This window comes from Saccharopolyspora erythraea NRRL 2338 (assembly GCF_000062885.1).
Taxonomy (GTDB): domain Bacteria; phylum Actinomycetota; class Actinomycetes; order Mycobacteriales; family Pseudonocardiaceae; genus Saccharopolyspora_D; species Saccharopolyspora_D erythraea.
This window is the reverse complement of the sequence record NC_009142.1, coordinates 1205051-1261328: the sequence shown is the minus strand read 5'-3', so window position 1 is coordinate 1261328 and position 56278 is coordinate 1205051. Positions and strand designations below refer to the sequence as shown.

The following is a 56278-nucleotide window of genomic DNA, read 5'->3' as shown; positions in this document are numbered from 1 at the left end:
GCCGGCGGGAAGGGGTCCTGCTCCGTCGGCTGACGAAGCGCACTACGCACAGGCATCCCCGTGAGCTGTTCGAGTTCAGCTGTGTCGACCCAACCAGCAGCGGTCGGAGAGAGAACCAGGCACGTCAACCAGCCCTCGGCTCGGAGTAGTCGGATTAGGTTGCCCAAGTTGAGGACTGGCGGCGCGGCTGTTCCAACAACGTAGAGAACGCGGCTTGCCGTCAATGGAGCACCCCAGACCGCTTGGCCAAGGCCCGCAGGCCCGGCGTGGCTGACCTTCGTTCACGCTTCAGCAGCTCGCGCAGCATCTCACGAACGATCACGTTGTACCGCAGCGCTTGCGGCGCGGTGCGCTCCGCTTCCATGAGGTTGACGACAACAGCCGCGTCGTCGCGATGCTGCGAGTAGGCCCAAGCCGTGTCGATGAAGACCTGAGCCCGCCGGCTGCGGAGTCCGTCCGGAAGGCCGTCCGTCTCGACGTCCTCCGCCCTGGCGATGGCGAGTTTGGCGTCGCCGAGCTCCGCAGCTGCGGAAATCTGGTGGATCGCTACGTTCGTGGGGCCGAAGGCGGTCCAACCGTGGTTGCCGTCGTAGCCAAGAGCGTCCGCTAGATACTGCGCGCGCCGAAGGCGGTCAGTTGCCTCTGGCCGGTCAGACCTGCGGCCAGCGATTACCGCGCCGATGAGGAACAGCGCACCCTGAACGGAGAGGCCATCTGGGCTGTCGTCAGCAAAGTTCTCAGCCGTCGTGATGGCAACATGCTCGGCTTGGTCGATCCGGTCTGTCTTGAGGAACGCGCAAGCGACCTGGTACGCCGCCATCGCCTTGAGGATGTCCGAGTCGGCACGCATCGCTGCGGTGACGGCCCTGTCGGCGGCGATCCAGGCGAGTTGCCCGTCACCGATCTTGGTGACCAGCTTTGCCGCGGCCACATACGCCTGACTCTGCACCGACAGCGCGGCCCGTAGATCAGCCGACCCGCTCTCGCTGACGACCGCGTCTGAGGCAGTGATCAAGCCAGGAAGGATCCGAGCAGCAGCCGCGTAGTCGGCTGCCTGGTAACGCTGGTGCACCTCGGTGGTCAGGCTCGCAATCTCAGCGACGCTGCTCGTCGGTGTGCGGCTGAGTCCGAGCCCCGCGTAGGCGCTCATCGCCTGACGGATGTCCTCCAGCCCTTCAAGTTCCGGTTGTCCGTTCGGCGCGTAGGCCATCCGGTAGCCGGCGAGCGTCTCGACGTCGGTCTTGAGCACCCGCGCCACGTCGACAAGCACGGACAGTCGATCGACAGAGCGGATGCCACGCTCGACCTGCGATAGCCAGGATTCCGAGCGGCCGACCAGGTGAGCCAGCTCCTTCTGGCTCAGCCCTCGCCGCTGGCGGTAGATGCGGATGCGTTCGCCGATTGGCCCTTCGGTAACCATGCGCCCACCTAACTGCTCTCGCTGTCGAGCAACCCGCACTTTTGTACTAGTCGAACCCGCACTCCCTGACTACCTCACAACGATGCGACCTCAGCAACGCATGCAACCCGAGAGTAGGTGGCGACAACAGCGCACGACGAAGGAAGGAAGATCATGGCGAAGAGCCAATTTCCAGTCATGCAGGCCAGCGCAGGCCCGTTAGGGAAGGTGATCCGCTGGCTGTTCGGTATCGCGGCCGTCGTGCTGGTGGTGCGGTACCCCGGCGAGGCCGCGACGTGGGTCCAAACCGTCTTGGCGTGGCTGGGTAGCGCAGTCGAAGGCATCGTCACCTTCCTTCGGGCTGTTGGCGGTTAACCAGCCTCAGTCGCGGCGAAGCTGCTGTTCAACTGCCTCTAGGCGACGACTGAGATCGGCAAGCTGCGCCTTCATCGCCAACAGCTCAGCCCCGGCTCCGTCATCCACAGCGGCGTTGATTGGCCGGCCACCGCTCAGGACCGTCGCCAAATGGTCCGGGTGCAAGCCAAGTGCCGAGGACATCGCTTGGAGCGTGCGAGGAGTGCGCTTGCGGGGCTGCAAGTTGTGTTGGAGCTCGCGGACCGTCTGAAGCGAGACGCCTGCCCGTTGCGCGAGCTGCTGTTGCGTCAGCTCCAGCTCGTCCATCCGGGTGGCAATGACGTCGGCGACGGCGTCCCAATCCTTGGCCACGTAAACCTCCTGAGCTGCGGATATCGCTACTGACACTAGCGCTAATGCAGCTTCCTCAACCAGCCCACGGCCGAACAGCAACTTGACATGACTAATTTTAGTACTTTTACTAGTGCTCGCATCAGTTGCGAAGCTCGTTGGTTTCGCAGGGATCGCAAACAGCAAGAAGCCCCGACCGGTGCGGCAACACCAGCCGGGGCGCATATCGAGAGCAGGGAGCGCTAACGATGCAGGTCAACGGTAGTTCGACTCGGATGTACCGGGTCAAGGCAGTCGCGGACATGCTCGACGTGCACGTCTCGACGGTGTACAGGCTGATCGACTCCAAGCGGCTGCACGCGGTGCGGGTCGGCGGACTCGGGAAGGGCGCGGTGCGCATCCCGGCCGACGCGCTGGAGACCTTCCTCCAGCGTGTGGGCATCAAGTCGGCTTCCGACGAGGTGGCGTGATGTCGGCGGAGACGACGGAGAGCTTGAACGCCGCGGTGAGTCAGGTTCGGGATGAGTTGCGACGGGCCGACACCAAGGCCACCACGCTGTTGACGCTGGTCGGTGCAGCCTTCGCCGGGGTGGTGTCGCTGACCCGCACCGCGCTGCCGACGGCGTCTGAGGTCGCGTTGTGGGCGGCGGCGGTGCCGATCGCGGCGAGCGTGCTGGTGCTACTGGCGGTGGTCTTCCCCTACCTGGATGCCGGAGAGCCGGGCTCGTTCCTGCACGCGGCCCGCTCCAAGCCTGCCGAGCTGGTGGAGCTGCACTCCAACACGGAGTCCTCGCCGGAGCGGGTGGCCGTGACGATGGTGGTGGTCTCCCAGATCGCCCGGCGCAAGTACCGGCGCATCGCCTGGGCGGTGCGGCTACTGGTCACGGGACTGGTGGTGCTGCTGGTCGCGCTGGCGCTGGCCGCGGTACTCGGGGGCGCGTGATGGCGCGGCAGTGGCCGATCGTCAAGACGACGCTGTGGGACGGCACGTGGGAGTTCTGCCACGGCCACCTCGACGGGCTGCCGGTCTTCGCCTGGCGCTCGGTCCCGGCCCGGCTCGGACTGGCCACCCGCCGGCAGCTCCGCGAGATGAGCCTGCGCCCCGGCGGTGCCGATCCGGTGGCGCTGCTGCGATTCCGCCACCGCCAGCCCTACCGGCGCGAGGAACTCGCCGAGCTGTTCCGCATCGAGCTGGCCAAGCCCAAGCGCACCGCCACCCCCTCCCAGCGCGCGGCGATCGAGCGGGCACTGACCGCGCGGCGCACGTGCCCGACCTGCCCGCCCGGCCAGCAGGTCAAGCCCTACTACCTGCCGACCTCGGCCGGCCAGTGCTGGGACTGCTACCTGCCCGACACCGCCGCGGCCTGACCACGAGCCGCACCGAACCACCAACCCCTTCGCTTCAGGAGAAACGAGCGTCATGCCCCACGTTGAAGACGTCTCCCGCGTCCTGTCGGAGACCAACATCCAGGCCGGCGGCTTGATGGGCACCCTCGTCGAGTCCCAGTACGACATCGAAGCCCTGGCCAACATGCTCGCCACCGTCACCCAGGGCTCGGAAAACGAGCTGGTGCAGCAGGCCCTGGCCAACTTCGCCCTGGCCAAGACCCAGCTCTCCGAGATCGTCGGCGTCCTCCACGACGCCACCGACAAGGTCAGCGAATACCAGCAGGCCCTCTGACCCGTTTTCCCGTCACACCAACCCTTTCCAGGAGGAAGACCCGTCATGGCCGGTATCGAAGAGATCCGCGCGAACCTGTCCGCCGCCACCACCCAGGCCAGCGAAGCGCTCTACGCGCTCAAGCAGGCCGCGCTGACCATCAACGAGGTCCAGCGGGCACTGGACACCACCGTGGCCAGCAGCGCCCGGGAGTCGGCCCAGCACGCCATCAGCGCGTTCCACCAGGCGTTCAGCCAGGCCGAACAGGCCCAAGAGTTGGTGATCTCCGGCAGGGACTCGATCGACACCTACGCCGCCCAGCTCTAACCAGCCGCGATAGACGCCAGAGCGATCACCCTCGCGCTCCGAGTACCGCAACGACGACATCACCTTCACCTGACCTGCTCGCCCGGAAAGGACACAAACTCTTGTCCGAGATCACGACCGCGCACCTGACCACCGACATCGTCACGCTGGCGCCCCAAACCGGCGGTGAGCTGCACGTCCTGCTGATCCGCCGCAACTGGCCCCCGTTCGCGGGCTACTGGGCGCTGCCCGGCGGCTACGTCGACACCGGCGAGACCTTCGCTCAGGCCGCCTACCGCGAGCTGGCCGAGGAAACCGGAGTGACCGCCCACCGGCTCGTCCAGGTCGGCGTCTACGACGCACCACACCGCGACCCCCGAGGACGCGTCGTCAGCGTCGCCTTCCTCGCCCTGCTCGACACCATGGCCACCGCCACCGCCGGTGACGACGCCCGCGACGCGCAGTGGACCCCGGTCGCGCCCCTGCTGGCCCGGCCCAACCGGCTGGCCTTCGACCACCGCACGATCCTCACCGACGCCCTCGACCAGATCCTCCGAGAACTGAACGCCAGCGCACGGACCTTCGGGTCCCGCTGAGGCCGCCCCGGACCGGCAGTCAATCCCGCCAAGAACGCCTGCCGGTCCGGGCTCCCCACCGATCCTTCGACTCTGCAAGGAGAAGACCGATGGTAGAGCCCCTGACCGGCGATGTGACGATCACGATCCCCGGGCCCGTCGTCGAGCGCCTGAACACCGCCTACAACGCCTGGCGCGACGCGGTTGGCGCGGTGTTGGCCGCGCGCCAGAACTCCAGCTCGCGGGCCGAGGTCTATCGGTCCAGCGCCAACGCCTCCCGCGACCTTGCCGAGGCCTATTACGACGTGGTCGGCCACGTCGGTGCGAACGTCGCGCTGATCCACGCGTTCCGGACCGCATACAAGCACTTCATCGCCGGCGCCGATGACTTCGAGCGGTTTGCCGCGGCCCAGCCAGAGGCCCATGCCGAGGAGGTGCCGTCGTGAGCCAAGGCGGGGTGATCGACCTGTTGCGGGAGTACACGTTCCCGCGCGGTGCGCTGGTGGCGCTGCTGTTCAGCGTCGCGGTGCTGCTGCGCCTGCCCGCCGTGGGGCTGGCGGTCGCGGTGCACCTGCTGGAACGCACCACGGACCGGTTGATGGCGGTCATCAACCGCATCCCGGCACAGCCCGTCAGGAAGGAGACGAGCCGATGACCAGCACCGAACGTCAGCGCGGCGGCGACGTGCTCGACCCCTACCTGACGACCGAGCCGCCCACCGCGAGCGGCGCCGACGACGGGTATCTGCCGGCCAACTGGCGGGTGGACACCCACCCGGTCACGCCGATCGCCGACGAGACCGCGATCTGGGGTGACAAGCACACCCCGGACTTGCTGGGGCTGGCAAGCGCGGTGCAGACCGCCCAGGCCGCGGTCCGGTTGCAGGGCGACGAGGCGCTGTTCGAGGCGCTGTCCGCGGGCGAGATCCAGTCCGCGCAGGACTACGCCCGTCGGCTGCGGGCCGACCAGCGCGAACACGCCTACCAGGCCCGCAAGGCGCTGCTGGACGACGAGGCCGCGCGTCGCGAGCACGAGCAGGGCATGACCAAGCGGGAGCGCGACGACGAGGCCGCCACCCAGGTGGCCCGCTACTCCTACAAGCGCCTGACCTCCCCGACCGGTGACCTGGCCCGGTTGAACACGGCGCGGTTGTGGGTGCCGATGCTGGCGCTGCTGCCGGCGGTGTTCGCGGTGATCCTCGGGGCGGCCAACGTGGGCGTCGAGCTCAACCGCATCTCGGCGGGCACAGCGTGGATCAACTGGGTGGTGAGCCCGATCTTCACGGTGCCGGTGTTCGCGATCCTCGTGGCGCAGTTGGCGGGGTTCACCATCACCGCCCCGGCCCCGACGGTCCCCTTCCATCGGGCGCCGTTCACGTGGCTCAAGGTCGGCTTGCTCGCGGTCGAGGTGGTGCTCAACGTCGCCCCGCACTACCTCGGCACCGGCGCCACCGGCACCGCGGGAGCGCTGGTGTTCGGTCTCGTCCCCCTGGGGCTGGCGGTGTCGATGGTGGCCGCGCCGAAGCTGCGCGCCCACCTCACCGACCGGTTCATCGCCGCCTCCAAGGCGGCATGGGGACAGCCGTCCACCCAGGACGGGAAGAACCCCGCTTCCACGCCTTCTCACCTGCATGGGAAGAACCCACACCCCGCCGCCGGAAACGACGGCGACGAAGCCTCCGGCGAAGCCGAGAACGGGTTCGTCCCGGAGCCCGAGCGCAAGGCCGCCGACGACCACCGCGCGGCGTTCTGGGCCGCGGTGAACTCCGGCGAGATCGATCCCGCGCAGGAGTCGGTGAACGCCATCGCGAAGAAGCTCGGCACCCGCTGGGCCACCGCCGACGGGTTTATCACCGCCTGGGAGCAGGCCACCGGGCAGACCCGCAAGCAGACCAAGAAGTAACCCGCACCGGCCGGTGCGGTCCCGTCCCCCTGCCGCACCGGCCCCTCTTTCTCCTCCTCCGTCGACCCTGCGAGTCCGTGAAGGGTGAGCACAAGATGTCCGAGCAGCCGCACGGCACCACCGACACGTGGGCGAAGCTGATCCAGTTCCCCCACCCCCAGCACCAGCAGGCGGGCCAGACGCTGGCGTTGCCCGCCGACACCACCACCGAGCAGGACGCCGACCGCGAGCTGGACGTCCGCGACGACCAGCAGCCCCCGGCCCGAACCGGCATCACGGCGGTCGCCCAGCGCGGCGGTGCCCTCGCGGTCCGCGGCATCAAGGCCACCCCGGGCGCGATCAGCACCGGGTGGGACGCCTCGGCAGGGGCCCGGCGGCACCTGATGTTCGTCTACGCCGGGGCCCGCGACGTCAACAGCCGGGCGTGGGCGCGGCTGCTGCATCGCGATCTGACCGCGGCGATCCGCCAGGCCCGCGCCGACCGCAACTACGGCGAACTGGCGGTGCTCGAGCAGCAGCGCCGCGAGTCGGCCAACGCCCGCTGGTCCCGCATCGGCGAGATGCTCACCGTCGCGGGCAAGGCCACCAAGGCCGCCGGCTACACCCTGGCTACCCTGTCCGCGCTGTTCCTGCTGGTCACCGTCGGTGTCGCGGTCTACGGGGCGGGTGCGGAGATCGGGGAGTTCTTCCCCGGCAACGCCGGCGGCGCGAGCTGGGAGAGCGTGTGGACCCAGGGATACTGGGCCGCCGTGGCCGGCACCGCCACCGGCGTGGCCGACACCGTGACCGGCCTGTGGTCGGTGGCGATGGCGCTGTTCCCGTGGCTGACCGGAGCCGGACTCGTCGGTGGGATCGCCGCGCTGCACAAGACCGGCAAGCAGTCCCACAACCTGCCCGACTGGGTCACCTCCGCCACCTACGACGAGCAGGATGCCGCCGACGACATCGACGAGAGCTCCATCCTCGGAGCGCTGCGTCACCTGGGCATTTCCGGCCTGGACAAGGCGTTCAAGGCCGGTTGGGGCACCCCGACGCACCCCGCGCGGGTGTGGGAGACGGGGCTGGGCAAGGACGGCAAGGGCTGGCGCTGCCAGATCCGGCTGCCGCAGCAGGTCCCGGTCTCCGAGATCGCCCGCAAGAAGAACGTCCTGGCACACAACCTGGGGCGTCTGGCGGTCGAGGTGTGGGCCACCGAACCCAAGGACAAGCCCGGCGTGCTCGACCTGTGGATCGCCGACCCCGGCGTGCTCACCGACCCGGTCGAGGACTGGCCGCTGCTGGCCGAGCTGTCCACCGCTGTCACCGACTACTTCGCCGGTGTCCCGGTCGCGGTCAACATGCGCGGCGACACCGTGACCGGCCACTTCTCCGGCAAGAACTGGGCCAACGCCGGAATGATGGGCTCGGGCAAGTCCACCCTGGCCATCACCGCCTGCCTGGGCGCCATGCTCGATCCGCTGGTCGACATCGACGTGTTCGTGCTGGCCCAAAACGCCGACTACGAGATGATGCGTCCCCGCCTGCGGTCGCTGGTCACCGGCGCCGGCGAGGAGACCGTCGAGGCGTGCATGAACACCCTGCGCGAGCTCTACGCCGAACTGGACATCCGCGGCAAGGCGCTGGCAGAGCACACCCGCAATGGCGACCCCGACGCGGAAAAGGTCTCCCGTCGCCTGGCGGAAAAGGACGCGCGGCTGCGGCCCCGGATCATGGTGATCGACGAGTGCCAGGCCCTGTTCCTGCACGAAGAACACGGCAAAGAGGCCCAGCGGTTGGCGATCCTGCTGATGAACGCCTCCCGCAAGTACGGCATCACCCTGATGTTCCTCACCCCCGAGCCCTCCACCGACTCCCTGCCCCGCAAGCTCATGGCGGTCATGTCGAACACGGCCTGCTTCGCCATCGGTGACCAGCAGTCCAACGACGCGATCCTCGGGACCAGCGCCTACCGGCGCGGTATCTCCGCCGTCGGGCTGGAGCCGGCCACCGAGGAAGGCCCCGGTGACGTGGGCACGGCGATGACCAGCCGCGGCTTTTTGGCCAAGCCCGGCCTCATGCGCTGCTACTACGTGCCGCGTGGCCAGCACAAAGCCATCGTCGAACGCGCCATGCAGCTGCGGCAGGCCGCCAACATCACCGCGATTGCCGCGGTCGAGCAGGAGCCGCGGGACCTGCTCACCGACCTCGACCACGTGCTGGGCGAGGAGAAGGTCTCCGCGGCTGAGGCCGCCAAGGCCCTGGTCGCCCAGTACGGGCGCACCTACCACCGCGGCGGCAAGCCCATGACCGGCCCGCAGCTCGTGGCAGAGCTGGCCGACCAGGGCATCAAGGTCCCGTCCACCAAGAACCTCTACCACGTCGACCCCCTCACCGTGCGTGAACAAGTGGCGCGGCGATCCCCCGCCGACGCGAGCGACTGAGTTAGCCCAGGGCGCCCCCGCCCGCCACCCACCTACGGCGGGGCCGGCGGGGCCCCGGGTCAGTCCCTCACCGACCTAACTCGCCTAACTTCCGCAGGTCAGAGCCGCTATGGCGCCGAAGTTAGAAATCTAACCCGAAACCGCTGATCTAACCCCCGATCTCACTCGCCTTCCGGTGGGACCGCAGACCTCGCACACCCACAAGTCGTTACGCAACGTAGTCAACTGGAGGAGTTGTTATGTGCCGTGCAGGAGGACGACGCTGCCCCGGCCAGAACCGCCGGCACGTCGAAACCGCACGCAAGGCCGTCACCCGCGCCAGGCGCCGCCTGGCCACCACCCAGGCCACCGGCACCCGCGAGCAGATCGCCGAAGCCGAGGCCAAGCTCGACGTCGCCCGGCAGCGACTCGCCGATGCCCGGGCACACGAGGCTCAGCACAAGGCCGAGTCCGGCCCCGAGCAGGTGACCCGCACCGTGGCACCGGCCGAAGACCGGGGACGGGACGCCGAGGGCGGCGCGACCGCCGCAGCCTCCAGCGCCCCGCCGGAAACGCCCCCGCGCGAACGCGGCGCAGTGCTCACGGTCCCCGGCTTCACCTTCGGCAGGTTCCAACCGCCGCGGGGCCTCTACTCCTCCCAAGGCGGCATCCGGCGCGGCGATGGCCGCGAGCTGGACACCGAGGACCTCGCCGAGGTCCGTGCCGCGATCTTCAAGGCCGCCAGCCTCGAAGACGCGCTCGCCGCCGACTACCGCGCCGACCCCGACGCCACCGAAGAGGACCTGCGCAACGCCGAACGCTGCGAACAGAAGGCCGCTCAGATGCGCCGGGAAGCCGACGAGATTGCCCTGGCCGACGAGCCCGAAGCGCCGCAGGAACGGGCCACCCGTACCACCCACGCCGCCCCCACCGGATACCGCATCGGACAGACGCTGCCCTCCCACTCCGGGCCGCTGCACCTCGGGAGCGGCCAGCAGATCAACGTCACCGGCCCTTACACCCCGCCCGCATCCGAACAGCCCCGCCCACCACGGGGACGGGACACCACCGGACGCAGCACCAACATCACGATCATCCACCACCACCAAGGCCCCCTCACCACCGGCGACGACACCGACGCCTGACCCTCACGCCGTCCAGGAGGGACTTGCCATGTCCGTGATGCACATCGTTCCCACTCTCCGCGCCGACCTCGCCGCCGTCGGCTTGGCCAGCTACCGCACCTACTGCGGCACAAAGCTCCGCTCCGGCGACGGCGCCCCCAAGAACGCGCCGCTGTGCCCGAGCTGCGCCCGCAAAGCGGGCTGGACCCACGACAAGCGCAAGTAACCACCCACACCAAGGAGGAACACCATGAAGGTCCCCAACGCCGCCGAACTCGCCGCCGCGTTGCGGCGCTGCGTCACCGGACTCGCCGCCGAGGAAGCCGCGATCAACCTGCTCGCCGGGCACGCCCGATGGCTGCGCCGAGCCGACTTCCTCCGCTTCGTCGACTTCTCCACCGAGCCCAACCTCACCGGCTCCGACGAACCGCTCGCGGTCATCCACTGGGACAAGCTCGTCCGCGACATCGGCTCCAGCGCCCTGCCCGGCGCGCGGTCCGAAATCACCGTGCTCACCGTCGCGGCCTCGCTCGCATACGGCACCCCGATCAACCTCCGCGACCTGGTCGGACTCGACGAGTTCAACACCGAGCTCGTCCTCAACGCCATCGCCCACGCCACCGGCAAACCCCATCTCGCCTCCCGGGACCGCTGAACACCGATCAGGAAAGGAACCTGTCATGGCTGGACTGCCTGAGATCACCATCGCCGGAACCGTGGTCGCCGACCCCGAGATGCGCTTCACCAACTCCGGGGCCGGGGTCGTGAACTTCACCGTCGCGGCCAACGACCGCCGCTTCGACCGCGAGAAGGGCGAATGGATCGACGCCGGCGCGACGTTCCTGCGCTGCTCGATCTGGCGCCAAGCCGCCGAAAACGTCTCCGAAAGCGTCACCAAGGGCACCCGAGTCCTGGTCACCGGTGTGCTGCGGCAGCGCTCGTTCGAGACCGCTGAGGGCGAAAAGCGCCACGTGTTCGAGGTCGACGCCACCGAGGTCGCCGTGTCGCTGAAGTTCGCCACCGCCACGGTCAACAAGGCCACCCGCACCACCGGCTCCACCCCGGCACCGGCGGGCGGCGGCTTCTCCGACGAACCCCCGTTCTGATCGCCCGGTGGCCCGGCCGGCGCAGTACCGGCCGGGCCGCCGCCGTCCCGTCCCCTGCTCTTTCTCGGAATGGAGGCTCGTCATGCCCGCGTCCCAGGCACTACTCGACGCCGCGCTGGCGGTGGCCGCCCGCGGGTGGCCGGTGTTCCCGCTCAAGCCCGGTGGCAGCTTCCCCGCATTGCACGGCGTCGACGACTGCCCCCGCACCGGCGTCTGCGCCGACGGGCACCTCAAATGGGAGCAGCGCGCCACGATCTACGCCAAGCGCATCCGCGCCTGCTGGACCCACGACGCCTACAACATCGGCCTGGCCACCGGCCCCGCCGGACTCCTCGTGGTCGATTTCGACGTGCCCAAGCCCGGCAAGCCCGTCCCCGACCGCTGGGCCGCCCAGGGTGTCGAGTCTGGGATGGATGTGTTTCTGCTGCTGTGTGCCGAGGCCGGACAGGCGCCTCCGCTGGAGACCTTCACCGTCGCCACGCCCAGCGGGGGCACACACCTGTACTTCACCGTCCCCGCCGACGCGGGGCTGAGGATCACCCAGGGCGAGCGCAACGGGCTCGGCTGGGGCATCGACACCCGCGGCCACGGCGGCTACGTCGTCGCACCCGGCTCGATCCGCCGCGACGGCACCTACACCATCACCCACGACCGCCCGCTCATGCCCCTTCCGGGCTGGCTGATCGAGCGACTGCGGCCCCAGGAGTTGCCCCCGCAGCAACCCACCCCGGTGGCCACGATCAGCGGGCGCCGCGCCGGGTTCCTGCGGGCAGCGATCGAGGGCGAGGTCCGGCGCGTCACTAGTGCCGACGGCGGGCAACGCAACTTCGCGCTGTACTGCGCCGCCACCGCGCTCGGTCAACTCGTCGCCGGCGGCGCGCTCGGCGAGCAGGAGGTCACCGACCTGCTGCTACACGCCGCACAGAGCCACGTCGCCGCCGGCGCCTACCAGTGGGCCCAGGCGCGGCAGACCATCGCCTCCGGCCTGCGGGCCGGGGCCGCGCGCCCGAGGCGGGTGGCCGCATGAACCCGCTGACCGTGCTGTCGCTGTTCGCCGGGATCGGCGGCCTCGAACTCGGCCTGGAACGCGCTGGCATGCGCGTCGTCGGCCAAGTCGAACTCGATCCCTGGTGCCGCCAAGTCCTGGCACACCACTGGCCGGAGGTCCCCCGTCATGACGACGTCCGCACCGCTGTCGACTGGTGGCACTCCCAGCCCCGACCCGACGTCGAACTCGTGGCCGGCGGATTCCCCTGCCAGCCCTTCAGCACCTACGGACGCCGCCGCGGCATCGCCGACGAACGCTGGGGCTGGCCCTGGATGCGCGACGTCATCGACGCTATTCGACCTCGATACGTCCTCGCCGAAAACGTCGCCGCCCTGCTCCGCGACACCGACGCCTTCCGCATCATCCTCGACGACCTTTCCCACCTCGGGTACCTGGTCGAATGGTCGGTTGTCCCCGCGTGCTCCCTGGGTGCCCCACACACACGACAGCGACTGTTCGTACTGGCCCACCCCGCGGGCAACGATGGCCAACGCCCACTGCACCTACCGGCCCCACTACCGCCCGGACGCCCCCGCTCTGGAGCAGCGGGTGGCCAAACGCGGGCAGAGCGGTGGCTACCTGAACCCGACGTGGGTCGCGTGGCTCATGGGCTTCCCAAACGACTGGTTGCCTCCCACCTGCGAGCCCTCGGCAACGCCGTCGTCCCCGCCGTCACCGAGCACATTGGGCGAGCCCTCCTCGCCCACACCACCACGAGGTGACCACGTGAGCACCACCGAGCCCGACAACGTCCGGCCCCTGCGCCGCCACCCGGCCGAAGCACTCGCCGACGCCTGGACCGCCGATGCCCTCATGGCCACCGACTTCCCCGACCCTCGGTGGGCAGTGCCCGGCATCCTCGCCGAAGGCGTCAACGTCCTGGCTGGACCACCCAAGGTCGGTAAGTCCTGGATGTCCCTCGGACTCGCCCTCGCCGTCGCCTCCGGCGGCCGCGCGTTCGACATGGTCGATGTCGAACCCGGACCGGTGCTCTACCTCGCCCTGGAAGACACCCCGCGGCGGTTGAAGACCCGCATGGGCAAGCTCCTCGGAGACGAGCCCGCCCCGCGCAACCTCAGCCTGGCCACAAGTTGTCCGACCCTGCCCGCGGGTGGAGACGAGGCAATCGCGGCGTGGCTGGATCAGAACCCGGACGCTCGCATGGTCGTGCTCGACGTGTTCGCCAAGATGCGCGGCACACCGCCCGCGGGGATGTCGGCCTACGACGCCGACTACGCCGCCATCGGCCGCGCCAAACAACTTGCCGACCGCTACGGCGTCGCGTTCGTGCTCGTGCACCACGTCCGCAAGATGGGCTCCGAGGACTTCCTCGAAACGGTCTCCGGTTCCAACGGCATCGCCGGCGCCGCTGACGCCACCCTCGTGCTCCGCAGAGGCCGCAACAAAGCCGACGGCGTCCTACAGGTCACCGGCCGCGACATCGACGAAGCCGAATACGCCTTGGCCTTCCACCCCAATAGCGGCGCCTGGCAGCTCCTCGAGGGCCCCGCCACCGACCACACCCTCCACGACACCCGCGCCACCATCCTCCGCCACGTCCGCGAAAGCCCAGGCGACGGGCCGACTGCTATCGCGCGGGCCACGGGAATCGAGCTGTCGTCGGTGAAGCAGGCCTGTCGACGCATGGCAGGCGACGGCCAGCTCAATGCCACCAGCAGCGGGAAGTACTTCCCGATCGACGGTGACACCGACCCCACGACAGAAGTGTCACCGCTGTCACCGTGTCACCAAACCAGCCTTGACCTGCACGAATGACGGTGACGCCTCCGTCACCGCACTGTCACCGTGTCACCACGAAAGGAACCCGCCCAGTGAACAGCGCCAAGCGACCGCCGATCGGCGTCAAGGTCTCGTCGGACGTCGAATACATGCCGAACCGACCAGCGCCGTACCGCGCTCGCGTGCGCTGGACGGACCCGCAGACGAGCAAGCGTCGTTCTCTGTCCGAGTCGCACAAGGACGAAGAGCAGGCTGCGGCGTGGATCGACCTGATGAAGCGAGCAGCTTCCGGAGGCATCGACCCGATCGCCGCCAACATGAGTCTTGCCGAGTACGGCGACGCCAACATGGCGCTCGCCCTCCGGGGTGTGGAAGACAAGACCCGCGATCCGTACCTGGCGGGATGGCGTAAGCGCGTTGTTCCGACCCTCGGTCACATCCCAGTCCGCATGATCACCAATGGAGCCGTAGACCGAGCCGTGCATGCCTGGATCGCCGACGAATACAGCGAATCGACGATCAAGAACAGCATCGCCCCGCTTGTGCGCGTCATGGAGCAAGCCCTGCGGGACGGCATCATCGATCGGAACCCGGCAAGGGTGACCGGATGGCAACGAGAACTCGCTCGCGCCGAAGACGAGCTCGACGATCCGCGTTCGCTCGCGCTGCCCGACTGGGCCACCCTCACGAAGCTCTCGGATGCACTCGTAGCGGCTTCCGCTACCGAGTACGAAGGCTGGGGCGACGTGGTGATCTTCGCGGCCTGCACCGCTGCCCGCATTGGCGAAGTCTCCGGATGCCGAGTCAGAGACATCAACACCACCGAGTGGACATGGAATGTCCGGCGTCAGACCACCACCGCGCCAGGTGGCCTGGTCGACAAAGGAACGAAGGGCAAGCGGGCCCGCACCGTGCCGCTGATCGATGAGGTTCGTGAACTCGTGCAGCGGCGGATCGCCCAGACCGACGGCACGCTGGACGCCCGGCTGTTCACCGGACCCCGTGGCGGGCGGATCACGACCGCGGTCCTCCGTGACGCGACCTCATGGGATGAGGTCGCAACCCGGCTCGGCTACGAGCACCTGAGGCGCCACGACCTACGCCACACCGGCCTGACGTGGATGGCAGATGCCGGCGTGCCCGTTCATCACCTGCGCAAGATTGCCGGGCACGCGTCACTGGCCACGACGCAGAGGTACCTCCATCCGGACCGGCAGTCGGTCAGCGACGCCGGCGCGCTGCTCTCGAAACACCTTCGGCGGTCCACAGATGGTCCACAGCTCCGAGCCGTCTAGCGACGAGCAGCACCGAGGTCTCCAACAGCAAGAAGCCCGATCACCTGGGATTACTCCGTGGTGATCGGGCTTCTTCCTTGGGTGGAGCTGACGGGATTCGAACCCGTGACCCCTTGACTGCCAGTCAAGTGCGCTACCAGCTGCGCCACAGCCCCTTGTTCTGTCTCCCGAGCCTCCCGGTTCCTTCCGGCCCCGTTCATCTCGTGCCTGCATACAGTACAACAGCCCGCGAAGCCCCCTCGCAGGGGGGTCCCCCTGGTTGGATCTACCCAGCGTGCAGGCCGCTCTGCTACACCGTGGGTCGTGACCACAGCACAGCGCGTGTCGCCTCCGCTGGTGGCTCCCGAGGCCGAGGGCTGCGACCCGGAACGCCGTCGTGAGCAGCAGGAACGCCGCCTGCGGCGGCTCGTCGACCGGCTGCTGGCGGCCGACGGGCTGCAGGCGGGACGGCTGCGGGAAGCGGGGGTGAGCGCCGGTGCCGACGTCGGTCTCGACGACCTGCACCGCCTGCCGCACGTCACCAAGCAGGACTTCTGGGACACCTACCCGTTCGGGCTCCGGACGGCGTCGGCGTCCGACGTCGTGTGCGTCCACGGCACCTCCGGCACGCTCGGGCGCCAGACGCTGGTGCCCTACACCTCCCACGACGTCGAGGTGTGGTCGGAGGTGATGGCCAGGGCGCTGGGCGGCGCGGGCGTGACCCGGCAGAGCCTGGTGCACTGCGCCTACGGCTACGGCCTGTTCACCGGTGGGCTCGGGTTCCACCACGGCGTGATGCGGCTGGGCGCGGCGGTGCTGCCGGTGTCCAGCGGCGGCACCGACATGCAGCTGCGGCTCATGCTCGACCTCGGTCCGGACGTGCTGTGCTGCACGCCCTCCTACGGCATCTACCTCGGCGAGTCGTTCCGCTCCACGGGCATCACCTCCGACCAGCTCTCGCTGCGGGTGGGCCTGTTCGGGGCGGAGCCGTGGACCGAGCAGATGCGGGTGGAGATCGAACGCCTGCTCGGGGTGCGCGCGCTCAACGTCTACGGGCTCACCGAGATCATCGGCCCTGGTGTGGCGTGCGAGTCGCTGGACTCCGAGGGGTTGCTCAACATCGCCGAGGACCACTTCTACCCGGAGGTCGTCGGCGTCGACGGCGAGCCGGTGCCCGACGGCGAGTCCGGCGAACTGGTGTTCACCACACTGACCAAGACCGGTCTGCCGCTGCTGCGCTACCGCACCGGCGACATCGCCGCGCTCTGCGGTCCGGTGCCGGGCTCGGCTCGGACGCTTCGCCGGATGAGCCGCGTCATCGGCCGCGCCGACGACATGATGATCATCCGAGGCGTCAACGTCTTCCCCAGCGAGGTGGAGGCCGTGCTGCTGGAGGACCGGCGGGTGGCGCCGCACTACATGGTCATCGAGGACCGCCGCGACTCGTCGCGTCCGGAACTGCTGGTCGCGGTGGAGCCCTACGACGAGGGCGGCGACGTCCCCGTCCTGGAGACCGACCTCGCCGCCGCGCTCGCGGAACGGCTCGGCCTCAGCTGCGTGGTCCGGGTGCTCCAGCCCGGCACCATCCCGCGCGCGACCAACGGCAAGGCCCGGCGCGTGGTGCGCTGGAGCCACGGCGTAGCCCCGCTGCCGGGCCTGGAGTGACAGGCCTCACCCGGCCTGCCCGTGGCTGCTGGGCAGGCCGCGCGTGTTCGCGGCCTTGACGAACTCCGAGCGCGGGTCGTGCAGTTCGCCCAGCGCCACCACCTGGCGCTTGAACGGCAGCTCCAGCATCCAGTCGCCGGCGATGCGCGCCTTGTGCGAGACGGTCGGCATCTTCGCCAGGTGGTACACGCGGTGCAGCAACCACGCGGGGAAGCCCTTCAGCTTGACGCCGTAGACCTCCGCCGCGCCCTGGAACAACCCGAGCCCGGCGACCGACCCGGCGTACTTGTGCCGATAGCTCTGGAGCTGCTTGCCGCGCAGGCGCGCCACGAGGTTGTCCGCGAGCACCTTGGCCTGCCGCACGGCGTGCTGGGCGGAGGGCGCGCACTTCGCGTCGGGGTCCTCCTTGGTGAGGTCGGGCACGGCCGCGCAGTCCCCGGCGGCGAAGACGTCGGTGGTGCCGCGCACCTGGAGCTTGGCCGTGCAGTCCAGGCGCCCCTTCTCGTCCCGCGGCAGGTCGCTGGCCTCCAGCATCGGGTGGGGTTTGACGCCGGCCGTCCAGACGATGGTGTCGGTGTCGAACTCGTCTCCGTCGGAGAGCACGACGTGGCCGTCCTCCATGCTCTTGGCCTGGGTGTTCAGCTTGACCTCGATGCCGCGCTCCTCGAGCCGGCGCTTGGTGTACTCGCCCATCGGGGCGCTGACCTCGGGCATGATCCGCCCCATGGCCTCGACCAGCACCCACCGCATGTCCTGCGGCTCGATGTTCGGGTAGTCGCGGATGGCGTAGCGGGCCATGCTCTCCAGCTCCGCCATCGCCTCGATCCCGGCGTAGCCGCCACCGACGAACATGAAGGTCAGGAGCCTGCGCCGCAGCGACTCGTCGGTGGTGCTGGCCGCTATGTCCAGCCGCGAGAGCACGTGGTTGCGCAGGTAGATGGCCTCCCCGATGGTCTTGAACCCGACTCCCCGCTCGGCGAGCCCGGGGATCGGCAGCGCCTTGGAGATCGAGCCGGGCACGACGACGAGGAAGTCGTACTGGAGCTGTTCGACGGTGCCGTCGCCGAGGGTGGTCGTCAGCGTCCTGCTGCTGTGGTCGATCGAGGAGACCTGGGCGGTGAGGACCTCGCTCTTGCGCAGCGCCTCCCGCAGGGGGACCACGACGTGGCGCGGCTCGAGCGAGCCGGCCGCCGCTTCCGGGAGGAACGGCTGGTAGGTCATGTGCGGCTGGGTGTCGATCACCGTGACCCGGGCCTCACCGGCCCTGAGCAGGCGCTGCAGCCGCAACGCCAGCGTCAGGCCGACGTGGCCGCCCCCGATGATGACGATGCGCGGCTCATGCATCCTGCGACTCCCCCCTGGCACCTTCGCGGGTCCGCCTGGGATCGACGTCGCGGTCGGGGTGCCTGCGCACGTACTCCTGCTCCAGCTCGAAGGAGCGGGCGGTGTGCTCGCGCAGCGCCTCCGGCGAGCCGTGCAGGAAGGTGTCGTGGCGTGTCTGGTGCAGGTGCTTGAGCTCGCGCAGCAGATCCGCTTCCGACAACTCGCTGCCGGGGATCCCGGTGATCATGCTCATAGTCGTCCTCCCCTGCGCTTTGGGCACGCCGAAGGAGCGGCGTCGGAACCTGTCGTCGCGGGAGTACCCCGGCCACGCTCGATCAACACCCGGGCCCGCACACGAGCGGTGCCGTGGTTCTCATTCCGTCGACCTGGCGCCAGTCCGATCAGACGGTTCAAGGGGCCCTCTGGATACCAACCGCAGGCTGCCTCGAAAACCGGCCCCATTGACGCGGTCTGATAGCCCTCGTGGAGGTCGACGGGATGAGAACCACCCGCACTGACACCGCGGCATCCCCGAAAAACTCATCCCGGAGACCTGCCGGGGCTCTGGGGGCGGCGAGCGCCCCGGAAACCATCCACCCAAAAGCGACCCGCAAGGCCAGGGTGAGCGGCCCGAAAACTCACGCGCCCCCGCGCTGAAAGTGACCCGCCAGCATTAGCCGCTACCCCGAAACCCCGCGCCCCCGCACTCGAAGTGATCCGCCGGCTACGACCGCCGCTACCCCGCCCCCCGCGTTCAAAGCCCCCGCGAAGCCAAGGCCAAGCGCCCCCCGCCAAACCCTCAGTCCGCCACCCGAGTCGTGCTCGGCACCTCAGGGCCTTCGTCGAGGTGGCCGGCCTCCGCCGCCGCGCTCTCCTGGGCCGACGCCTTCGCCTCGAACCTCGTCTCGGGGGCGCGCAGCCACACCAGCAGCGCGAGCACGCTGGTCAGGCCGGTGACGGCGAAGGCCATCTGGTACGACACCGCGTCCGCGATGACGCCCGCGATCAGGGATCGCTCCCACGTCCGCGGCCATCTGGAACGTCGCCAGCACCGGTCCGCCCTTGCCCTTCGCGCCGACCACGTCGGCAACGGCCGCGTTCTGGGCGGGGTTGAGCAGTCCGGCTCCGACGCCGGCGATCAGCGAGCAGGCCAGCAGCCACGGCACCGAGTCGCTGAACCCGAGCGCCGCGCTGCCCAGCGCCGAGATCGTCAGCCCGCCGAACACCATGGGTTTGCGTCCGCGCTGGTCGGAGATGCGTCCCGAGATCATCAGCACGGCCGCGTTGCCCACGGCGAACACCGACAGGGCGACGCCTGCCATGGCCTGCGTCGACCGCAGTGCCTCGACGACGAACAGCGGCACGAGCGCGACCCGCACGCCGTACACGGCCCAGCCGTTGCTGAAGTTCGACAGCAGGGACGCCTGGTAGGCGCGGTGGTGCAAGGCCTGGCGGACCGTGAGGGGCGGGACCGTGTTGTCCCGGTCGGGTGCCGCGAGGGTGGACTTGCGCAGCATGAGCCATCCGACCATCGCCGCGATGAAGAGCGTCGCGCCGTAGGTCAGGAACGGCAGCCGCAGGGAGAAGCCGACCATGAAACCGCCGATGATCGGCCCGGAGATGTTGCCGAGCAGGAAGCTCGTCGCCCACAGGCCCGACGCCCGTCCGCGCAGGTGCGGCGGCGCCAGGCGCACCAGCAGCGCCACGACCGAGACCGTGAACATCGTCGATCCGGTCCCGCCGAGGGCGCGGAAGACCAGCAGTTGCCAGTAGGACTCGGCGAACGCGCACGCGGAGGTGCTCGCCGCCACGATGAGGATGCCCCAGACGTAGAGGGGGCGTTCCCCGAACCGCGACACCAGCTTGCCGCTGACCGGCGCGAAGGCCAGCCGCATGAACGCGAACGCGCTGATGACGAACGAGGCAGCCGTGACGCCCACGTCGAAGCTGGCGGCGAAGGCGGGCAGCGCGGGCGCCACGATGCCCATACCGATCGCGACGATGAAGCTTCCTACGACGAGGATCCAGATTTCCCGGGGTAGCGCTGTGGTACCGGTGCCTTCCACTTGCCTCGAATCCGTCGCAGCCGAACTGCTGGACACCCCGGGACCCCCTTGTCTTCTTAGCCGAACTAAGCGAAGCAGACCGCAGCGGATCGGTCAATCCGGATACGGACACCACTCCCCGCCCGATCCGGTGCGCGCCGACCAAGTGGAACAGACCAAAGGCGCACGGCGCATCGCGAGTTCCCTCACGCCAGCGTCACCGGCACGGGCTTCACGCCCCACCCCGGGCCGCTTACCTCGAAAGATCCCCACCTCGAGCCGAAACCGCTGCGCCGCCCAGCCCGCCGCCACATCGACAAAGCCCCGGAACCGCGGCCCCGCTGCAATAACAGCCACGGGTACTACCCCGCCCTGATGGCGCAGCCAGGCTCACGTCACCCCAGCAACTCGTCCACCCGGCGTGCGTAGGCCGTGACGCCGTAGGCGGGCTCGAACCCGCAGGACTCGGCGAAGCGCTCCGACGGCCTGCTCTCGTCGCCGTGGGCGGCGACGAGCCGCGCGCCGCGCTCGCGGAGCTCGCTCACCGCGGCGCAGACCAGCCCGCGCCCGATTCCCCTGCGTCTGCGGCCGGGCCGCACGATGACCTGCTCGACCAGTCCGACGCCGCGCTCGGTGAAGCCCTGCACGAAGCCCGCGACGCGGTCCGCCCCGGCGTCCGGGTCGTCGACTACGTGGAGCACGCAGCGGGCGTCGTCGACGCGGTGCCCGAGGTTGCGGACCAGCCGGGTCTCGGCCGTCGTGGACAGGCCCGCGTCGTCGGCCACCAGTTCGGCGATGCCCGGCAGGTCCGCGTCGACCGCGGGCCGCGTCGAGACGTAGGAGACCTGCTCGGAGCGGTGCAGCAGCGCCAGGCTCTCGTCGACCGCCCGCCAGCCCGCGTCGTCGGCGATGCCCTCGATCTCCGCGACCGTCGTCGGGGAGGCGTAGACGAGCGCTTCGGGACGCCCGGCCTCGGCGAAGACGTCCTCCAGCAGGAGCAGCGTGCTCGCCACCTCCGCCAGCGTCCCCCAGAGCGCGCAGGCGTGGTTGGCGGTCGGCAGCGGGTTGTCCTGGTTGAGCACCAGCGACGCCGCACCGACCCGGGTGCGCATCCCGTAGCGGATCGCCGCCGAGGACATCCGCGCGTTCTCGACGAGGCCCGCGAGCATGCGGGCCTGCCTGGGTTCCAGCAGGTCTTCGTCGTCGGGGTCGTGCAGCGGGTCCACGCCCCCATTGTCGAGCCCGTCCCACCGACCGGCCCAACCGCATCCGCCATGGCCCGAACTCGACCCCTCTCCCCCTCCGCTGCGGCAGGATGCGGTGATGACCACGGCGTCGCAGCTCGCCGACGAGCTGCTGGAGATCATCTTCGACCGGGACCCGGTGCGAGCGACCCTCGCCGGAAACCGGGACCGCGACGAGTCGCTGCCCGTCCTCGACCCAGCCGCCGAAAGCGCGCTGCGTTCCCGGCTCGCCGCCGTCCGCGACCGCGCGACCGCGCAGTCGCCCGCACCGGCCCAGGGACCCACCCACGCCGAGCCGGCCGCTCGGCCCACCCACACCCGCGACCACGCCCCCGTCCAGCAGCCCGGCTCGCCCGCCGACACCCCCTTGACCGACCGGATGACGATCTCCGTCGTCGCGCAGCAGGCCGAAGCGCTGATCGCCGAGATCGACGCGAAAGCACCCGAGTACGCGATCAACGGCTCGCTGTTCGCGCCCGTCGCCGGGTTGCTGTTCCACCTGAGCCAGGTGCCGAACGCCGACACCGCGCAAGCCCGGGCGTTCCTGCGCCGCCTCGACGGGGTTCCCGCGTTCACCGAGTCCGCAGCCCACCGGCACCGCATCGGCTTGGAGTCCGGCCGGCTCCCGGTGCGTCGCCTGGTCACCGAAGCCGTCGAGCACCTCGACCGCCACCTCGCCGCACCAGCATCGGACCCGCTGCTCGCGCCGGAAATGCACGGCGCCGAGCTGGAAGCCGAACGCACCCGCCTGCTGGAGGCCAGGGTCCGCCCCGCCCTGCGGCGCTACCGGGACGTGCTCGCCACCGAGATCGCCCCGCACGCCCGGCCCGACGACAAGCCCGGCCTGTGCTGGCTACCGGGCGGCCGGGAGATCTACCGCCGCCTGGTCCGCATCCACACCACCACCGACCGGACGCCGCTCGAACTCCACGAAACCGGCGTCGCGATGCTCACCGAGCTGAAGCGCGAGTACGCCGAGTTCGGCGGGCGCGCGCTGGGTGTCTCCGACCCGGCCGAGATCGTGCGCCTGCTGCGCCGCGATCCGCCGCGTCGCTGGCGCGACGGCGCCGAACTGCTCCAGGCCGCCCGGGACGCGATCGCGAGGGCGGAGTCGGCGGCCCCCGGGTGGTTCGGACGCCTGCCCGCGAAGCGCTGCGAGGTCAAGGCGGTGCACGAGTCCAGCGGTTCGTCGACGCCGCCCGCCTTCTACGTGCCGCCGTCGCTGGACGGTTCGCGGGCGGGCACCTACTTCGCCGCGACCGACCGCGCCGAGCAGCGCAGCCGCCACACCGCGGAGGTCATCGCCTTCCACGAAGGCGTTCCGGGCCACCACATGCAGCTCAGCCTGGCGCAGGAGCTCGGGGACCTGCCCGTGCTGCGCAGGTTGCTGGAAACTCCGGCCTACGTCGAGGGATGGGCGCTCTACACCGAGCGCCTGGCCGACGAGATGGGCCTGTACTCCGACGACCTGCAACGTCTGGGCATGGTCAGCGAGGACGCGCTGCGCGCCGCGCGGCTGGTCGTCGACACCGGGCTGCACGAGTTCGGCTGGTCCCGCCGGCAGGCGGTCGACCACATGCTGGAGCACACCACGCTCACCCCGCTGGAAGTCGAGGGCGAGGTCGACCGCTACATCGTGCTGCCCGGGCAGCCGCTGTCCTACATGACCGGACGGCTGGAGATCGAGCGGATCAGGGACGAGACCCGGCGCCGGCTCGGCGATCGCTTCGACATCCGGGCGTTCCACGACGCGGTCCTCGGCCACGGAGCGCTACCGCTGTCCACCCTGGACTGGGCGGTGCGGGAGTCGTTGTAGTTCTCGTTGCGGCATCCGGGTGAAACCCAGGTGGCCCATGCGACATCCAGGTGATACATCGCCGAGCTGCTCGAAAACGCCGTGGAACTCTCTAATGTCGGTGTCGAGGGGTGCGCTTGGGTCGAGCCGGGGAGGCGCCATGACCGTTCAGCTCCCGAATCCGGTCATGGGCACCGACCGGGCAGCGGCCTTCCGCGCGGTCGTGGGGGCACCATGACCGGGACCTTCAACCACCGCGACGAACGCCTGCGCCGGCAGGCGCAGCAGGAACTCCAGGCACGCCCGCCGCTTCCGACCTGGCAGCGGCGCGTGGTCGAGCGGTTCGCCGTGGAGCGCGGCACCGGCTGGTACACGCTGCTCAACCAGTTCGCCCCGGACACCCCGCCGAACAGGCCCGACGTGGTGCTCTCCGGCCCCCAGGGCGTGCTCGCCGTGCTGCTCCGGGAGGAGGAACCGGCGTGGGAGGACTCCCGCGCCGCGTTCGTCTGGACCGCCGAGCTGCTGGCCGGTGTGCCCACGCCGCACGGGATGCTGACCGAAGCGGCACTGCGGACGGTCGTTGTCGTCCCGGCGCGCACGGGCCGTGCGCGCAGCGGTCACAGCGGCGAGCACCTGCTGATCGCCGAGAACGAGCTGGACCGCGTCCTCGTCGGCGGCGAACGCGTCCTCGAAGCCACCGACGCGCTCTCGGTGGCCCGCCACCTCGGCAACAGCACGTTCGACCTGACGCCGATCGGCTGGAACGCCCAGCACATCCCGGCGCAGCGCGGGGCGGGTGAGACCGGGGTCTCCGGCCGCTCCTCCGGTCTGTTCGAGGTGGACCAGCTGCGCGAGGAGCGCTTCGAGCGCGCCGTGCGCGGTCCGTTCCAGGACTGGCGGATCTTCCTCGACGACAGCCAGCTCGGTCTGGTCCGCAGGCAGTACTCCGGACCGGCGCGCATCACGGGCCCGGCGGGCACCGGCAAGACCGTTCTCGCGCTGCACCGCCTGGCATACCTCGCCCGGCGCAGCACCGGCGAGCTCCTCTACACCACGCACCTGCGGAACCTGCCGCGGATCGCCGAGAAGCAGTTCCGCTCGCTGGCCGGGCAGGTCCGCGACCGCGTCCGGTTCCAGCACCTGCACGGCTGGGCCAGGGAGTTCCTCGTCGAGCGCGGGCGCGACGCCGAGGTCGACGAGCAGCAGATCGAAGAGGCCTTCCGCGCGGTGTGGGAGCGCACCGGGGCCGGTGGTCCGCTGGCCACCGCCCGGCCCTCGCGCGCGTACTGGAAGGACGAGATCGACCGCGTGATCAAAGGTCGCGGCCTCGGCACGCTGGAGGCGTACCGGCACGCACCGCGCCGGGGTCGCGGCGGCAACCTGACGCCGGGTTTCCGGGCGCACGTCTGGGAGTTCTACTGCGAGTACGAGCGCGAACTGTCCGAACGCGGTGTCTACGACCACAACGACGTGCTGATGCGCGCCCTGGACGAGCTGGGGCGCAAGCCGCTGGAGCGGCGCTTCACCGCGGCGGTGGTGGACGAGGTCCAGGACCTCACGCTCATCGGTTTGCGGCTGGTGCACGCCATCAGCGGTGACGCCCCGAACCAGTTGCTGCTGGTCGGCGACGGGCAGCAGCAGGTCTACGCGGGCGGCTGGCGGCTGTCGGAGGCCGGGATATCGCTGAGCGGGCGCGGCGAGGTGCTGCGCCGCAACTACCGCAACCGCACCACGATCGTCGACGAGGCGTGCGAGTTCGACGCGGTGAACCGCTTCGACGACCTCGACGGCGGACCGGCCGTCACGATGCGCTCCGCGCTGCCGGTGCTCGGCGGCGGACGCGCCGTGCACTGGCGCGGAGCCGACCAGGAGGAGGCGCTGGTCGCCGCGCTGCGGGCGCTCGACGACCCTTCGGACGCGGCGGTGCTGACCCGCACGAACAACGCCGCCGCGCGCTGGGAGGAAGTGTTGCGGCAGGCCGGTTTCCAGGTGAGTCCGCTGGACCGCTGGGAAGGCGCGCCGTCGGCCGCGGTGCACGTGGGCACGGTCCACCGGGCCAAGGGCACCGAGTTCCGCTCCGTCTTCCTGCCCGACGAGCCCCGGCCGGTGACCAGCTACCGCGAGGAGGCCGAAGCCGGACAGCGGCAGGCGCTCGTGGCGGTGACCCGCGCCCGCGACTACGTCTGGATCGGCAAGGTCGAGACCCGCTGAGCCGCGGAGCCTCCACCAGGTGTTCAGCGGGCGCCGCCCGCTGAACCGCGAGCGCTCTCGCACAGCGCTCCGCGAAGCAATAGCGCCGTTGGCGCACACTGCCCTATATTCAGTCAAGAATATTGACTATCACACTTCGTGACGAAAGCAGGTCGCCATGTCCGCGTCGCTCCGTGCCTCGCTCAACGCCAGGCCGCAGGAAGTCGAACTGGACACCGCCGAAACCGCGGTGCTGGTGATCGACATGCAGAACGACTTCGCGGCCGAAGGCGGGCTGGGCGACCTCGTCGGCAACGACATCGCGCCGGCGCGAGCGACGATCGGCCCGATCGCCCGGGTCTGCACCACCGCGCGGGCGGCCGGCATCCCCGTCGTCCACCTGCAGCACGGCTACCTGCCCGACCTGTCCGACCTCGGTCCCGCGCGCTCGAAGAACCGCATCGCCCACGACGCCGTCGAGGTCGGCCGGCGGATCCGGACGCCGGACGGCGGGGAGGGCCGCCTTCTCGTGCACGGCACGTGGAACACCGAGATCCTGCCCGAACTCGCGCCCGAGCCCACCGATGTCGTGGTGCGCAAGAACCGCTACAGCGGCTTCTACGGAACCGAACTGGACGCCGTGCTCCGCCGGCTCGGCGTCGCCAACCTGGTCGTCACCGGCTGCACGACCAGCGTGTGCGTGGAGTCGACCGTCCGCGACGCGATGTTCCGCGACTACGTGCCGGTCGTGCTCGAGGACTGCACCAGCGAGCCGATGAGCCGCGCCAACCACGACGCGTCGCTCGCCGTCATCGAGCGCAACCTCGGCTGGGTCGCCGACTCCGAGGGGTTCCTGCGGGCTATCGAGACCGCTGCCGCTCGGTGATCGCGCGCAGGTCGTCCTTGAACCGCGCGTAGCGCTGCGGCGGCAGCGCCCGCGCGTGCCGCCGCTCGATCGCGGCGATGACGGCGTCGGCCTCGCGCTGCTCGGCCCTTCCGCGCTCGGTCGGCACCACGAGCTTGGCCCTGCGGTCGGCCGGGTCCGGCCTGCGCTCGACGTAGCCGAGCGCTTCCAGGTCGTCGACGATGGTGCCGATGATCTGCTTGTGCTGCCCGGAAAGCCGGGCCAGCTCGCTGGCCCGCAAACCGGACTCGTCGAGGTAGGCCAGCACGGCGCCGTGGCGCGGCGTCAGGTCGTCGTAGCCGCGCTCGGCCAGCGCGTCGAACAGCTCGCGCTGGAGCGCGAACAGCAACCGGGCGCTCAGCGCGACCAGGTCCGGGTCCGAGGTCATCCGGTCGGCCCGCCGGTCGTTGCGTGACACCACTCGTCTCCCACCGCCTAGCCTGCGGGCAGTCTAGCCCGCCCCACCCCGACGCCCACGAGCGCGCGCAGGATGGACCACTGTGGACGGTCGTCGGACGCGCACCCGGTAGGGCGATTCCCCGGCGGCGGGACAGGCGTTGCAATAGGCTCTGCGACGGCATTTCGCCGGACTGGGAGGAAACGTGGCTACCTGGCAGGACCTGATCGCCTTCGTGCGGACCGAGTACCGCGTCATCGAGGACGGCGACGACGAGCTGAGGATCCTCATCGAGTACGAGGACGGCCGCAGCCAGGTCATCATCCTCGCCCACGAGGTCCTCGACAGCAGCGAGGACTGGGTGCAGGTGGCATCGGTGTGCGGACGGGTCGCCGACGTCGACCTCAAGCGCCTGCTGGAGGAGATCGGCCAGACCTCGGTGGTGTGCGGCGCGGCGATCATGGGCGACCACGTCGTGCTGCGGCACGCCCTGCCGCTGGAGAACCTGGACATCAACGAGTTCACCGACCCCCTCACCTTCGTGGCCGACACCGCCGACCAACTGGAGGAGATGTTCTTCGGCGGCGACGGCTACTGACGCCTCCGCCGACCAGCCCCACCGGCCGACACCGCGGGCTCCCGGCGCGGCATCCACGCCGAGATCACCGCCGCACCCAGTCGGCCACGCACTGCCGGCGCCGGGCGCTCATACCGACTGAGCCCTGTCTCCGCCGCAGCGGAGCCAGCAAGGCGACCAGCCGGCCCCGCAAGACCCAGGGACGGGGCTTGGGGGGCGAAGGCCACCGAAGGTGACCAAGAGATGGGGCTGGTCCAGAACCAGGCCGGCAACGCCCCCAAAGCCGAGAAGCCGACGAACGCCCCCACCGCACCGTAGGGGCCTACGGGCACTCGGCCCCCGTACAAAACAAGAAGCCTGAAAGGCACCCGCCAGCGCGCCGAACAGGCCCCAAAGGGCGAAGGCCACCGAAGGCGGCCAAGAGATGGGGCTGGTCCAGAACCAGGCCGGCAACGCCCCCAAAGCCGAGAAGCCGACGAACGCCCCCACCGCACCGTAGGGGCCTACGGGCACTCGGCCCCCGTACAAAACAAGAAGCCTGAAAGGCACCCGCCAGCGCGCCGAACAGGCCCCAAAGGGCGAAGGCCACCGAAGGCGGCCAAGAGATGGGGCTGGTCCAGAACCAGGCCGGCAACGCCCCCAAAGCCGAGAAGCCGACGAACGCCCCCACCGCACCGTAGGGGCCTACGGGCACTCGGCCCCCGTACAAAAAACAAGGAGCCTGGAAGGCGCCCGCCAGGGCGCCGAACAGGCTCCAAGTGGAGGTGCCGGGAATCGAACCCGGGTCCTCCGCCGCTTCACCAAGACTTCTCCGTGCGCAGTTCGCTGTGCCTCTGCTTGGCTCCACCGGTCTCACGAACCAGCCGGTGTGACGAGCCCAGCCGCTGTTTGGTGTCCCGCCAGGTTCCGCGGCCGAACCTGGCGGTAAGAGCCTCCTAGATGATGCCGGATTCCGGGACGGAGGCGTTCCCGGTCCGACAGAGTCGCTCCTCGCTCAGGCGGCGAGGGCGAACTCGCGCTGACTCTTGTCGGCGCTTATTTGGTTGCGGCGACGCTTTCGGTGGTCTTCCGCCTGCACCGGCACGCTTCCCTTGGATCAACGTACGGAGTCGAAACCGTTCACCCCCCTGTCGAGTGGCTGCTGCCGTGTGGCCCGTCCTTCGAACCACTGAACAACAGGATAACGCCCGCCGACCGGACGATCATTCCCATATCCCCGAACCGATCAGGACAGCACTCCCAGCAGGCGTCCCGGCGTGTCGTGGAGCACAGCACGCAGGAACGACGCGCCCAGCCGGTCGTCGGCCGCCGCCCATCCCGCGATGGCCGCCAGTTGCTCGGCGTAGGGGTACGGGATGTTCGGGAAGTCCGTGCCCAGGACCACCCGGTCCCCCAGGTCGGCCAGCCGCGCGGGCCAGTCGGGCGGCAGCGGCGACATCTTCTCGCTGAAGGTGACGCCCACCATCGTGGTGTCCAGATGCACCCTCGGGTACTTCTCGACCATCCTCAACGCTTCGTCGTACTCGGGCATTCCCGCGTGCGCGAGCACCGCCACCAGGCGCGGGTGGCGGGCCAGCACCTCGGCGAAGACCTCCAGCCCGGTGTGGTCGCCGCGCAGCGGCCCGTGACCGCAGTGCACCACCGCCGGGATGCCGGCCTCTGCCAGCAGGCCCCACGCCGGATCCAGCAGCGGGTCCCTGGGATCGAACCCGCCGACCTGGACGTGCACCTTGACGCACCGCGCACCGGCCTCGACGGCGGCCGCGAGGGAGTCGTGCGCGCCCGGTTCCGGGAACATCGTGGCCGTGGGCACCGCCCCCGGCGTGCGGCGGCCGAAGTCCAGCGCCCAGTCGTTGAGCCAGGCCGCCATGCCCGGCTTGTGCGGGTAGACCAGGGGCGCGAACGTCGTCACCCCGAGGTCGCGCAGCATCCGCAGCCGGGTCGGTTCCGGATGGCGGTAGTGGATCGGCCACTCGACGCCGTAGTGGGTGTGCGCCTGGTCGAAGTAGGCCCAGACCTTGCGCAGCACCCGGTCCGGCAGGAAATGGGTGTGCAGGTCGATCAGCCCGGGGATGCCGAGCCCGGCCAGCCACGCCGGCACGTCACCGTCGGTCGCCGGCCCCGCCGACCCGGTCACCGAACCCGACCCGACCGCAGAGCCCGCGGACTCCGTCTCCAGGTCCGCCCCGGCTCCCGAGTCCGACTCGGCCGCCGAGCCCACGGACCCGACCACCAGGTCCGCCCCGGCCGCCGGACCCGCGCCGTCCCCCGAACCCGACCCGACGGCAGAGCCCGCCGTCTCCAGGTCCGCACCGGCCCCTGGACCCGACCCGGACGCGGGCCGCGCGACCCCGCCCATCGGCTCCGGAGCTACCACTTGCCCTTGCGGGCGCGGCCCATGGCCCGCTCGATCTCGCGCTGGGCGTCCTTCTTGGCCAGGTCCTGGCGCTTGTCGTGCGCCTTCTTGCCCTTGGCCAGGGCCAGCTCGACCTTGGCCTTGCCGTCGGAGAAGTACAGCGACAGCGGGATCAGGCTCAGACCGCTCTCCTGGATCTTTCCGATCAGCCGGATGATCTCGCCCTTGTGCAGCAGCAGCTTGCGCGAGCGCCGGGGCTCGTGGTTGGTCCAGGTGCCCTCGGTGTACTCGGGGATGTGGACGTTGCGCAGCCACACCTCGCCGCGGTCGACGGTGGCGAACCCGTCGACCAGCGACGCCTTGCCCTGCCGCAGGCTCTTCACCTCGGTCCCGGTGAGCACGATCCCGGTCTCGTAGGTGTCCAGCACCGACCAGTCATGCCGCGCCCTGCGGTTCTGCGCGATCAGCTTGCGGCCCTGTTCCTTCGCCATGAGGGCAACTTTACAAGCGGACGTAGAGGCGCAGCGTCACATATCCGGTGATCGCGGAGATGCCGGCCGCCACCAGCAGCAGGATCGGCGAGACCCACGCGATGTCGGCGTAGCCGATCTCGGGGATGATGCCGGTGCCGAACACCGGCGCCATCACCTTGTCGATGAAGGTCGCCTTCGAGATCAGCAGGCCGATGATCGCCAGGGTCGCACCGATGAGACCCGAGACCACCGCCTCCAGGAGGAACGGCAGCTGGGTGTACCAGCGGGTCGCGCCGACCAGGCGCATGATGCCGGTCTCGGTCCGTCTGGTGAACGCCGAGAGCTGGATCGTGTTGGAGATCAGCAACAACGCCGCCAGGGCCTGCACCAGCGCGATCGAGAAGGTCGCGTTGCGCACGCCGTTGAGCACCTCGAACAGCCGGTTCAGGTAGTCGGCCTGGTCGACGACGCTGTCCACGCCGGGCTTGCCGGAGAGCTGCTGCTCGATCACCGGGAACCGGTCGGGGTCCTCCAGCTGGACGCGCAGCGACGCGGGCATGGCCTCCTTGCGGGCCACCTCGCGCAGCTCCGGCTGGGACTCGAAGACCTTGTTGAAGTTGGCGAACGCCTCTTCGCGGTTCTCGTAGCGCACGGTCTCGACGCCGGAGGCCTGGGTGAGCTGGGACTTGATGCCCGCGCACGGCTGCTCGGAGCACTCGGGGTCGTTGGCGCTGACGTCGTCGGTCATGAAGACGACGACCTCGACCCGGTCCTGGTAGGTCTCCTGCATCTTGTCGATCAGCCGGACGACCAGCAGACCACCGCCGAGCAGGCCGACCGAGATGGCCGTCGTCAGGATCATCGCGATGGTCATCGTCACGTTTCGGCGAAGGCCGTTGACGACCTCGCTGAATACGAAGCTCGCGCGCATTGTGTCAGCTTTCCTGGCTTGAGTCGGGGGACGTGGTTGCCGGGGAGACCGCCGCTAGCGGCCGACGCCGTAGACGCCGCGGGCGTCGTCGCGCACGACCCTGCCCAGGCTCAGCTCCACGACGCGGCGGCGCATCGAGTCGACGATGCCGTGGTCGTGGGTGGCCATCACGACGGTGGTGCCGGTCCGGTTGATCCGCTCAAGCAGCAGCATGATGTCCTGGCTGGTGTCGGGGTCCAGGTTCCCGGTCGGCTCGTCGCAGAGCAGCACCAGCGGCCGGTTTACGAAGGCCCTGGCGATCGCGACGCGCTGCTGCTCACCGCCGGAGAGCTCGTGCGGCATGCGGTCGGCCTTGCCTTCCAGGCCCACCAGCTGGAGCACCTCCGGCACCACCTTGCGGATGGTGTGGCGGGGCTTGCCGATCACTTCGAGGGCGAAGGCGACGTTCTCGGCGACCGTCTTGTTGTTGAGCAGCCGGAAGTCCTGGAACACGCAGCCGATGCGCTGCCGCAGGCGGGGCACCCGCCGTCGGGGCAGCTTGGCGACGTTCCAGTCCGCGACCCACACCCGTCCACGGGTGGGCACGTCCTCGCGCAGGAGGAGCCGCAGGGCCGTCGACTTGCCCGACCCCGAGGGGCCGATGAGGAACACGAACTCGCCCTTGTCGATAGCGACCGAGACGTCCTCGAGGGCGGGTCGCGTCGACGTCTTGTACGCCTTTGACACGTGTTCGAGCCGGATCACGGGGCGTGAGTTTACCCGCGACCGTTCGAGGGACCTCGCTCACCCACTTCAGCGGCGCGACCCTCGCCTACCAGGCGTTTTGGAACGACCACCACTCGGTGTGACCCCAGTCGCGCCGCAAGCCGATCCGCCCGCGAGCCGCACGCGCCCGGGCGGCGCGCGCGGGTCGGGATCGGCTACTCATCGGAGCGGGACGCCCACGGTGCGCAGGCGGCGCGCGGCGGGACCGGTCAGGCGGCGTCCTGCTGACGACGCCAGCGGATGCCGGCCTCCAGGAAGCCGTCGATCTGGCCGTCGAGCACCGCGTCGGGGTTGCCCACCTCGAACTCGGTGCGCAGGTCCTTGACCATCTGGTACGGGTGCAGGACGTAGGAGCGCATCTGGTTGCCCCAGCTCGAACCGCTGTCCTTCAGCGCGTCCAGCTCGGCCCGCTCCTGCTCCTTCTTCTTGGCCAGCAGCTTGGACTGCAGGACCCGCAGCGCGGCGGCCTTGTTCTGCAGCTGCGACTTCTCGTTCTGGCACGACACCACGATGCCGGTCGGGATGTGCGTGATGCGCACGGCCGAGTCGGTGGTGTTGACGCTCTGGCCGCCGGGGCCCGAGGAGCGGAAGACGTCGACCCGGATGTCCTTCTCCGGGATCTCGACGTGGTCGGTCTCCTCGACCACCGGAAGCACCTCGACGCCGGCGAACGAGGTCTGCCTGCGGCCCTGGTTGTCGAAGGGCGAGATCCGCACCAGCCGGTGCGTGCCCTGCTCGACCGAGAGCGTGCCGTAGGCGTAGGGGGCGTTGACCCGGAAGGTCGCCGACTTCAGCCCAGCCTCCTCGGCGTAGGAGGTGTCGTAGACCTCGACGGGGTACTCGTGGCGCTCGGCCCAGCGCACGTACATCCGCATCAGCATCTCGGCGAAGTCGGCCGCGTCCACCCCGCCCGCCTCGGCGCGGATGGTGACGACGGCCTCCCGCTGGTCGTAGTCACCGGACAGCAGGGTGCGGACCTCCAGCGCCTCGAGGTCCTTCTTGAGCTTGGTGCGCTCGGAGTCGGCCTCGGCGAGCCCGGAGTCGTCGCCCTCGTCCTCGGAGAGCTCGTAGAGGACCTCCAGGTCCTCCACCCGCTGGCGCAGGTCCTTGATCTTGCGCAGCTCCGACTGGCGGTGCACGAGCTGGCTGCTGACCCGCTGCGCGTGCTCCACGTCGTCCCAGAGGTCGGGGCGGGCCGCCTCCTCCTCCAGTTCCGCGATCTTCGCGCGCAACGCGTCCAGATCCATCACGCTCTCGATGCCCTCGAGAGTGGTGGACAGTTCCTTGAGGTCGGCGGCGACATCGGGATTCACAGTGCTCAAGAGTACTTGACCCGTGCGCCCCGGCCTACGAGGACGGCCTGATTCGACGTCGGGCGGCCCCGACGCCGGGGCCGCCCGACGGCAGGCGTGGCGATCACTCCGGGATGGCGTCCAGGAGCTTGATCACGGCGCGGTTGTGCGCCACCGCGAAGTCGGCCGCGGCCTTCTCGTACGGGTCGGTGGTGGCCTTCGCGGCGTTGCGCGCCTCGTCGAGCTTGGCCGCGTACTGGACGCGGGCGGAGTCGACCAGCGCGGCCCGCTGCTTGGGCGTCAGCGATCCGGAGTGGACCAGGCGCAGGATCAGGGGGCTGCGGACGTTGTCCGGGCCGGGCTCGGTGTTCAGCCAGGACTTGAAGGCCCGCTTGCCCGCGGCGGTGATCGCGTACTGCTGGCTGGAGCGGGGACCCTGCTTGCCGAGGCGGAGCAGGCCGGCGTCGGTGAGGGCGGGGAGCTCCCGGTACACCTGGCTGCGGGTAACACTGAAGAACCCGCCGAAGCGCTCGGTGGCGGCCGCAACCAACTGGCCACCGGTCTTCGGCCCCTCGTGCAGTAGGCCCAACAGGGCGGCGGATGTCGCATTCAGCTCGGTCACGACTCCAAGGTGCCACGTGTGCGCGATGGTGTCCACAGTGGCCAGCACATCTGTCCACTGTGGTTGCAGTGGACTGGTCCGAGTGGACGAACGGCTACTCCGATCCCGTCAACGCCGGTGGCGGCGACCCCACTCGCGGACTCACACATGAAGCGGTTTCGCTTCGGCCGAATGGCGAACACGGGTGCACGGAGCGCAACCGCCCGGGCCCGCGCTGCCCTGTCCGGGCGGTATTCGCGGTTCTATGAGGTGCTCTGGCCCGCCGGGGCTGCCCAACATCACCGGCGGGCGAGCACGCTGCTCTTGGCCGGCCCGCAGGAGGCCGTGGACGAGTGGAGTCGGAGGAGGCGACCGTGCATCGCAGTTGGTTGCGTACCAAGCTCGCGGAAACCGGGACCAAGGTGACCGGCAAGGTCACCGAGCGAGCGAAGGCCATGGTGCCGTTCCAGCTGGCAAGCGAGGATTCGTGCATGGTGTGCGGACGGACCATGCGCAGGCACCACACGGTCCGCGGCGACGGGCGGGTGTGCTCACCCGCGTGCGCCCGGACCTGGGCGGAGGGCCTGTAACCGCCGGCCGGCCACAGCCACCCCGATGACCAGCACCCGATGACGACGAAGCGAAGGCCCGGACCAACCGGTCCGGGCCTTCGTTCAGTAGCGGGGACAGGATTCGAACCTGCGACCTCTGGGTTATGAGCCCAGCGAGCTACCGAGCTGCTCCACCCCGCGCCGTCTTTCGTTGTGAACAGAACTTTACACCGCCCCCAACAGCCCCCTTGAACGGGGGTCCCCTCAACGTCTCGAACACCCGATGACCAGGCAAAACATCGCCCAGATCATCGCGGACGCCCATAAGCCCACCGGGCCACCTATCCGACGGCAGAGCGACGGACGCTGGTCCAGAACCAGGCCGGGAACAATCCCCGAACGAGAAGCCGACGAAAGCCCGCACCGCACTGTGGGGGGCTTGGGGGCTCGGCCCCCCAACAAACACCAGAAAAAAAGTGAAGGTGGCGCACTCGCGAGTGCGCCACCTTCACCATCTTGGTAGCGGGGACAGGATTCGAACCTGCGACCTCTGGGTTATGAGCCCAGCGAGCTACCGAGCTGCTCCACCCCGCGCTGTGTTGTGCCATAAGACTAGGCGACCGGCGAATGATAGTGCAAACCAGCCCCCGTGAATAGTGACCAGGGTCATCGACCTCCGCGGGCACGAACGTCGTTTCCGCAGGAAGAACGACGGCGGGGGCGCCTCGCGTCCACCGCGAAGCGCCCCCGCCACCTGAGGCAGGCCCGGCTCAGCCGCCGGTGCCCCCGAGCTGCTCGAAGCGCTTGAGCGCCTCGTCGAGCTGCTGGTAGGCCGCGCCGAGCCGGCCGAAGTTGCCGGACTGCTGCGCCGAGCGCACCGACTCCAGCGCCGTCCGGATGTCGGCGACCGCCTTGGTCATCTCCGGGCTGCCGGCCGGCGGCTGCTGCGTCGGGGGCTGCTGCCCGGGCGGCTGGTTGCTGTCCTGCCCGGGCGGCGGCTCGTCACCGGCGGTCTGGCCCGCTCCGGGACCGAAGACCTGCTCCAGCGCCCCGGCCAGCGTCTCGGAGAACCCGACCTTGCCGCCGAAGGAGACCAGCACCCGCGCGAGCTGCGGATACGACTCGGTCTCGTTCCGCTGGATGTAGATGGGCTCGACGTAGAGCAGCCCACCGGCCACCGGCAGCGTCAGCAGGTTGCCGAAGATCGCGGTCACCTGCGGGTTGTTGAACAGGGTCCGGTTCTCGGTGACCTCCGGCGTGGACTCCATCTGGTTCTGCACCTGGTTGGGGCCCGGGGTCTGGGTGTCGGTCGGCAGCCGCAGGACGGTGAGCTTGCCGTAGTCCCGCGGGTCGGACGACGCCGACACCCACGCGGCGAGGTTCTGGCGCTTCAGCGCCGTGAGGGCGCTGGTGAGCTGGAACGTCGGCTGGTTCTGGCCCTCGATCTGCGCCAGCACGTAGTACGGCGGCTGCTGGTTGCCCTGGTTGCTGCCGCCCTGACCGCTGCTGGTCGGGTCCGGCGGGACCTCCCAGAAGGTGCGGTTGGAGAAGAAGTCGCCCGGGTTGGTCACGTGGTACTGGGTGAGCAGTTGGCGCTGCACCTTGAACAGGTCCTCCGGGTACCGGAAGTGCTCCTGCAGCTGCGGGCTGATCTCCTTGGCCGGCTTGACCACACCGGGGAACACGCCCTGCCAGGCCTTGAGCACCGGGTCCTTCTCGTCGACCGCATACAGGTCGACCGATCCGTCGTAGGCGTCGACGGTGGCCTTCACCGAGTTGCGGATGTAGTTGATCGGCTGGTTCGGCTGGCGCTCGACGCCGGTGAGGGTGTCGGTGGTCGCCTGGCCGAACTGCGTCTGCTGCGAGTACGGGTAGTTGTCCAGCGTGGTGTAGCCGTCGATGATCCACTTGACCTTGCCGTCGACCACCGCCGGGTACGGGTCGCCGTCGAGCTTGAGCCAGGGCGCGACCTTCTGCACGCGGTCCCTGGGGTTGCGCTCGTACATGATCTTGGAGTCGGAGCCGATCGCGGTGTTGAACAGGAAGTTGCGCTCCCCGTAGTAGCCCGCGAAGACCAGCCGGTTGAAGAAGCTGCCCAGCGGCACCCCGCCCTTGCCGGCGTAGGTGTAGGCCGACCGGTCTGTGTCGTACTCCCGCGGCGCCTCGCCGGGGTTGCCGCCGACGATCGCGTAGTCGTTCTGGTTCAGCAGCTCGCCGTAGTAGACGCGCGGGTTGTCGACCGGGATCGCGCCCTTGCCGCCGTTGGCGACGTCGCTGATCTGGAACACCGGGTAGCCGCCCTGGGTGGCGCCCTCCTGGAAGGTGGAGTCGACCCGGTCGGCGGGCGCGGCGATGAAGCCGTTGCCGTGGGTGTAGACCATGTGCCGGTTGATCCAGCTCTGCTGGTTCTGGGCCAGGCCGTCGGTGTCGATCTCGCGCAGCGCCACCAGGTAGTCGCGCAGCTGGCCGTTGGGCTCGCGGTAGCGGTCGACGTCGAGCTTCTCGTTGAAGCCGTAGAAGTTGTACTGCTGGGTGAGCTGGGTGAAGGTGTCGGACAGGACGTTGGGGTCGAGCAGCCGGATGTTGGGGATCGTGCCCTCGTCGTCGGCGACCTCGCCGGGGGTCAGCGCGGTCTTGCCCGGGTAGTCCTTGATCGTCACCTTGTCCGCGCCGATGCCGAAGGCGCTGCGCGTGGCGGCGAGGTTGCGCTCGATCGACAGCGCCTCGCGCTGGTTGGCGTTCGGCCGGACCGAGAACTGCTCCAGCAGCGCGGGCCACACCGAGCCGACCAGGATGCTCGACAGCACCAGCAGCACGGTCGCGATGGCCGGGATCTGCAAGTTGCGCAGGAAGATCGCGGCGAAGAACGCCAGGGCGCAGAACACCGCGATGATCATCAGGATCAGCTTGACCGGCATCAGCGCGTTCAGGTCGGTGTAGGTGGCACCGGTGAACAGGCTGTTGCGGTCCGACAGCAGCAGGTCGTAGCGGTCGAGGAAGTAGTCGACCGCCTTGAGCAGGACGAACAGCCCGGCCAGCACCGAGAGCTGGATCCGCGCGGGAGCCGCGACCTGCCCGGACCGCCCGGCCAGCCGGATCCCGCCGAAGATGTAGTGCGTGACCAGCGCGCCGATGAACCCGACGGTGATCGCCACGAACGACCACGACAGCAGGAAGCGCCAGAACGGCAGCTGGAAGGTGTAGAAGGAGATGTCGTTGCCGAACTCGGGGTCGACCTGGCCGAACGGCACGCTGTGCAGGAACAGCTGCAGCGTCTGCCAGTCCGACTGCGCGGTCAGGCCCGCGATCACGGCGATGACGATCGGGATGCCCCAGCCGAACAGCCGGGAGCGCTCGGTGGCCACCGTGCGGTAGCGCGCGAGCGGATCGTCCGGCCCGCTGACCGGCACGAACACCGGCCTGCTGCGGTAGGCGATCCAGAGGTTCAGCAGCAGCACCACGCCGACGAAGGCGCCGGCGGCCACGCCCAGCCCGAGGCGGCTGAACACCTGGGTGGCGAACACCTGCCGCCGCCCGACCTCACCGAACCACAACCAGTCGACGTAGGTGCCCAGGAGCCTGGACCCGGCGATCAGGGCGATCAGCACCACCCCGCCGAGGATCAGCAGGATCCGGCTCCGCCGGGACAGTTTCGGCATTCCTACCGGGGGCCGCATGGCCACAGCGCACTCTCCTGGGGATGGTCATTCAGTGCCCGGAGGCCGCCGCGAGCAGCGCCGACCCCGCTCATGATGTTCAACTCTACGACCCCCCGGAGTAGTTCCAGAACCGCACCGCGAAATTGGAACAAGCGGACATCTCACCCCCGAGGCGCCGCTGGTCACGCGGGCGTGCGCGGGTGCGACGATGAGCGCATGTCACCGGACAACACCCAGGACATGGCCGGCGCCCTGCGAGTGGCCACCCGCGAGATCGAGGAGTTCGTCGGGGCGGCGGGCTGGGACCAGCCCACCCAGGTGTTCGCCCTGGTGCCGACCTCGGAGCTGCTCGCCGCCGAGCCGAACCTGGCCGACCAGCTCGACCCGGAGTCCGCGCTGACCCCGATCGCGCAGGAGTCGCTGCCCGCCGACGACCTGGCCGAGGCGCTGGCCCGCATCAGCTGGCCGGAGCAGGTCGCCGGGTGCGCGATCGTGCAGGAGATCGTCGTGCTGCCGCCGGAGGCCGAGGCGGCGCTGCCCACCGACGGCGAGCAGGCCCGCCAGGCCGCCGCCGACCACCCGGAGCGCCGGGAGGCCCGGCTGGTCGCCGCGGTCCTGCGCGACGGCGCGGGCGCCTGCCTGATGCGACTGCGTGCCGAGGGCGACGAGGCGGGCGAAGTCGTCGAGGACGCCGGCCTCGCTCCGAACCTGCTCAACGCGTTGCGGGAGACCTTCACGGTCTGAGCCGGCGACCGGGGGCGCGGCCGCTGTCCGGCGGTCGCGGCCCTGCTACCGGTAAGCGGGCTGACCGCCGCGCTCCAGCAGCGCCGGGGGGAGAGCGCTCAGCCGCGGCCGCCGGTCAGCAACCGGCCGGGACCTGGCCGTTGCGCAGAGCTTCGAGGGCCTTGTTCGCCTCGTCCAGCGTCGCGACCTTGGCCAGCCGCAGCCCCGCCGGGGCCTGCGCCTTCGCCTCCGCGCAGTTGCCCGCGGGCACCAGGAAGGTCGTCGCGCCCGCCTCGCGCGCCTTGACCATCTTGAACGGGATGCCGCCGATCGCCCCGACCGTGCCCGCCGGGTCGATCTCGCCGGTACCGGCCACGAACTGGCCGCCGTTGATCTCACCAGGCGTGAGCTTGTCGATGATGGCCAGCGAGAACATCAGGCCCGCCGAGGGCCCGCCCACGTCGGCCAGGCTGATCTCGATGCCGAACGGCACGTCCGGCCGCTCGGTCGCGGCCACGCCGAGGAAGCCCTGCGGCTCGCCGTGCGGGTGCTGCCCGAGCTGGACGGTCGCGGCGCGCTCGGGCTCGTCGGCGTGCCGGAAGCGGATCTCGACCCGGTCCCCCGGCCTGTTGGCCGCCAGCGCCTCGCGCAGCGACGCGGCATCGGTCACCGGACGACCGTTCGCGCTGATCAGCCGGTCGCCGGGCTCGATGACACCGTCGGCGGGGCTGCCCTTGACGATCTCGCCCGCAAGCACCTTCGTCGGGTACCCGAGGTAGCGCAGCGCGGCGGTCTCGGCGGTGGTCTGCGAGTCGTTGAACGCCTTGGTGTTCTCCTGCTCGATCTGCTGCTCGGACTTGTCCGGCGGGAAGTACACCTCGCGCGGCGCCAGCGCGTAGCGGCCGCTCACCCACAACCCGAGCGCGCCGAACAGCGAGAGCTGGTCGGTGACCGTCACCGTGGTCATGTTCAGGTGCCCACCGGTCGGGTAGGTCTGCTGACCGTCGATCCGGATGACCGGCGTGTCCCCCTCGGTGCCCAGCGTGTCGTAGGTGGGACCGGGCCCCAGAGCGACGAACGGCACCTGGACGAACGCGCCGAGCATTCCGAAAACCACGACCAGGAGCACACTCGTCATCAGGGTCCACGTTCGGCGTGTCACGAGGCGACAGGGTACGTGTTCACCCAGGGCGAGCGTGTGGACGGCTTCTACCGACCGGCGCTACCCGCGTACGGTGGAACCATGAGTGATCTGCCGTTCGGGTTCGGCCCGCAGGACCCCGACGACCGCGACAAGCGCGACTCGTCGGAAGGGCGCTCCGAGGGTGGCGCCGGAAATCACGGGGACATGCCCGGCTTCGGTTTCGGCGCGCTGCCGGGTGGTCCGGGCGGCATGCCCAACTTCGACATCGGCCAGCTCGGCCAGATGCTGACCCAGCTCGGCCAGGTGCTCAGCCACTCCGGTGGCGGCGGCGAGGGGCCGGTCAACTACGACCTGGCCAAGCAGCTCGCCATCCAGCAGCTGCACAGCGGCCAGCGCACCGAGCGGCCCAGCCAGGAGCAGGTCAAGGCCATCGAGGAGGCCGTCCGGCTCGCCGAGCTGTGGCTGGACCCGACCACCTCCCTGCCCGCGGGCGTGCGCAGCGTGCAGACCTGGTCGTCGGTGGACTGGGTCGAGAAGACGATGCCGACCTGGCAGCGGCTGTGCGACCCCATCGCCCAGCGGATGTCCAACGCGTGGCTGGAGGCGCTGCCGGAGGAGGCCAAGCAGGCGGCCGGTCCGCTGCTGTCCATGCTCGGGCAGATGGGCGGGCTCACGTTCGGCTCGCAGCTCGGGCAGGGGCTGGCCCAGCTCGGCGGCGAGGTGCTGACCTCCACCGAGGTCGGCCTGCCGCTGGGGCCCGAGGGCACCGCCGCGCTGCTGCCCGCCAACATCGACCGCTTCGTCGAGGGCCTGGACCGGCCCGGCAGCGAGGCGACCATCTTCCTCGCCGCGCGCGAGGCGGCGCACCACCGCCTGTTCAGCCACGTCCCGTGGCTGCGGCAGCGGCTGCTGGGCGCGGTCGAGGAGTTCGCCAGGGGCATCACCGTCGACACCTCCTCGCTGGAGGAGCTGGCGGGCAAGATCGACCCGACCAACCCGGGCTCGATGCAGGAGCTGATGAACTCCGGCATGCTCGAGCCGAAGACCACGCCGGAGCAGGAGGCCGCCCTCAAGCGGCTGGAGACGCTGCTCGCGCTGGTCGAGGGCTGGGTCGACGTGGTCGTCGCCGACGCCATCGGCGAACGGCTGCCCGGTGCGAGCGCGCTGGGTGAGACCATCCGCCGCAGGCGGGCCAGCGGAGGCCCGGCGGAGCAGACCTTCGCCACGCTGATCGGCCTGGAGCTGCGGCCGCGGCAGATGCGGGCGGCGGCGACGCTGTGGAGGTTGATGACCGAGCGGCACGGCGTCGAGAGCCGCGACCGCGTGTGGGACCACCCCGACCTGCTTCCCGGCAGCGAGGACCTCGACGAGCCGCTGGACTTCGCCGACCGCTGGGGCTCGGGCTCGACCGACCTGGACGACCCGATCGCGGCGATCCGCCGCGCCGAGGCCGACGAGGCGGCGAAGTCGGACGACGCCGCGGAGCCGGAGAGCGGCGAGTCCGACGACTCGCGTGGCTCGGGTGACTCCCGTGGCTCCGGTGACGCTCGTGGCTCGAGTGACTCGGACGAAGGCTCGACCGGCGAGAGCGGCGACGAGCAGCGCGGCGGGCCCGACAAGCAGTAAGACCGCGTGGACGTGCCGGTTCGCGGCACGTGCACGGACTCGGACCCCGGCCGGGGTGATGCGGCCGGGATGAGTTCGTTGGATCTTCCCGAAGGCGGCGGCCTGAGCGAGACGGCGGCCATGACTGTGCCTCTCGGTCTCAGACGGCGTCGGACTCCGGCTCGGTGTCGTCGTCGAGTCCGAGGTCCAGGTGGGCCGCCGCGGACAGCCCTTCGAGGTAGCCGACCGCCCTTTCGGTCTTCGGGTACTGGCGCACCAGCTTCCAGAACGCGGGCCCGTGGCCCGGCACCAGAAGGTGCGCCAGCTCGTGGACCAGCACGTAGTCGAGCACCCATCCGGGTACATCTCGCAGGCGTCGACTCACCCGGATGGACGCATCGCTCGGAGTGCAGGACGCCCACCGGGTCCGCATCGGCGGCACCCACCGGACGGTGGCCGGTTCGGCCCTGCCGTCCAGGTACTTCGCCGCGAGCGCGCGGCACCGCTCGGCGAGCGCCTCGTCGGAGTCCCTGGCAGGCGAGCGCCGTCGGGTCTCGCTGCGCTGGAGACGGCTCAGCATGTCCGCCACCCAGCGCTTTTCCTCCGCCCGGCTCATCCGGGCCGGCAGCAGAACGACGACCTTGTCGCCATCTCGGTAGGCGCTCACCGTTTGCCGCCGGCGCTTGCTGCGGCGCACCTCGACCTGGGGTTCAGCCACGAGAGCCGACCTTAGCGAGCGGGTCTGACGAACGGATCCCCCTGTGAGCTTCACCGCACCACCTACGCCGCGTGATCACCCAAGGGATTACTCCTTTAAGCCGAACATGCGATGCTCTTTATGTATGCAGCTTGATTGGTCCGCCTGTACCGTTCCCCCAGCGCGGCCCGGACCCGGGCTACCGAAGACCCGGCGGCAACGCAGGGTCACGACACGAAGGAGGGGAGCCGTGGCCGACAAGTACAACGGCTACTGCGTGAAGTGCCGGGAGAAGCGGGACTTCTCCGGTGAGGTCGCGGAGACCAACGGACGCCGCATGGCGAAGGGCACGTGCCCGGTCTGCGGCACCAAGATGACCCGCATTCTCGGCAAGGCTTGAGCGCACCACGCGGGTGGGCCGCGAGCGGTCCACCCGCGGCACCCGCCGGCAGCCGCCCGCGCGGCGGCCACCTCCAAGCAGCACATCGTCGGCGTACCGGGCTCACCCGGCACGACGGGGCAACTCGCGCCTTTCGCGCTCGGTCCGGCTGACCTACCGCCCCGGAAGCTCGCGGCGTCCGCCGCGCACGACTCCTCAGACCGTTCGCCGCAGCAGTGGTTGCTCCCGTGCTCGGAACAACAGCATCCGACCTGTCGATCACGCCCCACAGGCGGCTGGGAACGCTCTAGCATGTGACTGGGTTCCTCGATGTCGAACACCTGGTCATCGAGAGAGTTTTCCTGTGCCCGAATGAGGAGAATTCGTGACCGACATCCCCCGCCGGGCGGCCCACCGCACCGCCAAGCTCGCCAGCCTCCCGCTCAGCGTCGCGGGCCGGGTTGCCGCGGGCTGGGGGAAGCGCATCACCGGCGGGGACGCCGAGCAGATCAACGCCGAGGTCTCGGCCAGGACGGCCGAACAGCTCTTCGCCGTCCTCGGACAGCTCAAGGGCGGCGCGATGAAGTTCGGGCAGGCGCTGAGCGTGTTCGAGGCCGCCGTCCCAGACGACATGGCGGGCCCCTACCGCGAGGCGCTGACGAAACTGCAGTCGGCCGCGCCGCCGATGTCGGAGGCCAGCGTGCGCCGGGTCCTCGACGAGCAGCTCGGCCGGGCCTGGCGGGACCGGTTCGCGCACTTCGACGAGGTCCCGGCCGCGGCCGCGAGCATCGGGCAGGTGCACCGAGCCGTCTGGCACGACGGCCGCGAGGTCGCGGTGAAGATCCAGTACCCGGGTGCGGACGAGGCGCTGCGCGCGGACCTGCGCCAGCTCATGCGCTTCTCCCGGCTGTTCCAGTCGCTGGCGCCCGGGGCCGAGATCAAGCCGCTGCTCACCGAGCTGCAGGACCGGATGGTCGAGGAGCTCGACTACCGCAGCGAGGCCGACCACCAGCGCGCCTTCGCCGCGGCGTTCGCCGACGACGAGCAGGTCCTGGTGCCGCGCGTGGTCGCCAGCGCACCGAAGGTCATGGTCACCGAGTGGGTCACCGGCACCCCGTACGCGGAGATCATCGCCGGAGGCACGCGCGAGCAGCGCGACGAGGCGGGACGGCTGCTCGGGGAGTTCCACTACTCGTCACCGGCGCGGGCCGGGCTGCTGCACGCCGACCCGCACCCGGGCAACTTCATGATGATGGGCGACGGCAGGATCGCCGTCATCGACTTCGGCGCGGTCGCCAAGCTGCCCGACGGACCGCCGCGCACCATGGGCCGGATGCTGCGGCTCGCGCTCGAGGACCGCGCGGACGAGCTCCTGGAGCTGCTGCGCGCCGACCGCTTCGTGCAAACCGACAGCAAGCTGCGGGCCGAAGACGTCCAGGCGTACCTCGGGCCGTTCGTGGACCCGGTCCGCACCGAACGCTTCCACTTCACCCGGCGCTGGATGCAGAGCCAGGCGGAGCGGGTCGGCGACCTGCGCAGCCCGGAGTTCCGCACCGGCCGCTCGCTCAACCTGCCCCCGGACTACCTGCTCATCCACCGCGTCACCCTCGGCGCCACCGGCATCCTGTGCCAGCTCGACGCCGAAGTGGCGGCCCGGGAGATCATTTCGAACTGGCAGCCCGGCTTCGCGGAGTGAGGAGCTTGGGGCAGGGTGCCGCGGTGGGGGCTTGGCCCTTGCGCGTCGCTTTGGGAGTGGGGACGCGTGGGTTTTCGGGGTACTCACCCTGGCCTTGCGGGGCGCCTTGGGTGCGGGGGCGCGCAAGTTTCGACGCATCCACCCTGGCCTTGCGGGGCGCTTTCAGAGTGGGGGCGCGCGGGTTTTCGAGGTACCCACCCTGGCCTTGCGGGTCGCCTTCAGCGCGGGGGCGCGCGGGTTTTCGAGGTACCCACCCTGGCCTTGCGGGTCGCCTTGGTAAGGGGTTTCTGGGGCGCTCGCCGCCCCCAGGCCCCCGGCAGGTCTCCGGGATGAGTGGGTTTTCGAGGCAGCTTGCGGTGGGGCGGTTGGCGGATCTCATCCCGTCGACCCCCACGAGGGCTATCAGACCGCGTCAAGGGGGCCGGTTTTCGAGGCAGCGTGCGGTGGGGAGCGAGTGGGCCCCCTTGACCCGGTCTGATCGGGCTGGCGCCAGGTCGACGGGATGAGAACCGGGCACCGCCTGTTTTGTGGGCACCGCCGTTGTGTCTCAGGTGGTGTTGTCAGGTGGAGTGGGTGGGTTTGGTGCCGACGTGGACGGTGTTGGCGACCAGGTACTGGACGTCGGTGCGGTTGCGGATGAAGTGGGGGCTTTCCGGGTCCAGGAGTTGGTCGAGTGACTGCAGGTCGTCGGCGCCGGCGGTTTCCTCCGCTGCCTCGCGCAGCCACTCGAGTCGGCGCACGGCGGCGTTGAGGGCGGCGCCGGATGCTGGGGCGGGGCGGTCGATCAGGTAGCTCCAGGACTCGACGTCTTCGAGGCCCGCTTCGGTTAGCGCCGCCGGCCAGCCCATCGGCATGCGCACCGAGCCCTCCATCTCCGCGCGCATCCGCCGGAACCGGTCGTCGCGGGCTGCGGCCAGCCGTGACTCCAGGCCAGGTTCGCCGAGACCGATGTCCCACGGCAGGACGCGCTGGTCCAGACCGAACTCGACCAGTGCGAGGCGACCGCCGGGCCGCACCGTCCGGGCCATCCGGCGGAGGCCGGCGATCTGGTCGGGCAGGTGGTGCGCGACGAACGATGCGAACACCAGGTCCATCTGGCCGACCAGGTCCGGCAGTGCGTCGTCGGCCGCGTCCGCGCGGACCGCGCGCACCTCCACGCCGCCGGACGCGGCGCGCTCCGCGCAGTCCGTTGCGGCGGCGAGCAGTTCCGGCGCGCTGTCGACGACGATGACGGTGTCACCGATGCCTGAGAGCGCCTTGGCGAACGCCGCTGCCGAGCCACCGGCACCCGCACCGACATCGACGACCGACCGGTCCTCCGGCCGCAGCAGCCGCTTGACCAGTTCCGCGGTCTCCGGCGCGGTGAGCGCGTCGGTGTCGCGCAAACGCTCCAGCCGCGCGTCCCAGTCGATGTTGTCGTAAGAATGCAGGGCCATGAACGACCACTCTACGGGCGAAAGCCCCTGGCGAACCCGCGGATGCGGGACACGCCAGGGGCTTCGTTCACCGACAGCGTTGCGCGCGGTCGGCGCGGTCGGAGGCGTAGGCGGCCAGTCGCCGCCACAACCGCCCTGCTCCGACCTCACGCGCCAACCGCGCTTCTCGTGCTTCGCGTATCAGGTCCTGCATCCGGATCTTCGACAAATGCTCCGGCATCATCATTCGGTACTTCACTTCCATTCTCGGACCGCTGATCTGGTTGATGACCCTGTTGTCGTTCATGCCGCCTTCTCCTGACCACGTCGCCGGGCGTCGGCCGCGCTGGACTGCACCGCTCCACCGCCGGCAGGCAGCGGGTGCTTGCGGGGACGGCCGCGAGGCCGCTTGCGCGCGATGACGGTTCCGCGCTCGAAGATCTCACCGCCCCAGACACCCCAGGGCTCACCCCGGGAAAGAGCACCCGCGAGGCATTCCGCCCTGATCGGGCACTCCGCGCACAGCGACTTGGCCTGCTCCAGCTCACCGGGGCTTTCGGCGAACCACAGGTCGGGGTCGCGGCGGCAGGGCAGTTCCGCGCCCAGGGCCGGGGCGCTGTCGAGCAGAGTGCCGACGGCTTCACCCTGCTGGGCCTCGGCTCCTTCGGATATCGGCACGCTGGTGGTCAACATGCAAGTTCCTCCTGTCTTCGGTCGGCGGCGGATTTCTCGGAAGTGGCGGAAACAGACCCAGAAACGACGAGAAGGCCGCGGACCCGGCAGTGAGCGGGTCCGCGGCCTTCGAAAAGCCTGAAGCGTGCTTCTAGATCATGCGATCAAGGAGATGCTTCGAAACGGACCGGCGATGCACGGTCTGGATCTGAGTGAACGCGGTGAAAACGCGCGGCTCGGCAAACGGGCCGACATAGCCACGATTGCCTTCTCGGACGCCCCAACGCGCGGTATCCCCGGACATGAGGTGGCCAGGGATACCGAACATCGTCGTGTTGGTCATCTGAAGCCACCTCCTTCCCAGCGTTCGCACCGGGGGGTTCGCCCCTCCTCAGCGCGCTACTGCAGGCTATTGGCCCGAGGGCGCCGATCGCAACTCATTTTTCCAAGATTCCGCGAGTTCGGGTGAAAACCTGCGGCGACCTGCGGTTTCAGTCCGGACGACCGGCCTGCACCAGGGCCAGGACGTCCGGTCCGAACTTGCGGAGCTTCGAAGCGCCTATTCCCGATATTCCCACTAGTTCCGCCTCATCGGACGGACGCTGCTCGGCGATCGCGGTCAGCGTCGCGTCGGTGAAGACCACGTAGGAAGGGACCTTGAGCTGCCTGGCGCGCTCGCTGCGCCACGCCTTGAGCTGTTCGAGCAGCCCCTCGTCCACATCGGACGGGCAGTCCGAGCAGCGCGCGAGCTTGATGTCCATCGTGTTCACCAGCGTCGTGTTGCACACCCGGCAACGCGGCTTGGCCTTGCTCGGCGCGGCGACCGTCTCGCGCTCCTTGACCTTGGCGGGCAGCGCGGCGGGGTGGTCGTCGGGCACCAGGTTGTAGACGAACCGGCTGCGCCTGCGGTATCGGCGGCCGCCCTCGGCGCGCGACAGCGCCCACGACAGCTGCAGGTGCTCCCGGGCGCGCGTCACGCCCACGTAGAGCAGCCTGCGCTCCTCCTCGATCGCCGCCGGGGTGTCGGCGTGCTGGATCGGCAGGGTGCCCTCGACGAGCCCGGCCAGGAACACCGCGTCCCACTCCAGGCCCTTGGCGGCGTGCAGCGAGGCCAGCGTCACGCCTTCCACCGTCGGCGGGTGCTGCGACTCGGCCCGCACGTCGAGCTCGGCGACGTACCTGGCCAGGTCGGCCTCGGGCACGGTGGCCGCCAGCTCCTCGGCGAGCTCGACGAGCGCGATCAGCGACTCCCACCGCTCCCGCGCGGCCCCGCCACCCGGTGGCTCGTCGGTCAGGCCGACCTCGGTCAGGACCTCCCGCACGTCGGCGGGCAGGTCACCGGACTGCTCGTAGCGGGATGCGGCGGCGCGCAGGGTGACCATCGCCTGCCGGACCTCGGTGCGGGCGAAGAACCGCTCACCGCCACGCACCTGGTACGGGATCTCGGCGTCGGCGAGCGCCTTCTCGTAGACCTCGGACTGGGCGTTGACCCGGAACAGGATGGCCATCTCCGACAGCGCCACGCCCTGCTTCGCCAGCTTGGCGATCTTGTGCGCGATGGCGTGGGCCTCGGCGGGCTCGTCGTCGAACTCGGCGAAGTTGGGCCGCGGGCCGTCCGGGCGCTGACCGACCAGCCGCAGCCGCGTGCCGGAGGGCCGCTCCCTGGCTGCGTCGATGACCTGGTTGGCCAGCGCCACCACCTGCGGCGTGGACCGGTAGTCGCGCTCCAGGCGCACGACCGTGGCCTCGGGGAACCGGCGCGGGAAGCCCACCAGCCACTTCGGCGCGGCACCGGCGAAGGAGTAGATCGTCTGGTTCGCGTCCCCCACGACCGTGAGGTCGTCGCGCTTGCCCAGCCAGGCGTCGAGGACCCGCTGCTGCAGCGGGTTGACGTCCTGGTACTCGTCGACGACGAACGAGCGGTAGCGGTCGCGGAACTCCTCGGCGATCTCCGGGTGCTCCTCCAGGATCGCCGCCGTGTGCAGCAGCAGGTCGTCGAAGTCCAGGACCTGCGCGCCGTTCTTGAGCTTCTCGTAGCCGGCGAAGACCTGGCTGACCTGCTCCGGCGGCGCCGGCGCGTCCCGGCCCGCGGCGGCGGCCGCGGCGGGATACTGCTCCGGCCCGACCAGGCACGCCTTCGACCACTCGATCTCGCCCGCGAGGTCGCGCACGGACTCCTTCTCAGTGGGCAGGCCGACCCGCCCCGCGGCCTGCATGACCAGCCGGAACTTGTTGTCGGTCAGCGGCCAGACCTGGCTGTCGTGCACCCGCGGCCAGAAGTAGCGGAGCTGGCGGAACGCCGCGGCGTGGAAGGTCTGCGCCTGCACACCGGCGGCGCCCAGCGCCCGCAGCCGGGTGCGCATCTCCCCCGCCGCGCGGGCGGTGAAGGTGACCGCGAGCACCTGCTGCGGGGCCACGAGGCCGCGCTGCACCAGGTAGGCGATGCGGTGAGTGATCGTGCGGGTCTTGCCGGTGCCCGCGCCGGCGAGCACGCAGACCGGGCCGCGCGGTGCGACGACCGCCTCCCGCTGCTCCGGGTCCAAACCTTCCAGGAGTCGCGGTTGTTCGGCCATGGCTGGCATCTTCGCAGAAGCCATCCCCGTGCCACGCCCCGGCATTCCCCCGCGTGTCGGGCTTGCAGGACGCACGGGTCGCGCATCGCGGAAGGAAACGTGCGACGAATTCAGTCCCGACCTGGGAAGACCACTGGTCGGCAAGATCGCCGACTTGAGCGTTCAGGGGCGGGGCACAACTGCCCGGACCTACGTACGAGGGCGGGCTTGCCGAACTGCGGGAGCAGGCTGGGACCACGCAGGTCCGAGTTGACAGGGCGTCGGTCAACCACGGGTGAGCGCCATCGAACGGGAAGATCGAGACGCTCACCGCGGCCAGCGTTCATGCGTGAACCAGATTCTTGACGACTCAGGCCGCTTGTCGCGGACAAGAGGCCGGGACGCCGCCGGGTCCGCATGGGGTCAGCCGTCGTGGTGGGCCCAGCCGGAGAGCATGCCGTAAGCGATCGAGACGCTCGGTGGCAGGCGCAGGCCCGACACCGCGACGTCTTCGGCGTTGAGCGCGGCGCGGACGTCGGCCCGGTGGAACCAGCGGGCGTCCTCGATCTCGCCGTCCGCCGGGCACAGCGGCGCCGAGCGGTCGGCGATCGCGGCGAAGCCGAGCATCAGGGAACGCGGGAACGGCCACGGCTGGCTGCCCAGGTAGCGGACGTCGGACACCTCGACGCCCACCTCCTCGGAGACCTCGCGCCGCACGCACGCCTCCAGCGACTCGCCGACCTCGACGAACCCGGCGAGGACCGAGTAGCGGTCGGCGGGCCACGACGGCTGGCGCGCCAGCAGGACGTGGTCGGCACCGTCGTGCACCAGGCAGATCATCGACGGATCGGTGCGCGGGTACTCCTCGCGGTCGCAGCCGGTGCAGCGCCGCACCCACCCGGACTGCGCCCGGGTGGTGGCCGCGCCGCACCTGGCGCAGTACCGCGCGTTGTCGTGCCAGCCGAGCAGGGCGACCGCGGTCGTGAGCAGCCCGGCGTCGGTGTCGTTCAGCAGCGCGCCCGCCGACCGCAGACCCCGCCAGCCCTCCTGGGGCACGTCCTGCTCCACGCGCAGCGCCCAGTAGCCGATGTCGCCGTCGGCGCCGAGCAGCACCGCGTTCGGCGCCGGGCCGTTGCCGAAGTCCGCAGCCGGCTGGTAGGCCAGCCGGCCGTCCTCGTCGACTCGCGTGCGGCCCTTGGCGTCGACCAGGAGGATCCGGCCGTCGGCCCACAGCTCGGTCGCACGGGCGTTGCGCAGCATCTCACTTCTGTCCACAGTGGACCTGGAGAGCACCGGCGGCGAATCGAGCTGGAATCCGTGGCGGGACGGGACACAGGCCTGCGAACTCATAACCCGTCCAGCATCCCACACCGTGACAGTGGTCCTGTCATGGCAGCACCACCCCACCGAGCGCGCGGAGCTGGTCGCTCAGCTTGTCGGCATCGCCCACGACGACACCGGTGAACGCCGTCGGGGCGAACAGCGCGGCCGCCTCGGCGACCTGGTCGACGGTCACCTCGCGCAGCCGCTGCGGGTGCGCCACCAGCCAGTCCTGCCCGAGGCCGAACGAGCCGAGGACCACCAGCATCGACGCCAGACCCGACTGGGAGGACGTCGAGGTGAGCAGGCCGCCGATCGCGTACTGCCGCGCCGACTCCACCTCGGCCTCGGTCGGCGGCACCAGCGCCAGCCGCCCGAACTCGTAGCGGGTCTCCAGCAGCGCGGCCGCGGTGACCTCGCTGGCGGTGTCCGCGTCGACCAGCAGGGTGCCGTTGTCGCGGGTGAACTCGAACGACGAGTGCGCGCCGTAGGTGTATCCCTTGTCCTCGCGGATGTTCTCGACCAGCCGCGAGGAGAAGTAGCCTCCGAAGGCAAGGTTGGCGATCTGCAGCGCCGGGTAGCGCGGGTCGGTGCGCGGCAGCGCCTGCGCGGAGAAGCGCAGCTGCGACTGCACGGCCCCCGGCCGGTGCACGAGCCGGACGTCACCGCCCCTGACCTCGGGCAGCGACGGGATCTCCTTGGCCGAGGCGTCGGCCTGCCAATCCGAGAGCCTGCGCGCCACCTCGGCCACCGCCTGGTCCGGGTCGATGTCGCCGACCAGGACCAGCACCGAACCGCGCGGCAGCACCGACTCGCGGTGCAGGGCGCGCACCTGCTCGGCGGTCACCTTGGCGACATCCTCGGCCTCCGGGACCTCGCGGACGAAGGGGTGGTCGCCGTAGCGGTGCCGCTGCAGCTCCTCACGCGCGATCACGCGGGGCTGCGAGCGCGCGACCGCGATCCGCTCGACCAGCCGGTCGCGCTCGCCCTCGACCTCGCGGTCGGTGTAGGCGGCGCCGGTCAGGGCGTCGGCCAGCACGTCGAGCAGCGTGCCGAGGCCGCTGGCCAGCGAGTCGCCGGAGAGGCTGAGCCGCTCCGGGTCGACACCCGCGTGCAGCTCGCCGCCGACGGTGGCCAGGTCCTTGTCGACCTGCACCCGGTCGCGGCGCGCGGTGCCGGTGAGCAGCGTCTCCGCCAGCACCTCGGCGCGGGCGGGGTGCATCGGGTCGTCACCGGCGAAGGGGATACGCAGCCGCAGCTCCACCATCGGCACCACGCCGTGACGGGCGGCGATCACGCGCAGCCCGTTGTCCAGCACGGTGTCCACGGCGACCGACGGCTGCCCCGCGCGCGGCTCGCCGAGCGGCGGCAGCGGCCTCGGGCCCAGCTCGGTGCGGCCGATCTCCTCGGCGCTGCGGTGGGTCGCGCGGGTCATGCCGCACCTCCTGCGGGAGCGTCGCTTGCGGGTTCCAGCTCGAGCACTGCGCGGGCGTCCGGGCGCAGCGCCTTCGCGGCGGCGGAGACGTTCTCGGCGCTGACCTGCTCGACCCGGCGGGGCAGTTCGGAGACCAGCTCCGCGCGGCCGTGCAGCAGCTCCGCGCTGCCGAGGTCGAGCGTCCGGGAGACGACCCTGTCGTGCTCGCGGTAGAGCCCCGCCGACCAGCGCGCGGTGACCCGCGACAGCTCCTCGTCGGTCGGGCCCTCGGTGGCGAGCCTGTCGAGCTCCTCGTCGACCGCGGACAGCACCCGCTCGAGCCCGACCTCCGGCGTGTGGATGGCGGTCAGGGTGAACGTGTCGGGGTCGCGCGCGTCCAGCGGCGCGCCCATCAGACCGCAGCCGGCGTGCACGTCGACGACCAGCGAGTCCTGGTGGATCATCCGCTGCTGCAGCCGGGAGGCGTCGCCGTCGGTCAGGATCGCGGCCAGCACCACGTTGGCCAGGTAGGCGTCGAGCTCCCCGACCGGGTCGGGCAGCCGGTAGCCGAGCGCGACCGCCGGCAGCGGCGCGCGCGGGTCCGCGTGGTGGCCGCGCAGCTCGCTCGACGTGAACGGCTCGGCGAACGACGGCCGGGCGCCGACCTCGCGCGCGGGCACGTCGCCGAAGTGCTTGTGCACCAGCTCGGTCGTGCGCTCGACGTCGATGTCGCCCGCGACCGTGAGAACCGCGTTGCCCGGCGCGTAGTAGGTGTCGAAGAACGCGGCGCAGTCGTCGACGGTGGCCTGTTCGAGGTCGGTGAAGTCGCCGTAGCCGTTGTGGGCGTTGGCGAAGGTCGAGTACAGCACCGGAGGCAGCAGGATCCACGGGAAACCGCCGTAGGGGCGGTTGAGCACGTTGAGCCGGATCTCCTCCTTGACCACGTCGACCTGGTTGCGCAGGTTCTCCTCGGTGATCTTGGGGGCCCGCATCCGGTCGGCCTCCAGGAACAGCGCCCGCTCCAGCGCCGCCGACGGCAGCACCTGGTAGTAGTCGGTGTAGTCCTGGTGCGTCGAACCGTTGAAGGTGCCGCCCGAGCCCTGCACGTGCCGGAAGTGCGCGAGCTTCTCCAGGCTCTCGCTGCCCTGGAACATCAGATGCTCGAACAGGTGCGCGAAGCCGGTCCTCCCCTCCGGCTCGGAGCGGAAGCCGACGTCGTAGTGCACGCTGACACCGACGACGGGAGACCGCCCCGTCGTCGCGGAGCCCTCCGAGTCCGGTGCCAGCACCACGCGCAGCCCATTGGGCAAGGTGACGCGATGCAGCTGGGGTTCGACCATGCCTTGCAGCCTACGACCGTCCCGTCACGCTGTGTCCCGCCCCCCGCAGGTCGCTTCGGCGTGTCGGACATGGCCGCGGGCGGCCGACCTGGAGAAACGTGAATCGGGTTGATGTTCGCCGTGGGCGAAGCGCGCGTGGAATCCGGATGGCGTGGCGATCTGTGGCGGGTGGGGCTCGGGCTCAGGTGAGGGCGGCGCCGCGCCGGTTCGGTCCCGCGGCACCGCTCCGGTTCGGTCTGCGACGCCGCGCCGGTTAGGTTCTGCGGCGCTGCCCCGGCACGGAATCGAGGCGCCGTTCCGGTTCAGCGCCGCGGCACCGCTCCGGCTCAGCCCGGCGGCGACGCGCTCCGGTTCAACGCCGCGGCAATGCTCCGATCCTCCAGGCGTCGGCCCTTCGACCCGTCAGCGGACCTGGCCCACCAGGCCCTCGATCTCGCCGCCGATGGTGCGGGCGTCGGCCGGGGTGAGCATGAACAGCTGCTCGCCCGTGGCTGCGCGCGCGCTGTGGTCGAGGTACCTGCCGTCGGGCTCGACGTTGTCGAACCACTTCAGGACCGCGGACCTCCTGACGCGGCCGTACTGGTCGCGAAGGTTCGCGGCGATCTGGCCCAGGCGGACGTGCTCGGCCCTGCCGATCGCCTCGTACAGCTCGACCTGGCGGTCACCGCTGCCCCCACGCATCGGCCTGCCCGGTGCCATCACGTCGACCTCTTCGTCCTCGTCCGGCTGCGACGACCGGAACGACGTCTGCGGCACCCGCACCGGCCCCCGGTTGCCTGGCGGCGCGGGCGGCAACGTCGGCAGCAGCACCTGCGACAGCGGCGCCTTCTCGTGCACTTCGACCGTCAGCGGCCCGCCGTAGCGCGGGTTGTCGCTGGGCGGCTGGACGCCGAGCACGATGCGGTTGCCCTCGGTCACCACCGCGAGCGTCCGCCAGCAGTGGTCGTCACCGGCTTTCGGGAACCACAGCGAGTCCACCCACAGGTACGGCTTGGCGAGCAGCCGCAGCGCCTCGGCGAGCCGCGGCTGGATCTCGTCGCGGACGACGATGCCGAGCTCCTCCATGCGCGGCCGCTCGAAGCGGGCGATCCGCCCGAACTCCTCGGTCGTGCGCCCGAACGACGGCACGTCCAGCGGCAGCGTCAGGTCACCGAGTTCCAGGTACTTGAGAACGATGTCCAGGTGCACCGGTGCCAACTGCCACCGACCCAACACGCCCACCGCGTTGTTCCTCCCTGCCCGTGCGGTGGTCGCAGCCGATGCCGTCGGCCGCGACCACCGGATTTCATGACGTGTTGTGCTCACTCACCCAGGACCGGCGGGGCGGTCTTGGGCATGTCGTTCATCCAGACGTCGTCCTGCTCCTCCAGCCAGGACGGACGCTCGTGCTCGTCGTCCTGTCCCTGCTGACCGCCGCGTCCGGCACCGCCCATACCCGCCATGCCACCGCGGCCTCCGGCACCGGCGCCTCGGCCCGCTCCCGCGGCACCAACACCCGCCGCGCCTCCGGCACCGAGTCCGCCCGCACCGGCCCGGCCACCCGCGGACACACCACCGGTACCGACACCGCCGCGGCCGATGCCGCCCGCGCGACCGGCTCCGCCTGCTCCTCCGCCACCGCCGAAACCGCCGGGGGGCATCGCACCGAATGCGCCTGGAGGGTTGCCGCCGCCGGAACCCGGTCCTGGAGCGGGCGGCAGGTTGCCGTAGCCGGGCTGCACCGTCGGCGGCTTCGACCACGCCGAATCGGTGCCGGCGGGCGGGGTGTAGCCGCCACCGCCACCGGAACCACCGCCGTAGCCTCCGCCGCCTCCAGCGCCGCTGCCTCCGCTACCGCCGCTGCCGAAGCCGCCGCCACCGCCGGAACCGGAACCGGAACCGCCGCCACCACCGACGCCGGAACCGACACCGCCGCCGATCCCGGTTCCCGAGTCGCCGGGTCCGATACCGGTGCGGTTCCTGTCGTCGACAACGGGGCGCTTGCCCCAGTCCGTCTCCTCCGGCGGCCTCGCGGGCGGCGGCTCGACGACCGTGCCGTCGGGCTTCTGGTACTGCGGCATGTGGGAGTCGACGTTGGTGAATGTGGGGCTGTAGATGCGCCCCATCGCCTCCTGCGCGCCCTTCTCCGCCTGCTTGCGCTCCTCCATCTGGGCGAGCGCGTCGCCGCCACCACCGACCAGGCCCATCGGGATCGCGGCCGCGGCCGTGCGACCCCAGTCGTGGCCCTGCGGCTCGGGAACCGTCTGCTTCACCTGACCGGCGGCCGAAGCGGCCTCCTTCAGCTTGTTGCCGGTCATCTCGAAGGCGTTGCCGCTGTACTCCATCCACATCTTGACCGGCTCGCCGACGGTCTTGGCCTGCTCGGCGGCCTCGCCCTGCCAGCCGCCGCCGATGATCTCCTTGAGCTTCGCCTCGAACGGCGCACCCCGCTCGCGGAGTCGCTTGCCCAGGTTGTTCCAGGCGGTCCCGACCTCATCGGCGCGACCCTCGTCGATGGTGTCGCGGTTGGTGTTGAAGATCTGCTCGTGGCTGTAGGAGGACCAGTTCACGCACTGCGAGATCGCGGGCTGGTCGTAGCCGCTCACACCCTCCTGCAGGGCGCGGTTCTGCTTGGCGAGCGCGTCGCGCTCCTGTTCCCCGGTCTTGGCGGCCTGCTCCGCCTGCTTCTTGGCTTCCTTCTCGGCAACGGTGTCGTAGCCGAAGACGGACGCCCCAGCGTCGTGGAAGGCGTTTCCCACACCCTCGACGAAATCCCCGAACCCCATCGCGGCCCCTCCCTACCTCTATTCGTTTTTGCTTTCATGCGGCGGATGCGGCGCTTTCGTGCCGGGCCCGCCGCCTACTCCGGCAGCCTTGCGGCGGTCTGCCTGGCGACCTTCCCCACATCGCGCCAGCCGAGACCCGCGATCCCCTGAGCGCGCCGAACTTCGCCCAGTTGCCGTCGACACCTACTCCGGCAACCTGGACGCGGTCCGGCCGGCGACCTTCTCCACCTCGGCGCAGGGATCGGCAACGGAATCGCGCATACGACCGGAAAGCCCGTAGATCACCATTCCCCCGCCGGAATCGACGAACACGTTGCAGCCTCCCGTACCTTCACCACCGGCGACAATCGCCACGGCGGCAGACCTGCCTGCTATCTCCTTGGGTGTGAAGCGATCGAACTCCTGCGGGTCCTGGCCGGCGACGGTCTCCTTGACATCCTTGTTCAGGGTGATGTCCATGATGTCGCCATCCCACGCACATCCAGGACGGAAGCTCACGGGTGAGAACGCCTCGCTCTGCGTGGACACACCGAAAGAAGTCAGCTCGTCC

The 56278-nt window shown here is 70.2% G+C and carries 57 protein-coding genes, 3 tRNA genes and 1 other RNA gene (2 of these 61 cut by a window edge); 29 read left to right on the top strand and 32 right to left on the bottom strand.

The window, feature by feature from the left end:
- Together SACE_RS36140 and SACE_RS05580 are read right to left on the bottom strand one after the other, a co-directional pair.
- On the bottom strand, positions 1 to 224 hold the 5' portion of the coding sequence (locus SACE_RS36140) for a flavoprotein (protein WP_081468307.1). The gene continues 307 nt to the left of window position 1, outside the view; the window shows 224 of its 531 coding nt (coding positions 1-224); its start codon is at positions 222 to 224; the stop codon falls past the left edge of the window.
- Positions 221 to 1420 (bottom strand): helix-turn-helix domain-containing protein, encoded by a 1200-nt coding sequence (locus SACE_RS05580; protein WP_009946520.1) that lies wholly within the window; start codon positions 1418 to 1420, stop codon positions 221 to 223. Before SACE_RS05580 ends, SACE_RS36140 begins: the two co-directional genes overlap by 4 nt.
- Before the next feature lie 153 nt (positions 1421 to 1573).
- On the opposite strand from SACE_RS05580, the gene SACE_RS05575 reads away from it, so the two are divergent.
- A complete protein-coding gene (locus SACE_RS05575) occupies positions 1574 to 1774 on the top strand; it encodes a hypothetical protein (protein WP_011873262.1) in 201 nt (66 codons plus the stop codon).
- Between the two features lie 6 nt (positions 1775 to 1780).
- Here SACE_RS05575 and SACE_RS05570 read toward each other — a convergent pair whose 3' ends face one another.
- Positions 1781 to 2125, bottom strand: a complete 345-nt coding sequence (locus tag SACE_RS05570; RefSeq protein WP_009946522.1) for a helix-turn-helix domain-containing protein — start codon at positions 2123 to 2125, stop codon at positions 1781 to 1783.
- 227 nt (positions 2126 to 2352) lie between these two features.
- Between SACE_RS05570 and SACE_RS05565 the strand changes: the two genes are divergently transcribed.
- From SACE_RS05565 to SACE_RS05485, 18 genes are all read left to right on the top strand, one after another.
- Positions 2353 to 2574: a helix-turn-helix domain-containing protein gene (locus tag SACE_RS05565; protein WP_011873260.1), complete on the top strand. Its 222-nt coding sequence runs from the start codon at positions 2353 to 2355 to the stop codon at positions 2572 to 2574.
- Positions 2574 to 3047: a Pycsar system effector family protein gene (locus SACE_RS05560; protein ID WP_009946526.1), complete on the top strand. Its 474-nt coding sequence runs from the start codon at positions 2574 to 2576 to the stop codon at positions 3045 to 3047. Before SACE_RS05565 ends, SACE_RS05560 begins: the two co-directional genes overlap by 1 nt.
- Complete coding sequence (locus SACE_RS05555; RefSeq protein ID WP_009946527.1) at positions 3047 to 3472, top strand: RRQRL motif-containing zinc-binding protein; 426 nt, start codon at positions 3047 to 3049, stop codon at positions 3470 to 3472. Before SACE_RS05560 ends, SACE_RS05555 begins: the two co-directional genes overlap by 1 nt.
- 52 nt (positions 3473 to 3524) lie before the next feature.
- Positions 3525 to 3785: a hypothetical protein gene (locus SACE_RS05550; protein WP_009946528.1), complete on the top strand. Its 261-nt coding sequence runs from the start codon at positions 3525 to 3527 to the stop codon at positions 3783 to 3785.
- A gap of 45 nt (positions 3786 to 3830) precedes the next feature.
- Positions 3831 to 4091: a hypothetical protein gene (locus SACE_RS05545; protein ID WP_009946529.1), complete on the top strand. Its 261-nt coding sequence runs from the start codon at positions 3831 to 3833 to the stop codon at positions 4089 to 4091.
- A gap of 101 nt (positions 4092 to 4192) precedes the next feature.
- Positions 4193 to 4666, top strand: coding sequence for an NUDIX domain-containing protein (locus SACE_RS05540; protein WP_009946530.1), 474 nt, complete (start codon positions 4193 to 4195; stop codon positions 4664 to 4666).
- 89 nt (positions 4667 to 4755) lie between these two features.
- The gene (locus SACE_RS05535) at positions 4756 to 5091 is read left to right on the top strand and encodes a hypothetical protein (RefSeq protein WP_009946531.1); all 336 of its coding nucleotides are present in this window, start codon (positions 4756 to 4758) and stop codon (positions 5089 to 5091) included.
- Positions 5088 to 5300 carry a hypothetical protein gene (locus SACE_RS05530; protein ID WP_009946532.1) on the top strand — a complete coding sequence of 71 codons (213 nt, stop codon included), beginning with the start codon at positions 5088 to 5090 and terminating at the stop codon, positions 5298 to 5300. Before SACE_RS05535 ends, SACE_RS05530 begins: the two co-directional genes overlap by 4 nt.
- A complete protein-coding gene (locus tag SACE_RS05525; RefSeq protein WP_009946533.1) occupies positions 5297 to 6547 on the top strand; it encodes a hypothetical protein in 1251 nt (416 codons plus the stop codon). Before SACE_RS05530 ends, SACE_RS05525 begins: the two co-directional genes overlap by 4 nt.
- Before the next feature lie 95 nt (positions 6548 to 6642).
- Entirely contained in the window at positions 6643 to 8967 is a 2325-nt protein-coding gene (locus tag SACE_RS05520; RefSeq protein WP_011873258.1) for a hypothetical protein, read from the top strand.
- A 239-nt stretch (positions 8968 to 9206) separates the two neighbouring features.
- Positions 9207 to 10091 carry a hypothetical protein gene (locus SACE_RS05515; protein WP_009946535.1) on the top strand — a complete coding sequence of 295 codons (885 nt, stop codon included), beginning with the start codon at positions 9207 to 9209 and terminating at the stop codon, positions 10089 to 10091.
- A 28-nt stretch (positions 10092 to 10119) separates the two neighbouring features.
- Complete coding sequence (locus SACE_RS38255) at positions 10120 to 10296, top strand: hypothetical protein (protein WP_009946536.1); 177 nt, start codon at positions 10120 to 10122, stop codon at positions 10294 to 10296.
- A 24-nt stretch (positions 10297 to 10320) separates the two neighbouring features.
- A complete protein-coding gene (locus tag SACE_RS05510; RefSeq protein ID WP_009946538.1) occupies positions 10321 to 10725 on the top strand; it encodes a hypothetical protein in 405 nt (134 codons plus the stop codon).
- Positions 10726 to 10750: 25 nt separating this feature from the next.
- Positions 10751 to 11176, top strand: a complete 426-nt coding sequence (gene ssb / locus SACE_RS05505; RefSeq protein ID WP_009946540.1) for a single-stranded DNA-binding protein — start codon at positions 10751 to 10753, stop codon at positions 11174 to 11176.
- 82 nt (positions 11177 to 11258) lie between these two features.
- Positions 11259 to 12203: a bifunctional DNA primase/polymerase gene (locus tag SACE_RS05500; RefSeq protein WP_009946542.1), complete on the top strand. Its 945-nt coding sequence runs from the start codon at positions 11259 to 11261 to the stop codon at positions 12201 to 12203.
- Complete coding sequence (locus tag SACE_RS36135; protein ID WP_009946543.1) at positions 12200 to 12946, top strand: DNA cytosine methyltransferase; 747 nt, start codon at positions 12200 to 12202, stop codon at positions 12944 to 12946. The genes SACE_RS05500 and SACE_RS36135 overlap by 4 nt, the downstream gene beginning before the upstream one ends.
- 4 nt (positions 12947 to 12950) lie before the next feature.
- Positions 12951 to 14000 (top strand): AAA family ATPase, encoded by a 1050-nt coding sequence (locus SACE_RS05490; RefSeq protein ID WP_009946544.1) that lies wholly within the window; start codon positions 12951 to 12953, stop codon positions 13998 to 14000.
- Between the two features lie 56 nt (positions 14001 to 14056).
- Complete coding sequence (locus SACE_RS05485) at positions 14057 to 15259, top strand: tyrosine-type recombinase/integrase (RefSeq protein WP_009946545.1); 1203 nt, start codon at positions 14057 to 14059, stop codon at positions 15257 to 15259.
- Between the two features lie 82 nt (positions 15260 to 15341).
- Here the strand turns inward: SACE_RS05485 and SACE_RS05480 are convergent.
- Positions 15342 to 15414, bottom strand: a tRNA-Ala gene (locus SACE_RS05480).
- Positions 15415 to 15562: 148 nt separating this feature from the next.
- Here SACE_RS05480 and SACE_RS05475 point away from each other — a divergent pair.
- Positions 15563 to 16903 (top strand): phenylacetate--CoA ligase family protein, encoded by a 1341-nt coding sequence (locus SACE_RS05475; protein WP_231849929.1) that lies wholly within the window; start codon positions 15563 to 15565, stop codon positions 16901 to 16903.
- A 6-nt stretch (positions 16904 to 16909) separates the two neighbouring features.
- Here SACE_RS05475 and SACE_RS05470 read toward each other — a convergent pair whose 3' ends face one another.
- From SACE_RS05470 to SACE_RS05455, 4 genes are all read right to left on the bottom strand, one after another.
- Complete coding sequence (locus SACE_RS05470) at positions 16910 to 18247, bottom strand: NAD(P)/FAD-dependent oxidoreductase (RefSeq protein ID WP_009946548.1); 1338 nt, start codon at positions 18245 to 18247, stop codon at positions 16910 to 16912.
- On the bottom strand, positions 18240 to 18479 hold the full coding sequence (locus SACE_RS05465) for a DUF6158 family protein (RefSeq protein WP_009946550.1): 240 nt from the start codon (positions 18477 to 18479) through the stop codon (positions 18240 to 18242). Before SACE_RS05465 ends, SACE_RS05470 begins: the two co-directional genes overlap by 8 nt.
- 577 nt (positions 18480 to 19056) lie before the next feature.
- Entirely contained in the window at positions 19057 to 20214 is a 1158-nt protein-coding gene (locus SACE_RS05460; protein ID WP_009946551.1) for an MFS transporter, read from the bottom strand.
- Positions 20215 to 20666: 452 nt separating this feature from the next.
- Positions 20667 to 21497, bottom strand: coding sequence for a GNAT family N-acetyltransferase (locus SACE_RS05455; RefSeq protein WP_009946552.1), 831 nt, complete (start codon positions 21495 to 21497; stop codon positions 20667 to 20669).
- A 97-nt stretch (positions 21498 to 21594) separates the two neighbouring features.
- Between SACE_RS05455 and SACE_RS05450 the strand changes: the two genes are divergently transcribed.
- The 3 genes from SACE_RS05450 (at position 21595) to SACE_RS05440 (ending at position 26386) form a co-directional block, all read left to right on the top strand.
- Positions 21595 to 23331 (top strand): DUF885 domain-containing protein, encoded by a 1737-nt coding sequence (locus SACE_RS05450; protein WP_009946553.1) that lies wholly within the window; start codon positions 21595 to 21597, stop codon positions 23329 to 23331.
- Between the two features lie 213 nt (positions 23332 to 23544).
- Positions 23545 to 25521 (top strand): UvrD-helicase domain-containing protein, encoded by a 1977-nt coding sequence (locus tag SACE_RS05445; RefSeq protein ID WP_009946554.1) that lies wholly within the window; start codon positions 23545 to 23547, stop codon positions 25519 to 25521.
- 157 nt (positions 25522 to 25678) lie between these two features.
- Positions 25679 to 26386 (top strand): cysteine hydrolase family protein, encoded by a 708-nt coding sequence (locus SACE_RS05440; protein ID WP_009946556.1) that lies wholly within the window; start codon positions 25679 to 25681, stop codon positions 26384 to 26386.
- On the opposite strand, the gene SACE_RS05435 is transcribed toward SACE_RS05440, so the two are convergent.
- Complete coding sequence (locus SACE_RS05435; RefSeq protein ID WP_009946557.1) at positions 26361 to 26822, bottom strand: MarR family winged helix-turn-helix transcriptional regulator; 462 nt, start codon at positions 26820 to 26822, stop codon at positions 26361 to 26363. The genes SACE_RS05440 and SACE_RS05435 overlap by 26 nt on opposite strands.
- A 184-nt stretch (positions 26823 to 27006) precedes the next feature.
- On the opposite strand from SACE_RS05435, the gene SACE_RS05430 reads away from it, so the two are divergent.
- Positions 27007 to 27399: a type III secretion system chaperone family protein gene (locus SACE_RS05430; RefSeq protein ID WP_009946558.1), complete on the top strand. Its 393-nt coding sequence runs from the start codon at positions 27007 to 27009 to the stop codon at positions 27397 to 27399.
- A 735-nt stretch (positions 27400 to 28134) separates the two neighbouring features.
- On the opposite strand, the gene ssrA is transcribed toward SACE_RS05430, so the two are convergent.
- From ssrA to SACE_RS05400, 7 genes are all read right to left on the bottom strand, one after another.
- Positions 28135 to 28505, bottom strand: a transfer-messenger RNA (tmRNA) gene (ssrA, locus tag SACE_RS35915).
- A gap of 98 nt (positions 28506 to 28603) precedes the next feature.
- Positions 28604 to 29515, bottom strand: coding sequence for an amidohydrolase family protein (locus SACE_RS05425; protein WP_029621592.1), 912 nt, complete (start codon positions 29513 to 29515; stop codon positions 28604 to 28606).
- 233 nt (positions 29516 to 29748) lie between these two features.
- Positions 29749 to 30225, bottom strand: a complete 477-nt coding sequence (gene smpB, locus SACE_RS05420; RefSeq protein ID WP_009946561.1) for an SsrA-binding protein SmpB — start codon at positions 30223 to 30225, stop codon at positions 29749 to 29751.
- 10 nt (positions 30226 to 30235) lie between these two features.
- Positions 30236 to 31138 (bottom strand): permease-like cell division protein FtsX, encoded by a 903-nt coding sequence (ftsX, locus tag SACE_RS05415; RefSeq protein WP_009946562.1) that lies wholly within the window; start codon positions 31136 to 31138, stop codon positions 30236 to 30238.
- A 54-nt stretch (positions 31139 to 31192) separates the two neighbouring features.
- Positions 31193 to 31882, bottom strand: a complete 690-nt coding sequence (gene ftsE, locus SACE_RS05410; protein ID WP_009946563.1) for a cell division ATP-binding protein FtsE — start codon at positions 31880 to 31882, stop codon at positions 31193 to 31195.
- Positions 31883 to 32112: 230 nt separating this feature from the next.
- Complete coding sequence (gene prfB / locus SACE_RS05405; RefSeq protein WP_009946567.1) at positions 32113 to 33216, bottom strand: peptide chain release factor 2; 1104 nt, start codon at positions 33214 to 33216, stop codon at positions 32113 to 32115.
- Positions 33217 to 33319: 103 nt separating this feature from the next.
- Positions 33320 to 33817: a PadR family transcriptional regulator gene (locus tag SACE_RS05400; protein WP_029621593.1), complete on the bottom strand. Its 498-nt coding sequence runs from the start codon at positions 33815 to 33817 to the stop codon at positions 33320 to 33322.
- Positions 33818 to 34170: 353 nt separating this feature from the next.
- Between SACE_RS05400 and SACE_RS05395 the strand changes: the two genes are divergently transcribed.
- Positions 34171 to 34386 (top strand): hypothetical protein, encoded by a 216-nt coding sequence (locus SACE_RS05395; RefSeq protein WP_011873255.1) that lies wholly within the window; start codon positions 34171 to 34173, stop codon positions 34384 to 34386.
- 88 nt (positions 34387 to 34474) lie between these two features.
- Here the strand turns inward: SACE_RS05395 and SACE_RS05390 are convergent.
- From SACE_RS05390 to SACE_RS05380, 3 genes are all read right to left on the bottom strand, one after another.
- Positions 34475 to 34548: transfer RNA gene (locus tag SACE_RS05390), tRNA-Met, on the bottom strand.
- Positions 34549 to 34864: 316 nt separating this feature from the next.
- Positions 34865 to 34941 (bottom strand) — tRNA-Met (locus SACE_RS05385).
- A gap of 176 nt (positions 34942 to 35117) precedes the next feature.
- Positions 35118 to 38024 (bottom strand): UPF0182 family protein, encoded by a 2907-nt coding sequence (locus SACE_RS05380; protein WP_081468308.1) that lies wholly within the window; start codon positions 38022 to 38024, stop codon positions 35118 to 35120.
- 198 nt (positions 38025 to 38222) lie between these two features.
- Between SACE_RS05380 and SACE_RS05375 the strand changes: the two genes are divergently transcribed.
- Entirely contained in the window at positions 38223 to 38750 is a 528-nt protein-coding gene (locus SACE_RS05375; RefSeq protein WP_009946571.1) for a PPA1309 family protein, read from the top strand.
- A gap of 115 nt (positions 38751 to 38865) precedes the next feature.
- Here the strand turns inward: SACE_RS05375 and SACE_RS05370 are convergent, their stop codons facing one another.
- Positions 38866 to 39867, bottom strand: a complete 1002-nt coding sequence (locus tag SACE_RS05370) for a YlbL family protein (protein ID WP_011873254.1) — start codon at positions 39865 to 39867, stop codon at positions 38866 to 38868.
- Positions 39868 to 39972: 105 nt separating this feature from the next.
- Between SACE_RS05370 and SACE_RS05365 the strand changes: the two genes are divergently transcribed.
- Positions 39973 to 41499 (top strand): zinc-dependent metalloprotease, encoded by a 1527-nt coding sequence (locus tag SACE_RS05365; RefSeq protein WP_011873253.1) that lies wholly within the window; start codon positions 39973 to 39975, stop codon positions 41497 to 41499.
- Between the two features lie 139 nt (positions 41500 to 41638).
- On the opposite strand, the gene SACE_RS05360 is transcribed toward SACE_RS05365, so the two are convergent.
- The gene (locus SACE_RS05360; RefSeq protein ID WP_009946576.1) at positions 41639 to 42196 is read right to left on the bottom strand and encodes a M48 metallopeptidase family protein; all 558 of its coding nucleotides are present in this window, start codon (positions 42194 to 42196) and stop codon (positions 41639 to 41641) included.
- A gap of 229 nt (positions 42197 to 42425) precedes the next feature.
- Here SACE_RS05360 and SACE_RS38250 point away from each other — a divergent pair, with 229 nt between their 5' ends.
- Both SACE_RS38250 and SACE_RS05355 read left to right on the top strand, forming a co-directional pair.
- Positions 42426 to 42575, top strand: a complete 150-nt coding sequence (locus SACE_RS38250) for a DUF5679 domain-containing protein (protein ID WP_009946578.1) — start codon at positions 42426 to 42428, stop codon at positions 42573 to 42575.
- Positions 42576 to 42939: 364 nt separating this feature from the next.
- On the top strand, positions 42940 to 44250 hold the full coding sequence (locus SACE_RS05355) for an ABC1 kinase family protein (protein WP_009946580.1): 1311 nt from the start codon (positions 42940 to 42942) through the stop codon (positions 44248 to 44250).
- A 560-nt stretch (positions 44251 to 44810) separates the two neighbouring features.
- Here SACE_RS05355 and SACE_RS05350 read toward each other — a convergent pair.
- The 11 genes from SACE_RS05350 to SACE_RS05300 all read right to left on the bottom strand — a co-directional run.
- A complete protein-coding gene (locus SACE_RS05350; protein WP_011873252.1) occupies positions 44811 to 45686 on the bottom strand; it encodes a methyltransferase domain-containing protein in 876 nt (291 codons plus the stop codon).
- 67 nt (positions 45687 to 45753) lie between these two features.
- Complete coding sequence (locus SACE_RS05345) at positions 45754 to 45972, bottom strand: hypothetical protein (RefSeq protein WP_009946582.1); 219 nt, start codon at positions 45970 to 45972, stop codon at positions 45754 to 45756.
- Positions 45969 to 46358 (bottom strand): WhiB family transcriptional regulator, encoded by a 390-nt coding sequence (locus tag SACE_RS05340; RefSeq protein WP_009946583.1) that lies wholly within the window; start codon positions 46356 to 46358, stop codon positions 45969 to 45971. Before SACE_RS05340 ends, SACE_RS05345 begins: the two co-directional genes overlap by 4 nt.
- Positions 46359 to 46488: 130 nt before the next feature.
- On the bottom strand, positions 46489 to 46680 hold the full coding sequence (locus SACE_RS05335; protein WP_009946584.1) for a hypothetical protein: 192 nt from the start codon (positions 46678 to 46680) through the stop codon (positions 46489 to 46491).
- Positions 46681 to 46828: 148 nt separating this feature from the next.
- Entirely contained in the window at positions 46829 to 48910 is a 2082-nt protein-coding gene (locus SACE_RS05330) for an ATP-dependent DNA helicase UvrD2 (RefSeq protein ID WP_009946585.1), read from the bottom strand.
- A gap of 402 nt (positions 48911 to 49312) precedes the next feature.
- Positions 49313 to 50149, bottom strand: coding sequence for an NAD(+) diphosphatase (gene nudC / locus SACE_RS05325; protein WP_009946588.1), 837 nt, complete (start codon positions 50147 to 50149; stop codon positions 49313 to 49315).
- A 127-nt stretch (positions 50150 to 50276) separates the two neighbouring features.
- Positions 50277 to 51644: a M16 family metallopeptidase gene (locus SACE_RS05320; protein ID WP_009946589.1), complete on the bottom strand. Its 1368-nt coding sequence runs from the start codon at positions 51642 to 51644 to the stop codon at positions 50277 to 50279.
- On the bottom strand, positions 51641 to 52963 hold the full coding sequence (locus SACE_RS05315; protein WP_009946590.1) for a M16 family metallopeptidase: 1323 nt from the start codon (positions 52961 to 52963) through the stop codon (positions 51641 to 51643). The genes SACE_RS05320 and SACE_RS05315 overlap by 4 nt, the downstream gene beginning before the upstream one ends.
- 402 nt (positions 52964 to 53365) lie before the next feature.
- Positions 53366 to 54184, bottom strand: a complete 819-nt coding sequence (locus tag SACE_RS05310; protein ID WP_009946591.1) for an ESX secretion-associated protein EspG — start codon at positions 54182 to 54184, stop codon at positions 53366 to 53368.
- 80 nt (positions 54185 to 54264) lie between these two features.
- Positions 54265 to 55728, bottom strand: coding sequence for a PPE domain-containing protein (locus SACE_RS05305; protein ID WP_009946592.1), 1464 nt, complete (start codon positions 55726 to 55728; stop codon positions 54265 to 54267).
- 183 nt (positions 55729 to 55911) lie between these two features.
- Positions 55912 to 56278 carry the 3' portion of a DUF3558 domain-containing protein gene (locus SACE_RS05300; protein ID WP_011873250.1) on the bottom strand. It continues 137 nt past the right edge of the window, so only the last 367 of its 504 coding nucleotides appear in the window; its start codon lies off the right edge, out of view; the stop codon is at positions 55912 to 55914.

Bases quoted from the DNA above. Each gene is read 5' to 3' on its own strand.
- SACE_RS05370 (WP_011873254.1), bottom strand. From the start codon at position 39,867: ATGACGAGTGTGCTCCTGGTCGTGGTTTTCGGAATGCTCGGCGCGTTC.
- SACE_RS05575 (WP_011873262.1), top strand. From the start codon at position 1,574: ATGGCGAAGAGCCAATTTCCAGTCATGCAGGCCAGCGCAGGCCCGTTA.
- SACE_RS05345 (WP_009946582.1), bottom strand. From the start codon at position 45,972: ATGAACGACAACAGGGTCATCAACCAGATCAGCGGTCCGAGAATGGAA.
- SACE_RS05305 (WP_009946592.1), bottom strand. From the start codon at position 55,728: ATGGGGTTCGGGGATTTCGTCGAGGGTGTGGGAAACGCCTTCCACGAC.
- SACE_RS05460 (WP_009946551.1), bottom strand. From the start codon at position 20,214: ATGGGCATCGTGGCGCCCGCGCTGCCCGCCTTCGCCGCCAGCTTCGAC.
- SACE_RS05500 (WP_009946542.1), top strand. From the start codon at position 11,259: ATGCCCGCGTCCCAGGCACTACTCGACGCCGCGCTGGCGGTGGCCGCC.
- SACE_RS05465 (WP_009946550.1), bottom strand. From the start codon at position 18,479: ATGAGCATGATCACCGGGATCCCCGGCAGCGAGTTGTCGGAAGCGGAT.
- smpB (WP_009946561.1), bottom strand. From the start codon at position 30,225: ATGGCGAAGGAACAGGGCCGCAAGCTGATCGCGCAGAACCGCAGGGCG.
- SACE_RS05335 (WP_009946584.1), bottom strand. From the start codon at position 46,680: ATGACCAACACGACGATGTTCGGTATCCCTGGCCACCTCATGTCCGGG.
- SACE_RS05545 (WP_009946529.1), top strand. From the start codon at position 3,831: ATGGCCGGTATCGAAGAGATCCGCGCGAACCTGTCCGCCGCCACCACC.
- SACE_RS05340 (WP_009946583.1), bottom strand. From the start codon at position 46,358: ATGTTGACCACCAGCGTGCCGATATCCGAAGGAGCCGAGGCCCAGCAG.
- SACE_RS05525 (WP_009946533.1), top strand. From the start codon at position 5,297: ATGACCAGCACCGAACGTCAGCGCGGCGGCGACGTGCTCGACCCCTAC.
- SACE_RS05535 (WP_009946531.1), top strand. From the start codon at position 4,756: ATGGTAGAGCCCCTGACCGGCGATGTGACGATCACGATCCCCGGGCCC.
- SACE_RS05450 (WP_009946553.1), top strand. From the start codon at position 21,595: ATGACCACGGCGTCGCAGCTCGCCGACGAGCTGCTGGAGATCATCTTC.
- SACE_RS05365 (WP_011873253.1), top strand. From the start codon at position 39,973: ATGAGTGATCTGCCGTTCGGGTTCGGCCCGCAGGACCCCGACGACCGC.
- SACE_RS05515 (WP_009946535.1), top strand. From the start codon at position 9,207: ATGTGCCGTGCAGGAGGACGACGCTGCCCCGGCCAGAACCGCCGGCAC.
- SACE_RS05445 (WP_009946554.1), top strand. From the start codon at position 23,545: ATGACCGGGACCTTCAACCACCGCGACGAACGCCTGCGCCGGCAGGCG.
- SACE_RS05580 (WP_009946520.1), bottom strand. From the start codon at position 1,420: ATGGTTACCGAAGGGCCAATCGGCGAACGCATCCGCATCTACCGCCAG.
- SACE_RS05550 (WP_009946528.1), top strand. From the start codon at position 3,525: ATGCCCCACGTTGAAGACGTCTCCCGCGTCCTGTCGGAGACCAACATC.
- SACE_RS05315 (WP_009946590.1), bottom strand. From the start codon at position 52,963: ATGGTCGAACCCCAGCTGCATCGCGTCACCTTGCCCAATGGGCTGCGC.
- SACE_RS05380 (WP_081468308.1), bottom strand. From the start codon at position 38,024: ATGCGGCCCCCGGTAGGAATGCCGAAACTGTCCCGGCGGAGCCGGATC.
- SACE_RS05565 (WP_011873260.1), top strand. From the start codon at position 2,353: ATGCAGGTCAACGGTAGTTCGACTCGGATGTACCGGGTCAAGGCAGTC.
- SACE_RS05520 (WP_011873258.1), top strand. From the start codon at position 6,643: ATGTCCGAGCAGCCGCACGGCACCACCGACACGTGGGCGAAGCTGATC.
- nudC (WP_009946588.1), bottom strand. From the start codon at position 50,149: ATGCTGCGCAACGCCCGTGCGACCGAGCTGTGGGCCGACGGCCGGATC.
- SACE_RS05470 (WP_009946548.1), bottom strand. From the start codon at position 18,247: ATGCATGAGCCGCGCATCGTCATCATCGGGGGCGGCCACGTCGGCCTG.
- SACE_RS05350 (WP_011873252.1), bottom strand. From the start codon at position 45,686: ATGGCCCTGCATTCTTACGACAACATCGACTGGGACGCGCGGCTGGAG.
- SACE_RS05320 (WP_009946589.1), bottom strand. From the start codon at position 51,644: ATGACCCGCGCGACCCACCGCAGCGCCGAGGAGATCGGCCGCACCGAG.
- SACE_RS05560 (WP_009946526.1), top strand. From the start codon at position 2,574: ATGTCGGCGGAGACGACGGAGAGCTTGAACGCCGCGGTGAGTCAGGTT.
- SACE_RS05375 (WP_009946571.1), top strand. From the start codon at position 38,223: ATGTCACCGGACAACACCCAGGACATGGCCGGCGCCCTGCGAGTGGCC.
- ssb (WP_009946540.1), top strand. From the start codon at position 10,751: ATGGCTGGACTGCCTGAGATCACCATCGCCGGAACCGTGGTCGCCGAC.
- SACE_RS36135 (WP_009946543.1), top strand. From the start codon at position 12,200: ATGAACCCGCTGACCGTGCTGTCGCTGTTCGCCGGGATCGGCGGCCTC.
- SACE_RS05330 (WP_009946585.1), bottom strand. From the start codon at position 48,910: ATGGCCGAACAACCGCGACTCCTGGAAGGTTTGGACCCGGAGCAGCGG.
- ftsX (WP_009946562.1), bottom strand. From the start codon at position 31,138: ATGCGCGCGAGCTTCGTATTCAGCGAGGTCGTCAACGGCCTTCGCCGA.
- SACE_RS05440 (WP_009946556.1), top strand. From the start codon at position 25,679: ATGTCCGCGTCGCTCCGTGCCTCGCTCAACGCCAGGCCGCAGGAAGTC.
- SACE_RS38255 (WP_009946536.1), top strand. From the start codon at position 10,120: ATGTCCGTGATGCACATCGTTCCCACTCTCCGCGCCGACCTCGCCGCC.
- SACE_RS05555 (WP_009946527.1), top strand. From the start codon at position 3,047: ATGGCGCGGCAGTGGCCGATCGTCAAGACGACGCTGTGGGACGGCACG.
- SACE_RS05510 (WP_009946538.1), top strand. From the start codon at position 10,321: ATGAAGGTCCCCAACGCCGCCGAACTCGCCGCCGCGTTGCGGCGCTGC.